The following is a 56,666-nucleotide window of genomic DNA, read 5'->3' as shown; positions in this document are numbered from 1 at the left end:
CTATTCGGGCCACCCGACCTGCGCGGCGGTGGCGCTGAAGAATATCGAGATCCTGGAGCGCGAGGCCCTGATCGAACGCACGCGCGAGGACACCGGCCCCTATCTGGCTAAGGCCCTGGCGACCCTCAATGACCATCCGCTGGTGGGCGAGACCCGCTCGCTAGGCCTGATCGGCGCCGTCGAGATCGTCCGCGAGAAGGGGACCAACCATCGTTTCCTCGACAAGGAGGGCGAGGCCGGCCCGATCGTGCGGGACCTCTGCATCAAGAACGGCCTGATGGTCCGCGCCATCCGCGACAGCATCGTCTGCTGCCCGCCGCTGATCATCACCCACGCCGAGATCGACAAACTTGTCGCGATCATCCGCCAGTCTCTGACCGAAGCCGAGCCCGTGCTGCGGGCGCTCAAGCCGGAGGCGGTGTCATGAAGCCGAAACACAACAAGGCCAAGCGCGAGACCACGCTCAATCGGGGGGTCTCGTCGCTGGAAGAGGCCCAGGCCTGGTTCGCACGGCAGAGCATCGAGGAGATCGAGTGCGTGGTGCCCGATCTGGCCGGCGTGGCGCGCGGCAAGATCATGCCGGTGCGCAAGTTCCTCGGCACGCCCTCGATGAACCTGCCGCTGGCGGTGTTCTACCAGACCATCACCGGCGACTTCCCCGAGTTCGAGGGGGCGGTCAGCGCGGTGCAGTCCGACACCGACATCTTCCTGACCCCGGACTTCGCGACCCTGGCCGCCGTGCCGTGGGCCCAGGACCCGACGGCCCAGGTGATCCACGACGCCTTCCATCCCGACGGCCGTCCGGTCGAGGAAGCCCCGCGCCAGGTGCTGCGGCGGGTGCTGGCCCTCTATGCCGAGCAGGGCTGGGTGCCGATCGTGGCGCCGGAGATCGAGTTCTATCTCGTCGACAAGAACACCGACCCGGACTACCCGCTCAAGCCGCCCATCGGCCGCTCAGGCCGGCCCGAGACCGGGCGGCAGGGCTATTCGATCAGCGCGGTCAACGAGTTCGATGCGCTGTTCGAGGACATGTACGAGTACTCCGAACGCCAGGGCCTGGAGATCGACACCCTGATCCACGAAAGCGGCGTGGCCCAGATGGAGATCAACCTCCGCCACGGCAATCCGCTGGAGCTGGCCGACCAGGTGTTCATGTTCAAGCGCACCATCCGTGAGGTGGCGCTGGAGCACGAGATCTACGCCACCTTCATGGCCAAGCCGATGGCCAGCGAGCCCGGCAGCGCCATGCACATCCACCAGTCGATCGTCGACAAGGACGGCCAGAACCTGTTCTCGCACCGCAAGTCGGGCGAGGAGACGGTGCTGTTCCATGGCTTCATCGCGGGGCAGCAGACCTATCTGCCGGCGATCATGGCCATCCTGGCGCCGTACGTGAATTCGTATCGCCGGATCGCCAAGGACTCGGGCGCGCCGGTCAACACCCAATGGGGCTATGACAACCGCACCTGTGGTCTGCGGGTGCCGCCGTCAGGGCCGGAGAACCGCCGGCTGGAGAACCGTATTCCCTCGTCGGACGCCAATCCGTACCTGGCCATCGCGGCCTCGCTGGCGGCGGGCTATCTGGGCATGACCCAGGGGCTGAAGCCGAGCGATCCGGTCGCGACCGACGCCAGCGTGGCGGGCGTGCAGCTGCCGCGCAGCCTGTCGGAGTCGCTCAAGCTGTTCGAGCAGTGCGAGCCGCTGGTCGAGATCCTGGGGCCGATCTTCTGCCAGGCCTATGACCGCGTGAAGCAGGCCGAATACGAGACCTTCATGCGCACGATCAGCCCGTGGGAGCGGGAGTTCCTGCTGCTGAATGTGTAGGCCCTCGAAGCCCTTCCCTCATCAGGGGGGAAGGGGATGAACTGGTATGAGGCCACGGTCCCCGACCGTCCCGACCTGCCGCCGCTCGACGGCGACACCCAGGCCGACGTCTGCATAGTGGGCGCCGGCTTCACCGGTCTGGGCGCGGCCCTGGCCTTGGCGGCCCGAGCCAAGGTCGTGGTGCTGGAAGCTGGCCGGGTCGGCTGCGCGGCGAGCGGACGCAACGGCGGCCAAGTCCATACCGGCCAGCGGCGCGATCAGGTCTGGCTCGAGAAGACCGTCGGCCGCGATGACGCCCGGGCCCTGTGGCGGCTGGCCGAAGACGCGCGCGCGCACTTCAAGGCCCTGACCGACGCTATTCCGTGCGACTGGCGGCCAGGGATGATCCACGCGCGCCACAAGCCAAACGGCGAGGCCGAGGACGCCGACTACATCGCCCTGATGGCCGACCGCTATGGCTACGACCATCTGGCGCTGATCGACGAGGCCGGCCTCGCCAGCGAGCTGGGGACCGACGTCTATCACGGCGGCCTGATCGATCGCGGCGGCGGCCATGTGCATCCGCTTAAGCTGGCCCTGGGCATGGCGCGGCGAGCGATCGCGGCGGGCGCGATGATCCACGAGAACACCCGCGCCGAAAGCTGGACGCGAGCGGGCGGCAAGATCGTCGTCGAGACCGCGACGGGCCGGGTCACCTGCGATCAGCTGATCCTCAGCGGCGACGGCCTGCTGAACGCCATGGCCGGCAAGGCGGGCGCGCGGGTCATGCCGATCAACAACTTCATCGCCGTCACCGCGCCGCTGGGCGGCCTGGCCGAGACGATCATCCGCTCCAACGCGGCGGTGTCGGACAGCCGGTTCGTCGTGAACTATTTCCGCAAGACGCCCGACGGCCGGCTGCTGTTCGGCGGCGGCGAGAACTACCGGCCGGGGTTTCCGAGCGACATCGCCGGCATGGTCCGCAAGACCCTCGCCAAGGTCTATCCGCGGCTGGCCGACGTCCCGATCACCCACGCCTGGGGCGGGACCCTGGGCATCACCATGAGCCGGATGCCCTTCGTCGGCGAGATCGCGCCGGGCGTCCGCGTGGCCTCCGGCTATTCCGGGCAGGGGGTGATGCTGGCGCCGTATGTCGGCAAGCTGCTGGCCGAGGCGGCCTTCGGCGAGACGGAGGGCGTCGACCTGCTCTCGCGCCTCCCCACCCCGCCGTTCCCGGGCGGGCGCCTGCTGCGCTGGCCGCTGACCGTGGCCGGGCTGAGCTGGTACGCGTTGCGGGATCGGCTGTAGCGCGCCTTCCTCCCCCTGAGGGGGAGGTGGTCGCGAAGCGGCCGGAGGGGGAAGTGCTTCCCCGCCGACCTCTTCCCCCTCCGTCGTCTCTTCGAGCCGACACCTCCCCCATCAGGGGGAGGATTTGGCGACGCTCCGATTGACACGCTCCCCGGCGCTCCGCTCTCCTCGCCGCATGGAGTCCACGACCGCCCAGCCCGCCATGAGTCTCGCCGCGGCGCTCGAACACGCCGAGCGTCTGCTGGAGGTCGATCCGCGCCTGGCGGCCGAACAGGCGCGGGCGATCCTGGAGGTCGTGCCGCGCCATGCCGACACCACCCGCGTGCTGGCCGCGGCCCTGCGGCTGTCGGGGGATCCCGAGGCCGCCGCCGCGACGGTCGGGCCGCTGGCCGAGGCCCTGCCGAACCTGCCCCTGGCCCAACTGGAACTGGCGCTGAGTCTGGAGCAACTGGGCCGCACCGCCGAGGCCGTCCGCGCCTTCGATCGCGCCAGCGCGCTTGAGCCGCGCCTTTCGGAGGCCTGGCGCGGGCTTTCCGAGAACCTGGCGCTGCTGGGCGACGAAGTCGGCGCCGAGAAGGCCCTGGCGCGGCAGCTGCGCGCCTCGACCCGCGATCCCATCCTGGTCGAGGCGGCGACGGCGCTATCCGACAATCGTCTGGGCGAGGCCGAGCGACTGCTGCGCGAGCGGCTGAAGGAAGACGCCGGCGACGTCGCCGCCATCCGCATGCTGGCCGAGACCGGCGCGCGCCTGGGCCGCTACGCCGACGCCGAGGGCCTGCTGACCCGCTGCCTTGAGCTGGCCCCCAACTTCGCCGCCGCGCGGCACAATCTGGCGACCATGCTCTATCGCCAGAACAAGAACCTGGAGGCCCTGACCGAGATCCAGCGTCTGACCGACAAGGATCCACGCCATCCCGGCTACGCCAACCTGCGGGCGGCGATCCTGGCGCGACTGGGCGAGTACGACCAGGCCATCGCCGTCTGCGAGCGGATGCTGGCCGAATACCCCAACCAGCCCAAGGGCTGGATGAGCTATGGCCACGCGCTGAAGACCGTGGGCCGCCAGGCCGACGCCATCGCCGCCTACCGCAAGGCCCTGGCCCAGGCGCCGACCCTGGGCGAGGCCTGGTGGAGTCTCGCGAACCTGAAGACGGTGAAGTTCGATACGGCCGATGTCGCGGCCATGACCGCCGCCCTCGACGCGCCGGGCCTGTCCGACGACGACCGCCTGCACCTGCGCTACGCCTTGGGCAAGGCGCATGAGGACGCGCAGGCCTGGGACGTGGCGTTCGAACACTACGCGGCCGGGGCGGCGATCCGCCGGAATCAGCTGGACTACGACGCGCAAGAGAACGCCGCCGAGACGGCGCGGGCCAAGGCGGTGTTCACGCCCAGCTTCCTGTCGGCGCGGGCGGGGCAGGGCTCCCAGGCCCCCGATCCGATCTTCATCGTCGGCCTGCCGCGGGCCGGCTCGACCCTGATCGAACAGATCCTCGCCAGCCACTCGATGGTCGAGGGCACCATGGAGTTGCCCGACCTGATCGTCATGGCGAGGCGACTGGGCGGCAAGACCGCCAACCGGGCCGAGTCCAGCTATCCCGAGGTGCTGGCCGAGCTGTCGCCGGATGAGCTCCGCGCGCTGGGCGAGGAGTTCATCGAGCGCACCCGTGTCCAGCGCAAGACCGACAAGCCGTTCTTCATCGACAAGATGCCCAACAACTTCGCGCACGCCGGCTTCATCCACCTGATCCTGCCGAACGCCAAGATCATCGACGCCCGCCGACATCCGCTGGGCTGCTGCTTTTCGGGCTTCAAGCAGCACTTCGCCCGGGGGCAGGCGTTCAGCTACGACCTGACCGACATCGGCCGCTACTATGCCGACTACGTGGAGCTGATGGCCCACTTCGACGCGGTGCTGCCGGGGCGCGTCCACCGGGTGATCTACGAGGCGATGATCGAGAATCCGGAGCGCGAGATCCGCGCTCTGCTGGACCATTGCGGCCTGCCGTTCGAGGAAGCCTGCCTGTCGCCGCACAAGAACGACCGCGCCGTCCGCACCGCCAGTTCAGAGCAGGTCCGCCGCCCGATCTTCAAGGATGCGGTCGAGCACTGGCAAAAATTCGAATCACACCTCGACCCGCTGAAGCAGGCATTGGGACCGGTCCTCGACGCCTATCCGGACGCGCCCGTTATTTGACCATCCGCCCGGCGTCCTCCCCCGCGCCTGCCATTTCTGCAACACTTCAAGGAATTGACATCAAACTGAAATTTCCAATCTTGCCGGACGCTTGAGGCAGGTCGAACCTCGTTCGATCAAAGCCGCCAAGGGGAGCGACTAAATGTCGTCGGGATCGGTTCGTTTGAAGAAGGTCGGCATGTGTTCCGCCGCCTTGTTCGCATCTACAATGTTCACCACCATCGCCTACGCTCAAGCGCAGGCGCCGCAATCATCGACCGCTCTGGAAGAAGTGGTCGTCACCGCGCAGAAGCGATCGGAAAACCTGCAGGATGTGCCCGTCAGCATTCAGGCGATGGGCGGCGAGAAGCTGGAGCAACTGCAGGTCGCGGCCTTCGTCGACTATGTGAAGTACCTGCCCAGCGTGTCGTTCACGACCTCGGGCCCAGGGTTCGGCCAGGTCTATATGCGCGGCGTGGCCAGCGGCGGGGACGGCAACCACTCCGGCTCGCTGCCCAGCGTCGGCGTCTATCTGGACGAACAGCCGGTCACCACCATCCAGGGCGCCCTGGACATCCACGTCTACGACATCGCCCGGGTCGAGGCCCTGGCCGGTCCGCAAGGCACGCTGTATGGCGCCAGTTCCCAGGCCGGCACGCTGCGGATCATCACCAACAAGCCGACCACCAGCGGCTTCTCGGCCGGCGTCGACGTCGAGGCCAACAAGGTCGATCACGGCGGCACGGGCCACACGGTCGAAGGCTTCGTCAATATTCCGCTGTCGGACAAGATGGCCGTGCGGGTGGTCGGCTGGGACGTCCGCGACGCCGGCTATATCGACAACGTGGCGGGCACGCGGACCTACACGCGCGGCGATGCCGATCCGACCAATGACGTGACGATCAACAACAAGTCCCGGGTCAGGGACAATTATAATTCCGTCTACACCCAGGGCGGCCGCGCGGCCCTGCGCATCGAGGTCGACGACAACTGGGTGATCACGCCCACGGTCATGGGCCAGGTGCAGAAGGTGGGCGGCCTGTTCGCCTTCGATCCCAAGGTCGGCGACCTCAAGGTCGCGCACTTCTACCCGGAAAGCAGCAAGGACAAGTGGGTCCAGGCGGCCATGACCATCGAGGGGCAGATCGCCAATCTCGACGTCACCTATGCCGGCTCGTACCTGAAGCGTAACGACGTCACCAACTCGGACTACACCGACTACTCGTACTTCTACGACCAGTTGGGCTCGGGCTTCGCCTGGACCGACAACGCCGGCAATCTCGTGAACCCCTCGCAGTACATCCAGGGCAAGGACCGGTACCGCAAGGAAAGCCACGAGATCCGCATCGCCTCGCCGCAGGACCAGAAGCTGCGGTTCGTGGTCGGCGGCTTCTACCAGAAGCAGAAGCACCACATCTTCCAGAACTACAAGATCGACGGTCTGGGCAGCACGCTGTCGGCGCCGGGACATACGGGCACCATCTGGCTGACGGCGCAGCAACGGATCGATCGGGACAAGGCCGTGTTCGGCCAGGCCGAGTATGACATCACCGAAAAGCTGATGCTGACCGCCGGTATCCGGTTCTTCAAGTCGAACAACACCTTGGCCGGCTTCTTCGGCTATGGGGCCGGCTATGGCTCGACCGGGGAGCGGGCCTGCTTCGCCTCGACGGTCAAGGTCGACGACGCGCCTTGCATCAACCTGGACAAGGGCACCAAGGAGAGCGGCAACTCGCCAAAGGTGACGCTGACCTACAAGATCGACGGCGAAAAGCTGGTTTACGCCACCTATTCCAAGGGCTTCCGGCCGGGCGGCATCAACCGCCGCTCGACCCTGCCGCCCTACCGCGCCGACTATCTGGAGAACTACGAAGCGGGCTGGAAGACCACCTGGCTGAACAACAGCTTCCGCTGGAACGGCGCGGTGTTCATGGAGGACTGGAAGAACTTCCAGTTCTCGATCCTGGGCGCCAACGGCCTGACCGAGATCAAGAACGCCAACCAGGCCCGCATCAAGGGCGTGGAAAGCGACATCACCTGGGTCCCGGTCCACGGCCTGACGATCAACGCCTCGGGCGCCTATACCGACGCCAAGCTGACGGCCAACTACTGCGGCTTCACCGACGCCTCGGGCAATCCGATCACCACCTGCGCCTCGCCGCAGGCTCCTGACGGCACGGTCCTGCCGGTGACGCCGAAGTACAAGGCCAACCTGACGGCGCGCTACGAGTTCAGCCTCGCCGACTGGGACGCCTTCGCCCAGGGCGCCGTCGTCGGCCAGTCCGGCAACTGGACCGACCTGCGCCTGAAGGAGCGCGCCATCATCGGCCGGCAGAAGGGCTACACGACCGCCGACTTCTCGGCCGGCGTCGACAAGGATGGCCTGTCGATCTCGGTCTATCTGAAGAACGCCTTCGACAAGCGGGCCAGCCTGAACCGCTACGCCGAGTGCGCCGAAAGCGTCTGCGGAACCCAGTACTACATCGTCCCGAACCAGCCCCGCACCATCGGGGTCAAGCTGGGCAAGACGTTCTAGGATCCGTTCAAGGTCTAGGGGGAAGGGGAGTCTCGATCATTCCCCTTCCCCCGTCATTCCCGCCACAAGGGCGGGAATGACGACAGAATAGCCGAGCGGGTTAGGGAGTGAGCTTAGAGTGAAGACCTCGGATCCAAGACCCCTGGGCCTGTGGATGTGCACGGCGTTGGTCGTGGGCAACATGATCGGCTCGGGCGTCTTCATGCTGCCGGCCTCGCTGGCGCCCTATGGCTGGAACGCCGTCATCGCCTGGTTGATCACCATCGGCGGGGCGCTGTGCCTGGCGCTGGTCTTCGCGCGGCTGGCCCGGGCCTTTCCCCGCGCCGGCGGCCCGTTCGCCTATACCGAGGAGGCGTTCGGCAGACCCGCCGGCTTCATGGTCGCCTGGTCGTACTGGATCTCGGTCTGGGTCTCCAACGCGGCCCTGGCCATCGCCGCCGTCAGCTATATGAGCGTCTTCGTTCCGGACCTGGCCAAGACCCCAGGTCTGGCGGCCCTGGTCACGGTCGCGATGGTGTGGATCGCCACGGCGATCAACTGCGCCGGGGCCCGCACGGCCGGCTGGACCCAGCTGGTGACCACGATCCTCAAGTTGGCGCCGCTGGTCGCCGTGGCCGGCCTGGCCGGCCTCATCCTGCTGCGCAAGGGACCCGCGGCGATCGCGCCCTTCGAGCCCTCGGCCCTGTCGGGCGGCAGCGTCACCGCCGCCGCGGCCCTGACCCTGTGGGCGTTGCTGGGCGTGGAGTCGGCCACCATTCCCGCCGAGCAGGTTGACCAGCCCGAGCGCAATATTCCGCGCTCGACCCTGTTCGGCACGGCCTTCACCGGCCTGATCTATCTGCTCGTCTCGTCGGGCGTGCTGCTGCTGACGCCGGTTTCGGTGTTGCAGGGCTCGAACGCCCCGCTGGTCGACTTCATGGCCTATCACGGCGGCGGCGACTTTCGCCTGGCCCTGGCCGCCTTCGCCGCGATCAGCGCCCTGGGCGCCCTGAACGGCTGGGTGCTGCTGCAGGGGGAATTGCCGGCGGCCATGGCCCGCGAGGGCGTCTTCCCCGCCTGGATGGGCAAGACCACGGCCAACGGCACGCCGGTTCGCGCCCACCTGATGTCCAGCGTGCTGGTGACGATCCTGGTGGTGATGAACTACGCCAAGTCCATGGCCGACACCTTCACCTTCATGGCCCTGCTGGCCACGGCGTCGAGCCTGTTCGCCTATCTCTTCTGCTCGCTGGCGGTGCTGAAGCTGGGACGCGAGAAGCGGATGCCCGTTTCGCCGGCCTTCGCCGCCATCGCCGCCTTGGCGGCGGTCTACTCGGCCTGGACCTTCTACGGCGCGGGCTGGTCGGTGACCTTCTGGGGGCTGGTGCTGCTGGCGGCCGGCGCGCCGGTCTATCTGCTGATGCGCCGCGCGCGCCTGGCTCGCGAGGCCGCCCGATGATCGCCCGCCTCAGGATCGCCTGCCTGACCGCCGCGGCCCTGCTGGCCGGGCTCGTGGCCACCGCCGCATCGGCCGGCGAGGCGTCCTATGTCCGCGCCGGGCGTCTGATCGACCCGCAGTCGGGCAAGGTGCTGACCGACCGGCTGATCCGCGTCGAGGACGGCAAGATCACCGCCGTCACGGCCTGGACGACCGCGCCGACGGATGGCCCCGTGACCGACTGGTCAAAGCTGACCGTTCTGCCCGGCCTGATCGACATGCACACCCACCTGGTCGACCAGGAGCAGACCGAGAACATCGCCGAGCCGCTGCTGACCACGGCCGCCTACCAGTCGTTCATCGCCGCCGATCACGCCCGCAAGACCCTGATGGCGGGCTTCACCAGCGTGCGCGACGTCGGGACCTGGCGGGCGTTCGGCGACGTGGCCCTGCGCGACGCGATCAACAACGGTCTCGTGCCCGGCCCGCGCATGTCGGTGGCCGGCGCCTATATCACCGCGCCCGGCGGCGGCGGGGAGGTGACCGGCATCGCCACCGACGTCGGCATCCCGGCCGAGATGCGGGTGGGCGTGGTGGAGGACGCCGCGGACACGCATCGGAAAGCGGCCAACATCCTGGCGCATCACGCCGACTTCCTGAAGCTGATCGCCACCGGGGCGGTGCTGACCGTCGGCACCGAGCCGGGCCAGCTGGAGCTGTCGGAAGACGAGATCCGCGCCGCCGTTGAGGAGGCCGCCAGGCGCGGGACCTACGCCACCGCCCACGCCCACGGGGCCGAGGGCATGAAGGTCGCCATGCGCGCGGGCGTCCGCTCGATCGAGCACGGCTCGCTGATGGACGACGAGGCCATCGCCATGATGAAGGCCAAAGGCGTGTTCCTGGTCGCCGACATCTATGACGGCGACTGGATCGACGAATACGGCAAGGCTCACGGCTGGCCCGCCGAAACCCTGCGCAAGAACTACGAGACCACCGAGGCCCAGCGCGAGGGCTTCCGCAAGGCGGTGAAGGTCGGGGTCAAGATCGCCTACGGCACCGACTCCGGCGTCTATCCGCACGGTCTCAACGCCCGCCAGCTGCCCTACATGGTCAAGTACGGCATGACGCCGATGCAGGCGATCCAGTCGGCCACGACCGTGGCGGCCGAGCTGATGGGCAAGACCGGCAAGGTCGGCTGCGACGCGGCCGGCTGCTACGCCGACCTGATCGCGGTGTCCGGCGATCCGCTGGCGGACATCGGGATCCTGACCCGGATTCCCAAGGTCATGAAGGGCGGGGCGGTCGTAAAGGACGCCCCCTAGCCCGCTGTGAAATTCGGCACAGCGGACCTTGGCCCGGACCATGCATTGTGCATCGCAGCGCAATTTGATTGTGCGAGAGCGAAACAACTGTCATGTCGACGTGGTTAGTACACGTTGAGTACGTCCAAGGAGGTCTCCATGACCGAGAACCACTACTACGTCCGCCCGGTCGCCGGTGTGTGGCATGTGACCTGGAACGACTCGGCCGAACTGATTGGCTGCTATTCCTCGCAACACGAAGCCGAGGCCCTGGCCCAGCTGCTGGCCCGCCACATGCGCGAACAGGGCCGTAAGGCCCAGGTTCACGTCGACGCGCCGGAAGTCCGCACGCCCTCGTGGGGCCGCAACCGCGCGGCGCACCAGGCGGCCGCGGCTTAAGCCAGCCAGCTCTCCAGCGCGCGCGTCACGATCACGCGCGCGTCTTGCGGGCTGAAGGTCGCCGGGTCCAGGCACAGCTCCAGCCACAGGCCATCGACGGTCGCCGTCAGGGCGATGGCGGCCAGGCGGGTGTCGGCGATGTCCGCCTCGCTCAACAGCCCTTCCAGTCGCGCCCGGAAGTCCGCGTAGGACGCCGCGTGGATCGCGGCGATGCGCGGCTTGGTCTTGACCAGACTCCAGAACCCGATCCAGGCGGCCAGCAGGCGCGGATCCAGCACCGGCGGCGCGAAGCTGGCGCCCAGATAGGCCAGCAGCCGCTGGCGAGATGTCGGGCCGGCGGCCTCCAGCGCCGCGTCCAGCGCCGCATCGATCCGCTGGCCGACAGCCTCGTAGGCCGCCGCGATCAACTCGTCGACCCCCTCGAAATAGTGGCGCAACAGGCCCGGCGAGACGCCCGCCTCGGCGCAGATCGCGCGGACGGAGGTTCCGTCGACGCCTTCGCGCGCCAGCACGGTCTCGGCGGCGGCCACGAGCGCCTGACGGCGGACGTCGGCGGTCTCGCGGGTGAAGGCGGCGCGGGTCACCTTCCCCATCCCCAAAGCTTGTCATCCCGGCCGCAGCGAAGCGGAGAGCCGGGACCCAGGGGCGACCGCACCGCGCCGGCCCCTGGGTCCCGGACAGCGCTACGCGCTTCCGGGATGACAGGCGTTTGAGCGGCCCTAGGGCTCACCACCCCTCCGGCGGCCTTGCCAGCCGGCTCTCCGGGATCAGCGCCCGCATCTTGCGGCCGAAGCTGCGCAGGCTGACCTCGCTGGTCGCCAGCGGCCCGGCCGTGAAGGTGCGCGAGGCCATGCCCTGCTGTACGCGGGCCACCAGCTCGGTGTCCTCGGCATTGACCTGGCGGTTGATGCGCCAGTTCAGATACCGCGCCGCCTTCATCTCGCGCCGCTCGTCGGGCAGGGCGTAGGCGATCTCGCGGATCATGGTCTGCGTGGCCGAGACCGGGATGAACTGCATGAAGTCCACCTGGTCCGGATAGATGTCGAAGGCGAAGTTCGGCCAGAGCTTGAAATAGGTCCACAGCCGCTTGCGGTCGGCGGGCAGGTGCGGAACGTCGGGCAGCAGGTCCTGGTAGAGCCGCTCGGACGGGCTCTCCGACGGCTCGTCGATCAGCTGGCCCCACATCTTGTCGACGAAGGTGTGGGCCTCCACGCCATAGCCCTTGCCGAACAGCCGGGTCAGGCCCGGGTGGGCGACCGGGATGTGCAGGCCGTCCGAATAGTTGTCGCTGATGTTCTTCCAGTTCACCGTGCGCGGCCGCAGGGTGACGCGGCCGAACGGCTGAAGGTCCTCGAAGCGGTAGTGGGCGACCTCATCCTCGTAGGGGGCCATCATGGTGGCCACGGAGGGGCCTTCGCCCTCGATCCGCACGAAGACGAAGCCGCGCCAGATCTCGGTCTCGATCTTGGCGAGCCCCTCCTTGGCCATGTCCAACGCCGGGTAGTCGTCGCGCATCGGCACGCCGATCAGCCGGCCTTCCAGGTCGTAGGTCCAGGCGTGGTAGGGGCAGACGATCCGCCCGCCGCAGCGGCCGACCGGGCCGTCCAGCAGCCGCGCGCCCCGGTGGCGGCATACATTGGCGAAGGCGCGCACCCCGCCGTCCTTGCCGCGCAAGAGCACCAGGCTCTCGCCGACGAAGTCGAAGGTGTGGAAGTCCCCGGCCTTGGGGATGTCGTTCAGGTGGCAGACGATCTGCCACGAGGGCCGGAAGATCTTATCCTGCTCCTCGCGGAAGAAGCGCTCGGAGCCGTAGATCCAGCCGGGCAGACCCCAGTCGGCCAAAGAGTCGTTGGATTGAGGGTCTTCGTTGGAAATGGCGGTCATTGGGCGCCTCCTTTTCCGATTTCCCCGGCGAACGCCGGGGCCCAGATCGTAAGGCTGTGAGGCGTCAGATAAGGCCTAGGCTCGGGATGTATCTGGGTCCCGGCGTTCGCCGGGAAGATCGGGTTTTTAGGCATCACCGCCCCACCACCGACAGCTTCAGGGCCGTGACGAAGTCCTTGTCCCTCAGGATCTCCCGCGCCGCGTTCCGCCCCGGATTGCCCGACACCCCGCCGCCCGGATGCGTACCGGCCCCGCACATGTAGAGCCCTCCGACCGGGGCGCGGTGGCTGGCGTGGCCCAGGAAGGGGCGCGTGGCCCACAGCTGATCCAGCGACATGTGGCCGTGCATGATGTCGCCGCCGATCAGGCCGAACTTCCGCTCCAGGTCCAGCGGCGACAGGATCGTGCGGCCCAGCACCGAGGCCTTGAAGCCCGGCGCCCACTTTTCGACGGTGTCGATGATCAGGTCGGCGGCGGCCTCGCGCTCGTCGTCCCAGCTGCGGCCGTTCGGCAGGGGCGGGGCGAACTGCTGGCAGAACAGGCTGGCCACGTGCTGGCCGGGAGGCGCGAGGGACGTGTCGATGGTCGAGGGGATCAGCATCTCGACGATCGGGGCCTTGCTGATCCCGTCCGCCTTGGCGTCGCGATAGGCCGCGTCCATGTAGTCGAGGCTGGGGGCGATCACGATGCCCGACTGGTGGTGCTCGGCGGCGTCCTTGCCGGGCAGGCAGGTGAAGCTGGGCAGCTCCGACAGCGCCACGTTCATCCGGAAGGTGCCCGAGCCGTTCTTGTAGCCATCGACGGTCTTGCGGAAGTCGGCGGTCAGGGCCGACGGCGGGACCAGCTTCTTGTAGAGCAGGGCCGGATTGACGTTGGCGCTGACGATCGGGGCCATGATCTGGCGGCCGTCGACCAGTTGCACGCCCACGGCCTTGGCGCCGTCGATGTGAACGCCCTCGACCGGCGCGTTCAGCAGGATCTCGACGCCCGCCGCCTCGCAGGCCTTGGCCATCGCCTGGGTGATGGAGCCCATGCCGCCGACCGCGTGGCCCCAGGCGCCCTTCTTGCCATTCACCTCGCCGAAGGTGTGGTGCAGCAGCACATAGGCCGATCCCGGCGAGTCCGGGCTGGCGAAGTTGCCGACCACGGCGTCGAAGCCGAAGGCGGCCTTGACCGCGTCGCTCTCGAACCAGCCGTCCAGCACGTCGCGGGCGCTCTTGGTGAACAGGTCCAAGATGTCGCGCTTCCTCTGCCGGGAAAGCATGGCCAGGCGGCCGCCCTGGCGCAGGGCTCGCAGCGCGCCGGGCAGGCCGTCGCCCAGGTTCGGCGGCGTCTCCTGGGCGAAGTCGCGCAGCACGTCGCCGATCTCGTCCAGCATGGCGTAGTAGGCCGGCAGCACCTCGGCGTCGCGATAGCTGAACTTGCGGAACGCTTCCTGGGTGCGCTCCAGTCCGCCGCCCAGCTTCAGATAGCGCTCGTCGCTGATCGGCAGGAAGTTCGAGATCGGCCGTTCCAGGAAGGTCAGGCCGTAGTCGTGCAGGCCCATGTCGGCGATGACCCGCGGGTTCAGCAGGCTGACCGTGTAGCTGGCCACGGAGTTGCGGAAGCCGGGGTGGAACTCCTCGGTCACCGCCGCCCCGCCGACCACGCCGCGCGCCTCGCAGACCGTGACCTTCAGCCCGGCCTTGGCCAGGTAGAAGGCGCAGACCAGGCCGTTGTGACCGCCGCCGATGATCACGGCGTCGCGGGTGGTGGTCTCGGCCATCGTGTCTCTCCCCCAGAGTAGGTGGAGAGGTTGCTATACGATCGTACAATACGCAAGCGGCGGGCTGCGCGGACGTCTCTGTCCCCCCCCTCCGGGGGAGGTACCTATATGCGTGCTGGACCCAGAACCGGAACGGACGGCAAACAAAAGCCACCCCTTACTACCAAACTACCGCGCGGTGGCTTCCATGCCTAGCTGTGGCATGATATGCCCCTGCACATGGATAAACCCTCTCCTGAGCTGCGCGCCGTGCTGATGGCATCAATCTCCCCCCTCCTTGAGGAGCGGGAAGGTTTGCTGGCGCGCATAGGCCAAGCCATTGAGCGGATTGGTTATATTGACCAAAAAGTCCTCGCGGCGGCTACCATGCTTGATGAGTCGCCCCCTGTACTCACCCCCATCCTTGACCTCGTCAGCCACGCCAAAACTGAGGGAGGAGTCGGACAGAATCAGCCGTCCGATCCCGCGCCTGAGTCATGGCGGGACTTCATTCTTGCGGTGCTCAAGGGTACCGACCGGGGTTACACGAATGCCGCTCTCATGGAGCGCGCCGTCAAGATGGGGTTCGGGAAGTTTGCCGATCGGTATCGGAATAGCCCGAACGGATATTTCGCCGCCGCTCGTCTCCTTGAAGCCGAAAAGAAGATCGTTCGGAGCGGGCGTGCGACCTATCTAGCGGACGTGTTCCGGCGGATTGAGGCGGGCGAGCTTGTCGAGGCAGAGCAAGCGCAAGATGCATCTCAACCGGGAGGTGCCGCCGCCGTTATAATCGCTGCCATCACCGATGGTGGGCCGATGACTCCAAAAGAGCTTATCGGGCGCTTCAAGAATTCGCCGGAGACCGCCGCGCTCGCGAACGAGCGGATCAACACGGTCTATGCGGTTCTGAGCAAGCTGGTCAAACGGGATATGCTCATTCGCGGTGGCGAGGGGAAGTATAGGCTTCCCTCCCAAAAGGCTCCAGAGGTCGCCTCTGCGCCGTCAGAGCAGCGCGGCGATCTCTTTCCGTCCCAAGATACGGGGGGCGCAAAAATGGTGAACTAAAACGCAAAAGGCCCGACCTAAGCCGGGCCTTCCGAAACCAAAACCGTCTCCGGTATGATCCAGTCTAAGCAGTTGGAATCCTACCGGAGACACCTCCAAAGTCAAGGCCATTGAAGGATTCCGGCCATGAACACCCGCGTCAAATTGCGCCGTAACCGGTGCAAGCACTTACGCTGCGAACCCCTTCGGCGAGAAGCGTTCCGCCGCAAGAAGCAACCGCCCCACCCACGCAACTAGGCGGTTTTTGGGCGTCTCACTTGGAGCCCCAGGTTTCGGCCTGGGGTTCTTAGGTCTCTGTCCTGGTGGCGCTTTTACTCCGGACGGATCGGTCTGGACGAACCGCCGCATAGCCTCGTCAAACGACATATCTGGCGTTAGCGGCGGTTCCGTCTTCTTGCTGGTCATGGACGATGGCGGCCTATAGCAAGGCCGGACCGACGCCCTAAGCCCCCTCCGCCTTCCCCCGCGCCGTCAGCCAGTACATCACCGGCGTCGCCACGCGGCTGAGCAGGGTGCTGGTGATCAGCCCGCCGATGATGGCGATGGCCAGGGGCGAGTAGAGGCCCGAGCGCTCCAGGGCCAGCGGCAGCAGCCCCCCGATCGCCGTCACCGAGGTCAGCAGCACCGGCAGGAAGCGCACCTCGCCGGCCTTCTCGATGGCGTCGTGCAGGTTCATGCCTTCGCGGCGCAGCTGTTCGGTGAAGTCGACCAGCAGGATCGAGTTCTTGATCTCGATGCCGATCAGGGCGATCACGCCGATCGTGGCGGTGAACGACAGCGAATAGCCGGTCAGGGCCAGGGCCAGCACCGCGCCGAACACCCCGAACGGGATGATGCCGGCCACGACCAGGGCGGTCTTGAACTTCTGGAATTCCAGAACGAGCACCGCCAGGATCCCAAACACCGCCACCAGCACCGCCGCGCCTAACCCTGCGAAGCTTTCCGACGCGGCCTCGGCCTCGCCGCCCAGCGACAGGCGGTAGCCGGGCGGCAGCGGCAGGTCCTTGTTCAGCCGCGCCAGGGCGTCCTGGGTGACGCCCGAGGCCAGGAAGCCGGTGCGAACCCAGGCGCTGACGGTCACGGTCCGCTCGCGGTCGAAGCGGTCGATGCGCGAGGGGCTGGACTTCAGGCGCGGGGTGGCGATGGCGTCCAGCGGGGCGGCCAGGCCGTCGGCGGTCGGGACATAGACCCCCTTCAGGGCCGAGAGCGGATTGCGGGCCGCGCCGTCGGCCTGGGCCATCGGCAGCCGCACCTTGACCGCGTAGTCGTCGCCGTCCGGATCGCGGAAGCGGGCGGTCTCCTCGCCGGACAGGGCCAGGCGGGCGATGCGCCGCGTAGCGCCGGCCTGGACGCCCAGGGCGGCGGCCTTGGCCTCGTCGACGCCGAGATCGAGGTCGGTGCGGTCCAGGCGGACGGGGTTGGTGACGTCGCGGGCGCCCGGCGTGGCCTTGAGGATCGCCTCGGCTCGGGCGGCCAGGGCCTTCAGCACGTCGAGGTTCTGCCCCGTGACGCGCACGGCGACCGGCGCGTCGATCGGCGGGCCGTTCTCGAAGGTCTGCACGCTGATCCGCGCGCCGGGATAGTCGGCGAAGGCCTTGCGCAGGCGGTCCAGCACCTGCTCGCTGCGGCCGGGTTCCCAACGTTTCAGGCTGACGAACACCTCGGCGAAGGTCGTGGCGCTCTCGCGCTGGCTCTTGTTGTAGAAGATCTGCGGGTTGCCGCGGCCGAGGTTGGCGGCTTCCCAGATGACGTCCGGCTCGGCCCGCACGCGCTGCTCGACATAGCGCAGCACCTGGTCGGTGCGGGCCAGGGACGTCCCGTCGGGCGTCTCGACGCGGATCAGGAACTGCGGCGTCTCGGCGGCCGGGAACAGCGACGAGCCGACCAGCTTCACCAGCGGGAAGGTGGTCAGGCAGATGGCCAGCAGGATGGCCATGGCCACCCACGGCCGGGCCAGGGCGCGATGCAGCACCGGCCGGTAGAAGCGGTGAATGCCGTTGTTGACCGCCCGCAGCAGGGCGTTGCCCTCGGGATCGGAGTGCTTGTCCAGCAGGCGGCTGGCCAGAAACGGGATGATGGTCATCGACACGAAGAGCGAGGCGGCGATGGTGCACAGCACCGTCACCGGCAGCGACTTGATATAGGCCCCCGAACCCGCCGGCAGGGCCATCAGCGGCAGGAAGGCCAGCATCAGGGTCGCCGTGCAGCCCAGCACCGCCAGGCTGATCTGGCGGGTGCCGTTGATCGCCGCGTCGACCCGGTCCTCGCCCTCGCGCACCCGGCGGGCGATGTTCTCGGTGATGACGATGCTGTCGTCGACCAGCAGGCCCAGGGCCAGCACAAAGCCGGCGATCGACAGCTGGTTCAGGGTGAAGCCCAGGGCCTGCAGCATGGTCAGGCCGATCAGCAGGGAAAGCGGGATCGACACCATAACCACCAGGCCGGCGCGCGGACCCAGCGGCAGCAGGGTGATCAGGACGAGGCACAGGGCGATGCCGAAATCGCGGAACAGGTTGTTCAGCCGATGCTTGACGTTCTCGGCCTGGACGAAGCCGCGCTCCATCTTCACCCCCGCGGGCAGGGTCTTTTCGTAGTCGTCCAGCACCCGCTGCACGCCCTTGGTGATCTTGGCGACGTCCTGGCCGTCCTTCTGGTTGACGGTCAGGAAGATGGCGCGCTTGCCGTTGAAGCGCGTCAGGTGCGTCGGCTCGGCCTGGGCCCAGGCCACCTGGGCGACGTCGCGCACGCGGGTCACCTGGCCGCCCAGCGAGCGGACCGGCGTGTCGCCGATGGTGGCGAGATCGTGGAAGGCCCCGCCGGACTTGACGTTGAAGCGCCGCTCCCCGGCCTGGACCGCGCCGATCGGCGCCTCGGCGCCGGCCGACTTCAGGGCGTCGACGACGGCGGTGGGCGGCAGCTTCAGGGCCGACAGGCGGGCCAGGTCCAGGGTCACCTGCACCTCGGACGGCGGCGCGCCCCAGTACTTGGCCTCGCGCACGCCCGGCACCCGGTCCAGCCGCTCGCGCAGGCGGTCGGCGGTCTTCTCCAGGCGGCGCATCGGCAGGATGTCGGAGGTCAGGGCGACCTGGACGATCGACACCTCGGTGGTGCGGATCCGCTCGATCTCCAGCCGCTGCACGCCGGCCGGCAGGTTTCCGCGGATGGCGTTCACCTCGCGCACCACCTGGTCGAACTTGCGCTCGGTGTCGACGTCCCAGGTGAAGTGGACGCGGATGATGGCCGAGCCATCCACGGCGGTCGACTCGACCTTGTCGATGTCGTCGAGGCCGTCGACGGCGTCTTCGATCGGGTCGACGATCAACTGCTCGATCTCGGACGGCTCGGCGCCGGGCAGCACCGCTCGAACGATGACGATCGGCGTCGGGAAGTGGGGGTCTTCCGAGCGCGGCACGTTGTTGAAGGCGTTGATCCCCAGCATGATCAGCAGGCCGAAGGCGACCAGGGTGAACTGCCAGCGACGGACGGCGAAGGTCGCGAGATCGAACTTCACGGCTTACTGACCCCTAGAGGCGTCGAGGCGCTTGGGGTCGATGACCCGCACGGCCTCGCCGTCGGCGACAAAGCCGGCCCCGGCCGTGATCACCTGGGCGCCGTCGGGCAGGCCCGAGACCAGGGCGTCGTCGCCGTCGAAGCCGCCGAAGCCGACGGCCATGCGCCGGGCCTTGCCGTGGTCGAACCGGTAGACGAAGGCGCGCTGGCCGTTGGCCTCCAGCACCGCCTCGGCGGGGATGCGGGCAAAGGCCGTGGTCGCGCCCGGAGCGGTGCGAACCGACAGCGTGGCGTGGGCGACCTGGCCGCTGCGCAGGGCGGCGGGCGGGGCGGAGAGCTCGATCTCGACACTGATCGCGCCGGTGCGGGTGTCGGCGGCCTCGCCGACGCGGGTGACGAGACCGGACAGGGTCTGCTCCGCGAGATCCTCGACCCGAACCTGCGCCACATCGCCGACCCGCACCCGCGCGGCTTCCCGCGCCGAGAGCGGCAGGCGCAGGACCAGCGGACTGGAGAGATCGGCGATCCGCGCCACCACCTGGCCGGCGGCGACGACCTCGCCCGCCTGGGCGCGACGCTCCAGCACCACGCCCGAGGCCGGCGAAACGAGGCTGGCCCAGCGGCGGTCGAAGCGGGCGGCGTCATAGGCGGCCTGGGCGGCTTTCAGCGCGCTCGTACGGTCGTCGATCCGCTGGCGGCTGACATAGCCCTTCTCGAACAGGGTCTTGTCGCGCTCGATGTCGCGGCGGGCGCGCTCCAGGTCGGCCACGGTCTGCTGCTGGCGGGCGTCGACCCCGGCCGGATCGATGGCGGCGACCAGCTGGCCGGCCGAGACGCGGTCGCCGGCCTCGACCTTCATGGCCGTCAGCACGCCGGGGATGCGGAACGACAGCGCCATCTCGCGGCGGCGCTCCAGCGTACCGGCTCCGGTCACGGCGCCGGCCGCTCCGGGCGCGGCGACGCGGGCGGCCTCGACCGGAGTCGGCGGGGTCGCCGTCTCGGTCTTGGCCTTGCCGCCACAGGCCGCCAGCGCCGTCGTCATCAGCAGCGCCGCCAGGGGAGGGAGCGGTGTCCGCCACATAAGCTGTTCCAAATCGATCAATGATAAGTTATCAGTGATTGATAGCGATGGCTTGTCAAGCTTGGATAGCAGTGGTCAACGACCTTCGATGAAGTCTCCCCAAACGCGTTCCCCACGCAAACCCAAGGGCCAGGGCGCCGAGCGCCGCGAGGAGATCCTCGACGCCGCCCAGAGCCTGTTCGCCCAGAAGGGCGTCCACGCCGTCTCGACCCGCCAGATCGCCGAGATCGCCGGCATCTCGCAGCCGGCCCTCTACGCCTATTTCACCACCAAGGACGACATCGCCGCCGAGCTGTGCGTGCGGGCCTTCGCGATCCTGGGCCAGCGGATGGCCGATGCGCGGGTCGGCTACACCCCGACCACCGAGAATTTCGATCGCTGCCTGCGGGTCTATATCGACTTCGGCCTCGACCATCCCGACGCCTACCGCGTGGCCTTCATGCTGGAGAAAAGCATCGACGGCTCGTTTCTGGAGAAGACCGGCGGAAAGCCGATGGCCGCCGGCAAGGAAGTTTTCCAGGTGTTCGTCGAGATGGTCGGCGAGCTGCACGCCGGCGGGCTGATGGCCGGCGACGACGTGATGGCCGCGACCCAGTCGCTGTGGGCCGGGCTGCACGGTCTGGTCTCGCTGCTGATCGCCCGGCCGGAATTTCCCTGGATCGAGCGCGAGACGTTGATCGCCACCCATGTGGCCATGCTGCGCAGAGGCGCGCTCAAGTAGGGGGCGTTGAAGTAGAGGGCTCGGACCTCTAAGTGAGCGCCTCGCTCTTTCGGGAAGGATCCCCATGGCCCAGCTCCTGCCGCTCCAATCGTTCAGCCTGCAGGAGACCGACGACGGCTATCGCCTGCTGGTCTCGGCCATCGGCGGCGAGTCGCTCTACGTCTCGATCACCCCCGACCAGATGGACGACATCATCGACAGCCTCGAGAACGCCATGGGCGGCGAGGGTGAAGGCGGGAGCGAAGTCGAGGACGACGGGGAGTTCTAGGAACACCCTTTTCCTGGTGGCAGGGTCAGCGCCCGCAACGCCGTCAGCGCCCGGCTCAAGGTCGCCCGCTTGGCCGCCGCGCCCAGCGAGACCCGCAGGCCCTCACCGACCGCTCCCGGCGCCCGGAAGGCCTCCGCCCCCACAAGCGCCAGGCCTCGGTCCCTGGCGGCCGGCGTCGCGGTCGCGCCGGGCAGCCAGACGTGCAGGCTCTCGGGCCCGCCCGTCGCCGCCGGCAGCAGCGTCGCCGCCAGGGCGCGACGGGCCGCGGCCTCCTCGCGGACGCCCTCCAGGATCCGGGTCGCGACGCCGTCGCGGATCCAGCCGGTGACCACGGCCGCCATCAGCGGCGCGGGCATCTGGGCGATGGCGTGCAGAGTCCGCGCCGCGCCCTCGGCCTGTCCCGGCGGGGCGACGATGTAGGCCAGGCGCAGGCCGGGCGAGAGCGCCTTGGCGGTGGTGGCGACATGGAACACGCCCTCAGGCCACAGGGCGGCTAGGGCGGGCAGGGGCGCGGCGGGCAGCAGGCCGTAGGCGTCGTCCTCGATGATGGTCACGCCGGCCGCGCGCGCGATCGCCACGACCGCCTCGCGCCTCGCCAGGCTCATGGTCGCCGCCGTCGGGTTCTGGAAGGTCGGGGTGCAGCACAGCAGGCGCGGGCGATGCCGGGCGATCAGCCGATCCAGAGCTTCGGGCTCCAGCCCTTCGGCGTCCATCGGGCAGGCTGCGACGCTCAGGCCGCGCCGGGCGGCGGTGGCCAGCAGGCCCGGATAGGCGAAGGCCTCGGCCAGGATCGTGTCCCCTGGCGTCGTCAGGTGGTCCAGCAGGGCCGACAGCGCCGTCTGGGCGCCGCTGGCGACGATCACCCGCTCGGCGGCCGTCTCGCCCAGGCTCGGGGCCAGCCAGGCCGCGCCGGCCGCGCGCTGGGCCAGGGAGCCGGCGCCAGGGTGATAAGCCATCAAGGTCGCCGGATCGGTCCGGGCCAGGATCGCGCCGGTCGCCTCGCGCAGCAGCGCCGCCAGGTTCAGTCCCGCGGGCGGCGGCGGCAGGTTCATCGACAGGTCGACCAGCCCGGCCTCGTCCTCGATCGTGCGAGAACGGATGAAGGTGCCCCGTCCCGTGGTCCCCTCGATCAGCCCCCGCTCGCGGGCCAGGGCGTAGGCGCGGGTCACCGTCGTGAAGTCGATCCCAACCAGCCGGGCCACCTCGCGCTGGGCTGGGATCTGGTCGCCGGCCTGCAGCTCGCCCTCGGCCACGGCCCGCTCCAGGGCCTCGGCGATCCGGCGATAGGCGGGACCGTCCACGGCCTCGATGCGGCGCAGCCAGGCGGCGGCCGGATTCGGTGATCCCTTAGTTGCGGGCATGGCTCAATATCCATACATTAATCGCACAATGTATGGATCAATCCTGCGATTGTAGGAAGGGGCCTCCGATGGCCGAGTATGAAGTTTACGACTCCCCGACGCCGATCGAGGCCGGCTTCAAGTGCTGCTGCCCGCGCTGCGGCGAGGGCAAGCTGTTCGGTGGTTTCCTGAAGCTGGCGCCGAAGTGCGACCGCTGCGGGCTGGACTACAGCTTCGCCGACCCGGCTGACGGCCCCGCCTTCTTCGTGATGAGCGGCATCGGCATTCTGGTGATCGCCGTCTTCGCCTGGATCGAGGTGACCTATCACCCGCCGATCTGGGTGCATCTGGTGACGGTGTTCCCCGCGCTGATCATCGGCTGTCTGGCGACCCTGCGCCCGGTGAAGAGCTGGCTGGTCGCCTCGCAATATATCAACAAGGCCGAGGAAGGCCGCTTCGAGAGCCTGGGCCGCCACGACTTCGACTCGCGGCGGCTGTAGGGCTTTCCCAAATCCCCAATCTCCGCTCTCCCCGGCGAAAGCCGGGGAGAGCGGGGGAGGGGCTGGGGCTAAACCCCCAGCGACCCCGCCACCTGGCGCGTGGCCGCGTTCAGGCGGTTCCAGACATTGATCGCCGAGATGCTGATCAACAGGCCGGCCAGCGCCTTCTCGTCATAGTGGCGGGCGGCTTCGTCCCAGACCTCGTCGGAGACCGGGTCGGCCTTGTCGGCGACGCGGGTCACGGCTTCGGCCAGGGCCAGGGCGGCGCGTTCGGCCTCGGTGAAGTAGGGCGTATCGCGCCAGCCGGCGACGGTGGCCACGCGTTCGGGGCTCTGGCCGGACTTCAGGGCGCCGCGGGCGTGCATCTCCAGGCAGACGCCGCAGCCGTTGATCTGGCTGACGCGCAGGTGCAGCAGTTCGTGCAGGCTTTCCGGCACGCCCTCGACATGGGCGGACTTGGACAGCGCCATCATCGCCTTCATGGCGTCGGGCAGCAGATGGGCGGGTTGGGTCATCCTGGCGTTCATTTGGCGGGCTTGCATCGGTCTTGCTCCTTGCGGTTTGGCGACGCCGCCGGTCACATCCGACGGCTTGCGTTCGTCGAAGAGGTGACGAAGCCCGACGGAGTGATGTGACCGATGCCCCAAGAAAATTATCTCGCCGACAGGTTCGAAGCCGACCGCGCTCGCCTCCGCGGCGTGGCCTATCGGATGCTAGGCTCGCTGCCCGAGGCCGAGGACGCCGTGCAGGAAGCCTGGCTGCGGCTGTCGCGGTCGGGCGCCGACGGTGTCGACAATCTCTCGGCCTGGCTGACCACCGTGACCTCGCGCGTCTGCCTGGACATGTTGCGCAGTCGGAAATCCCGTCGCGAGGACGCGCTGGACGGCGGGATCGAACCCTCGGTCAGCGGCGAGGACGCGGTCGAGCGCGAGACGATCCTGGCCGACTCCGTCGGCCTGGCCCTGCTGGTGGTGCTGAAGTCCCTGAGCCCCGCCGAGCGGATCGCCTTCGTGCTGCACGACCTGTTCGACATGCCGTTCGACCAGATCGCTCCGATCGTCGAGCGCACGCCCGACGCGGCCCGGCAACTGGCCAGCCGGGCGCGCCGCCGGGTGCGCGGCGGCGAGACGCTGGACGTGACCCAGGCCGCGCAGAAGAGCGTGGTCGACGCCTTCCTCACCGCCTCGCGCACCGGCGACCTGGCGGGACTGATGGCCGTGCTGGCGCCGGACGTGGTGGTTCGCTCCGACGTCCTGGGCGGCGGCGGTCAGGTCCGCGAGCTGCGCGGCGCCGAGAAGGTGGCCAATTTCTACAACGGCCTGGCCCAGACCGCCCGCACGGCCCTGGTCGATGGCGCGATCGGCGCGGTGGTGGCGCCGCTGGGCCGGCTGACCCGCGTGCTCGACTTCCGCGTCGAAAACGGCCGGATCGTCGAGATCTTCGTCGCCGGCGATCCGGATCGTCTGGACGCCGTCGAAGTGGCGATGGTCTAGCCTACTTCAACAGCAGCTGCCCGCGCCGCGACAGCTCGTCCTTGATCTTGCCGGCGGCCATGCCCAGCAAGCCCGGCAGGCTGACGTCGAGGCGGGCGTGGTCCTCCAGCACCTGGACGACGCCGTTGATGGTCTGGCCCATGGCGACGGCCGAGAAGTTCAGCACGTCGCCGGCCCAGCTCTGGGTGAAGCCCTTGGCGTCGCCGCCGGGGATCTGGCCGGCCAGCTGCGCCAGGCCCTGTTCCAGCCGCCGTTTGGCCTCGGCCGCGCCCAGCTGGTGGGGGATGTTGATGCTGATGGTCTTGGCCATGGGGTCCTCTGGGCGGCTTTCCTTGGGCGGCTTTCCGGCAAAACGCGGCGGGATACGAAACGGTTTGCGCGATCGGTTCAATACGTCCGATTCTGGCGCATGGCGCGCTCAAGTTCGTCCTTACCAGATGAGGCCCCTCATCGGACCGGGGAAAAGACATGACCGACTTCGCCATGATCCAGCCGTTCGCCCGTCGTGCCCGTTTCGTGCGTCCGGGCCGTCCTGGCGGCATCCTCGGCGCGATCCACTATGCCGGCGTGCTGCTGGTCTGGCTGGCCCTGTTCGTCGTCGACCGCCCGCTGGCCCTGAAGGTGATGGCCGAGCGTCGCGCCGACTCGCCGATCCCCCGTCGCTGGGGCTGGTAGGAGACCACAAAACGCGGCATCCCTTCGGGCATGTCGATCGCCGTCTCCGTCCGCCCGGTTTCCCACCCGCTGAAGGCCCCGTTCCGCATCTCGCGCGGGGTCAAGACCGCCGCCGACGTGGTCGAGGTTATCGCCTCGGCCGACGGTCATGTCGGGCGCGGCGAGAGCGTGCCCTATGGCCGCTACGGCGAGACGGTCGACAGCGTGCTGGCCCAATTGGCGCCGGCCCTGGCCTCGACGAATGTGGACGCCGCCTGCGCCGCCCTGCCGCCCGGCGCCGCCCGCAACGCCCTGGACCTGGCGTTGTGGGATCTGCGGGCCAAGCGCACCGGGCTCAGCGTCGCGGCCGCCACCGGCCTGCCGATCCCCTCCGCCCTGGTCACCGCCGTGACGGTCAGCCTCGACACGCCCGAGGCCATGGGAGCGGCCGCCCGCGCCGTGGCCGACGCGCCCCTGATCAAGATCAAGCTCTCGGCCGAGGACCCCGCCGCCCGCCTGCGCGCTGTCGCGGCCGCCGCGCCGAACTCGCGCTTCATCGTCGATCCCAACGAGGGCTGGACCTTCGACATTCTCGACGGATTGAAATCCCTGCTGGCCGACCTGCCGATCGCCCTGGTCGAGCAGCCGCTGCCGGCCGACGCCGACCATGAGCTGGAAGGCTGGGATCCGCCGTTCACGGTGTGCGCCGACGAGTCCGTCCATGTCGGCGGCGACCTGGCGGCGCTGAAGGGGCGCTACCAGGCGGTGAATCTCAAGCTGGACAAGACCGGCGGCCTGACCGAGGCGGTCGCCATGCTGAAGGCGGCCAAGGCGCTGGGCTTCCAGGTGATGACCGGCTGCATGGTCGCCTCGTCCCTGGGCGTCGCGCCGGCGCTGCATCTGGGCGGGGCCAGCGACTTCGCCGACCTCGACGGGCCCTGGTGGCTGGCGAACGATCACCCCGGTGGCCTGCGGGTCGAGCGCGGCCGGATCACGCCGCCGAAGCCCGGCTTCTGGGGCGACGCGACGGAGGCCGAGGGGCTCTGGCTGTAGCGAGATCCGTCCGTCCCGTGGTTTGGTGCGTATCTCCGTGACCCAGCCCGAGGTCTCGACATGCCGCTCCTCACCCTGCTCGCCGTCAACGCCGCCGTCTCGGCCGTCGCCTTCCTGGCGCTCTGGCTCGTGTCGTTGCGGATCAAGGACGTCAGCTTCATCGACGCCTGGTGGGGACCGGGCATGGCGCTGCTGGCCTGGAGCACGCTGTTCCAGACCCCGGCGACACCGCACGGCCTGCTGCTGACGGGGCTGTGCACCGTGTGGGCGGCGCGGCTGGGCGGTTACCTGTTCTGGCGCTGGAGCACCCACGGGGCCGACCGGCGCTATGTCGCCATGATCGACCACGCGAAGACGCATCGCGGCTGGAGCTTCGCCAAGACCGCCCTGCTGCTGGTGTTCTCGCTGCAATTCGCCTTGGGGTTCCTGGTGGCCTTGCCGGTGCAGTTGGGCCAGCAGGGCGGGCCGCTGGGACCTCTGGCCTTCGCGGGCGCGGCCCTGGCGGTCGTCGGGATTCTGTTCGAGACCATCGGCGACGCGCAGTTGACCCGCTTCAAGGCCGACCCGGCCAACGCCGGCAAGGTCATGGACCGGGGGCTATGGCGCTACACCCGCCACCCGAACTATTTCGGCGACGCCTGCGTGTGGTGGGGGCTCTATCTGATCGCCGCTGAAACCGGCTTGGGCGCCTGGAGCCTGCCGGGGCCGATCCTGATCACCGTGCTGCTGACCCGCTGGAGCGGCGTGCCGACCACCGAGGGCAAGATGCGCAAGTCCAAGCCGGGCTATGAGGACTACGTGGCGCGGACCAGCGGCTTCGTGCCGTGGTTTCCGAAGAAGATCGGCCAAGCTCAATAAACCGTGTTATCCCTGAAGCCTCGTAGAGGCTGTCCGGGACCCAGGGGCGGCGCGCGGCGCGTTTCGTCACCCCCTGGGTCCCAGCTCTGCGCTTCGCTTCGGCCGGGATGACAAGCTTTGGGTGCGAAGGAGCTTTCAGGCCCCCAGCTTCTCGATCAGCGCCATCGCGGCCGCCGGATTGCGCACCTTGGCCCCCGCGATGAAGTAGGCGAACACATCCCCGCGTTGGGCCCATGCCCGCGCCTGCCTCACCACCCCGTCCAGCTCCTCCGAGCTCATCCCGGTCGGCTCGTCCGGCTTGCTGGACATCAGCCGCGCATAGGTGAAATCCGCCGTCGGCTGGTCGATGCAGGGCCAGGTCGGCTCCTCGTCGTCGACGGCGTAGACGATGGCCGCGCCATACTTGGCGGCCAGGTCGTAGAATTCCTGGCAGGCGAAGGTCGGGCTGCGAACCTCCAGGGCGTGGCGGAGTGGAACGCCCTTCCGATCCTTTGGCAGCAATTTCAGGAAACCCTCGAAATCCGTCGCGTCGAACTTCTTGGTCGCCATGAACTGCCAGTTGATGGGACCCAGTTTCGGACCCAGTTCCTCAAGCCCCTGGGACAGGAATTTTTCGAGGGAATCGTTGTTTTCGGACAGCACCTTGCGGTTGGTGCAGAAGCGGCTGGCCTTGACCGCGAACACGAAGTCGTCCGGCGTCTCGTCGCGCCACTTCTGCCAGCTGTTGGGCTTGAAGGTCGAATAGTAGGTGCCGTTGATCTCGATGCTGGTCAGCTTCGACGAGGCGTATTTCAGCTCGTCCTTCTGCTTGAGATCGTCGGGATAGAAGGTCCCGCGCCAGGGCTCGAACGTCCAGCCGCCGATACCGGTTCGGATCTTGCCCATGCGAGAATGTTCCCTTGATGTTCTCTCGGAAATTAGGCGAGGTTTGGCGGTGCGTCGAGGCTGAAAATCCTCTCCCCGTGGGAGAGGTGTCGGCGCAGCCGACGGAGAGGGACGTGGCCGGCGTGGCAGGACTTCCCCCTCCGGTCGCTGCGCGACCACCTCCCCCGCTAGGGGGAGGATTTATGGCGCACGACCTCGGCGGGGTCGTGCGAACATCGGCTCGTTTCCTTGATCCAGGCGCCGCCGCCGTCCAAGCAGGCGTCGACGGTCAGCCATTCCTGAATATGCGGCGCGGCGGCGATAGCGCCGGCGAGAACTAGGGCCGCGACGTACCAGATCAAGCGCCGCCGCCTCACCTCAGCACTCCACCCGGTTGACCGACAGGCCCACGGCCAGACCGCCCATCGAGGTTTCCTTGTAGATCTCGTTCATGTCCTCGCCGGTGCGCTTCATCGTGGCGATCACCTTGTCGAGGCTGACCGAGTGCTGGCCATCGCCGAGCAGGGCCAGCCTGGCGGCGTCGATGGCCTTGATGGCGCCCATGGCGTTGCGCTCGATGCAGGGGATCTGCACCAGGCCGCCGATCGGGTCGCAGGTCAGGCCAAGGTTGTGCTCCATGCCGATTTCGGCGGCGTTCTCGACCTGGGCGTTGGTCCCGCCCAGCGCCGCCGCCAGGCCAGCGGCGGCCATCGAGCAGGCCACGCCCACCTCGCCCTGGCAGCCGACCTCGGCCCCGCTGATCGAGGCGTTGCGCTTGTAGAGCGCGCCGATCGCCGCGGCGGTCAGCAGGAACACGCGGATCTGCTCGGGCGTCCCCTTGTGGAAGCGGACGAAGAACCGCAGCACGGCCGGGATCAGGCCCGCCGCGCCATTGGTCGGGGCGGTGACCACGCGGCCGCCGGCGGCGTTCTCCTCGTTGACCGCCATGGCCCACAGGTTGACGAAGTCCATGGCCGCCAGCGGGTCGCTCATCTGGCGCTCCATCCGGCCCAGGATGGTCTGGTGGATCTGGTGGGCCCGGCGCTTGACGGCCAGGCCGCCGGGCAGGACGCCGTCCTGGCGCATGCCGCGATCGATGCACGCCTCCATGGCCCGGAAGATGCGGTCGAGGCCGGCGTTCATCGCCCCCTCGTCCATCCGGGCCAGCTCGTTGGCGGCCATGACCTGGGCGATGGTCAGGCCGGCCTGCGCGGCGCGGTCCAGCAGGTCGGCGCCGCTCTCGAACGGGAAGGGGACGGCGGGGCCTTCGTCCGGCGGGGCGTTGCTGCCCATTTCGCGCTCGTCGCGGACGAAGCCGCCGCCGATCGAGAAGTAGGTGCGTTCGGCCAGCACTTCGCCGGCCTTGTCGAAGGCGGTGAAGGTCAGGCCATTGGGGTGCTGCGGCAGGCGCTCGTGGCCCAGCCAGACGATGTCGCGGGCCTCGTCGAAGGCGATGGCGTGATCGCCAGCCCCCATCTGACCACCCAGATTCAAGGACTGGGTGGCTTGGCTCTCCAGCAGGGCGCGCTCGCCGGCGTCGGGATCGAGCGTCGCGGGCACGAAACCCATCAGGCCCAGGATCACGGCGCGGTCGGTGGCGTGGCCCCGACCGGTCAGGGCCAGCGAGGCGTAGAGGCGGACCTCCACCCGGTGGACGCTCGTGAGCTTACCGGCCTCGCGCAGGCGGCCGACGAACAGCACGGCGGCGCTCATCGGCCCCATGGTGTGGCTGCTCGACGGGCCGACGCCGAGTTTGAAGAGGTCGAAGACGGAGGCGGTCATGATCGTGGGTCCGCCCTCGTCCTTCGACAGGCTCAGGATGAGGGCTACTGGGGAGGCTTTTGGGGTACTAAGGGCGGCGCAATCGAGATCCTCATCCTGAGCTTGTCGAAGGACGAGGATCTCGTAGCGCTTATCCTACTTCCGCTGCGCGGCGGTCTTGTCGCGCAGGGCCTTGAATTCCGAACCCGCCTGCCATTGCGGCCAGACGCGGCTGTTGGCCAGGTCGTGGCCGATCTCGTAGACGAGACCCAGGTCCATGGCCTGACCCGACAGGTCCCAGTCGGCCGACCATTCGTCCGCCGGCTGGTGATAGCGCTTCTCGGTGTAGTCGGCCTCGGCCTTCTCGCCGGCCTCCTTGCCGCCCTTCACCAGGTCGTTGCCCGAGCCGATCGAAATGGCCGGCACGCCGCGCTTGGCGAACGGGAAGTGGTCCGAGCGGTAGAAGTGGCCGGCCTGCGGGACGGGATCCGGCGTGAAGTAGCGGCCGTGCAGCTTGGCCTTGGCGACCAGCATGTCCTGCAGGTCGACCTTGCCGTCGCCCGAGGTGCCGATGTCCTTGGCCGGACCGGCGGCCGACAGGGCGTCGATATTGATGTCGCCGACCGTGGCAGCCAGCGGGAAGAGAGGATTCGAAGCGTAGTATTCCGAGCCCAGCAGGCCCTTTTCCTCGGCGGTCACGGCCAGGAACAGGATCGAGCGCTGCGGCGCGGGCTGGCTCTTGAAGGCGCGGGCCAGCTCCAGCAGGGCGGCGATGCCGTCGGCGTTGTCGACGGCGCCGTTATAGATCTTGTCGCCCTTGGCGTCCGGAGCGCCGACGCCCAGGTGGTCCCAGTGGCCGCTGTAGATGACGGTCTCGTTCGGGAACTTCGCGCCGACGATGCGGCCGGCGACGTTCTTGGAGATGATCACCTCGTGCTTGACCTTGTAGTCGGCCGAGAAGGTGACGCCCTTCAGTTCCACCGGCTTGAAGTCGCGGGTCTGGGCCTGCTTCTTCAGGGCGTCGAAATCCAGGCCGGATTTCTTGAAGAGGTCGACGGCGGTATCGCGCTGGATCCAGGCCTCCATCGCCGGGTGCGACTTGCCCGGCTCCTTGCGGACGATGTCGAACATCGTGTTGGTGTTGGAGTTCTTGACCGTGTTCCAGCCGTACGAGGCCGGGGCCGTCTCGTGGACGATCAGGACGCCGGCCGCGCCCTGGCGGGCGGCTTCCTCGTACTTGTAGGTCCAGCGGCCATAATAGGTCATGGCCTTGCCGCCGAAGTCACCGGAACCGGTCTCGAAGTCCGGGTCGTTGATCAGCACGACCAGGATCTTGCCCTTCAGGTCCAGGCCCTTGAAGTCGTCCCAATTGCGCTCCGGCGCCTTGACGCCATAGCCGACGAAGACCAGCGGGGCGTCCTTGATCGAGACGCTGTCGACATTGGTCATGGCCGCGCGGATGGCGACCTGTTCGCCCTGGGTCAGGGCCTGCTTGGCGCCGCCGACCGTGACGCTGGCCGCGACCGGGCCGGTGATCTCGAACTTGCCCAGCGGCACGTTCTGGGTCCAGGCGCGCTTGCCGTCCTTTTGCAGGTCGCCGGCGGGGGAGAGGCCGATGGCCTTCATCTGGTCGACGATATAGCCGACGGCCTTCTTCTCGCCCTCGGTGGCGGGGCCGCGGCCCTCGAACGCGTCGGACGACAGCACCTTGATGTGAGCCGACAGCCTGGCGGGGTCGATCTTGGGCGCGTCCGCCGCGTGCGCCAGCATGGGCGCGGCGAGCAGGGCGGTGGCGAGCAGCAGGCGTTTCATCTCAAGCCCTCTTTGGGGGAAATTTCGTCGTTGGGCGCGGACCCTAGAGGGGCTTTTCCGGCGTGGCTAGGTATTTGGTTTGGGATAGCGGCACCTGTACATCTCAACACAGAATCCGCTCTCCCCGGCGAATGCCGGGGCCCAGTTCAGCCTGAGAGATCGGGGTGTTCGCGCTCTCCGCGCGGCCGATCACAAAACGACCGTGGGTTCGATCTGGGCCCCGGCATTCGCCGGGGAGAGCGGTGCAAAAAAGCTCACCCGCCGCCCGTCCACCGCCCAGCGGTCCAGCTTTTCACCGTCCCAGACGTGCAGGGCGTCATAGAGATTGATGGTCGGATCGCAGTGGCCAGGCTGCAGCCAGACCAGGTCGCCGACCTTGGGCGCATCAGTCGGGATGGCGCGGTCGGGATCGGCGTCGGCGTCGGCCACGGCCCGGTCGAAGCTCAGCGGATCGCGGCCGCCGGCCTTCAGCACGTCGATCAGGGCCGGGTGGGCGATCATGCCGTGCTCGTCGCCCATCGGCCGCCAGAGGGAGCCCGGCGCGGCGCCGGCGACCACCCGGGCCGGCGGGCCGTCCATCGACACGGCCTTGAAGCCGGCGTCGACGGTCACGTGGCTCTTGTGGTTGGCCGAGACCACGGTCGAGGCGATGAACAGCGCCGGCTCGAACGCCCAGGCTTCGCCGTCCGGCGCGCCGCAGGCGTCGTACTCGACGTCCATGACCGCGTAGGACCCGGCCTGCAGCTCGGTATAGACGCCCGAGGCCAGGTCGAAGGCGTGGGCGCCCGTGCCGCCGCCCGTCACCACGCCCGGCGGCAGGCCGGCGGCGGTCAGTTCGGCGACCAGGGTCTTCAACACGACGTGGGACGCTTCGGCGGTGCTCCGACGCAGCGCCAGGTCGTCCATATGCTGGATATGGCCGAGATAGGCCTGGATCCCGGCGAACCGCAGGCCTGGCGCGGCGTCGGCGGCGCGGGCCAGTTTCAGGGCGTCCTTGGGATAGGCGCCGGCGCGGTGGGTGCCCAGGTCGAGGTCGACGACCAGGTCCAGCGTGACGCCGGCCGCGACGGCGGCGTCGGACAGGCGATCGATCTGGCCCTCGTCATCGGCGACCACGCCGACGGTCGCGCCGGTCTTGGCTAGCGCGGCCAGGCGCGGCGGTCCCCAGGGCGGGACTGGGGCGGTGACGAGGATGTCGGTGATCCCGCCGGCCACATAGGCCTCGGCCTCGCCGACCGTCTGGCAGCACAGGCCCACGGCGCCGCCTTCGACGATCAGGCGGCCCAGAGTCGAGCACTTGTGGGTCTTGCCGTGGGCGCGCAGGCGCACGCCGGCGGCGTCGCACAGGGCCTGCATGCGGGCGAGGTTGCGGGTGAGCGCCGCGCGGTCGACGACCAGGAGGGGCGTCTGGGGGAGATGTTCGGCGCCTGGAAGTTCCATGTTGTCCTCAATCCTCCTCTTGTCATCCCGGCCGAAGCGAAGCGTAGAGCCGGGACCCAGGGGCGGCGCGCATAGCGCTCTGTCACTCCCTGGGTCCCGGACAGCCTCTGCGAGGCTTCCGGGATGACAAGGATTTTGTTGCTTAGATCTCACCCCGGAGCACGCTGGCGAACAAGCCCGGATCGACATTGCCGCCCGACAGCACGATCGCGGCCGTCCGGCCTCTCAGGTCGATCTTTCCGGTCAGCGCCGCCGTCAGCGCCACGCAGCCGCCGGGCTCGACCACCAGCTTCAGCACCGAGAAGGCGTAGCGCATCGCCTCGGCGACCTCGGCGTCGGTGACGGCGGCGATCCCGCTCAGCGTCTTGCTGTTGATCGCCCAGGTCAGCTCGCCGGGGGTCGGGGTCAGCAGGGCGTCGCAGATCGAGCGGGCGTCCTTGTCGATGGTTTCGCGCCGGCCGCTCTCCAGCGAGCGGCGGGTCTCGTCGAAGCCGGCGGGCTCGGCCCCCCAGACCTCCGTGGACGGAGAAAGCGCCTTCACCGCCGTCGAGGTCCCGGCGATCAGGCCGCCGCCGCCGACGGGCGACAGCACCCGGTCCAGCGTGACGCCCAGCGCCTTGGCCTGCTCGACGATCTCGATCCCCAGCGTGCCTTGTCCGGCGATGATGTGCGGATCGTCATAGGACGGCACGACCACGCAGCCGCGCTCGGCGGCGATCTGGTCGGCGATGGCCACGCGGTCCTCGGTGAAGCGGTCGTAGAAGCGGATCTCGGCCCCGAAGCCCCGGGTGCCCTCGACCTTCACGGCCGGCGAGTCCGACGGCATGACGATCAGGGCCGGGATCTCCAGCAGCTTGGCCGCCAGGGCCACGCCCTGGGCGTGGTTGCCGGACGAGAAGGCCACGACGCCCCGCGCCTTCTCCGCGTCGGTCAGCTGGCTGAGGCGGTTATAGGCTCCCCGGAACTTGAAGGCCCCGGCCCGCTGCAGGGTCTCGGGCTTCAGGAAGATCCGCCCGCCCAGGCGCGCGTTCAGCGCCGGGCTCTCGATCAGCGGTGTCTCGACGGCCAGACCCTTCAGGCGACCGGCGGCGGCTTGGATGTCGGCGAGGCAGATGTTCATGCCCCCCAGGTTTAGGGGTTGCGGCGGCGCTTTTGAAGCGCCGCCGCCGCATCGGGGCAAAACCGTTCAAGGAGCGCCCCTGAAACAGTTTGCGACCTTCGTCGTTCAATCCATATAGGGATGGGCTGACTGTTCAGGACGACTCGATGAAGACCGCCATGTTCGCCGCCGCGGCTGCTGTCGTGCTGGGGTGCGCCGCCCCCGCCATGGCCGAAGAGGCATTCGTCGGGGTCTACAAGCACGACGTGACCTTCATCGGCGACGCGGTCGGCCTGGGCGCCGCCGGGCGCGAGGACGGGGCCGACATCCACCTCGGCTACCGCACCGACAAGCTGGAAAACCTGCGTTGGCTGGGCAAGCCGCAGGTCCACGCCATGGTGTCGATCAACACCAAGAACACCTCGAACTTCGTGGCCACCGGCTTCGACTGGAAGATCGAGCTGGGCCAGCCGGGCGGCTTCTATTTCCGCCCCGGGATCGGCCTGGCCTATACCGACGGCAAGGCCGGCCTGCCGCCCGCCAACGCGCCGGGCCTGACCCAGGCCGAGCGCGATCGCCGGACCTATCTCTATTATCACCGCATCGATTTCGGCTCGAAGGTGCTGTTCGAGCCGGAGCTGGCCCTGGGCTACCAGGTCAGCGACAAGGTGTCGGTCGAGCTTTCCTATACCCACCTGTCGAACGGCCAGATCTTCCACCAGGGCAAGAACCAGGGGCTTGACGACGCGGGGGTCAGGCTGGTTTACGCCTTCTGACTTCGCGCCGAGCCGATTTGACGGTTCGCGTGTCGCCCCTTGAAAACAAGGGTGGCCAAAACTGATTGAACGTCCGGGGTCGAGTCCTGTCGAAGGACCCCGCGACGTCACCCGGCAGGCGACAAGGCATATCTCCACCATGGCAAACGTGACCGTTGTCGGCGCCCAGTGGGGCGACGAAGGCAAGGGCAAGATCGTCGACTGGCTCAGCAACCGGGCCGATGTCGTCGTGCGGTTCCAGGGCGGCCACAACGCCGGCCACACGCTGGTGGTCGACGGCAAGGTCTACAAGCTGGCCCTGCTGCCCTCGGGCGTCGTCCAGGGCAAGCTGTCGGTGATCGGCAACGGCGTCGTGGTCGATCCCTGGCATCTGCTCTCCGAGATCGACAAGATCGCCGACCAGGGCGTCAACATCACCCCCGAACTGCTGATCCTGGCCGACAACGCCTGCCTGATCCTGCCGCTGCACCGCGACCTGGACCAGGCCCGCGAGGCGGCCTCGACCCAGAAGATCGGCACCACCGGCCGCGGCATCGGTCCGGCCTATGAGGACAAGGTCGGCCGCCGCGCCATCCGCGTCGCCGACCTGGCCGATCCCGAAGCCCTGAAGCCGAAGATCGAGCGTCTGCTGAGCCACCACGGCGCCCTGCGGCGCGGCCTGAACCTGCCGGAGGCCAACGCTCAGGAGCTGTTCGACGCCTTGATGGAACTGGCCCCGCGCATCCTGCCCTACGCCCAGCCGGCGTGGCGGGTGCTGGACCAGGCCTACAAGGCCGGCCGCCGCATCCTGTTCGAAGGCGCGCAAGGCTCGCTGCTGGACGTCGACCACGGCACCTATCCGTTCGTCACCTCGTCCAACACCGCCGCCGGCCAGGCCTCGGCCGGTTCGGGCATGGGCCCGTCGGCGACCGGCTTCGTGCTGGGCATCGTCAAGGCCTACACCACCCGCGTGGGTGAAGGCCCGTTCCCGGCCGAGCTGTTCGACGAGGTCGGCAAGCACCTGTCGACCGTCGGCCGCGAGGTCGGCGTCAACACCGGCCGCGCCCGTCGCTGCGGCTGGTTCGACTCGGTGCTGGTGCGCCAGTCGGTGGCCATCAACGGCATCCACGGCGTCGCCTTGACCAAGCTGGACGTGCTGGATGGGCTGGAGACCCTGAAGATCTGCGTCGGCTACAAGATCGGCGACAAGGTCCTCGACTACCTGCCGGCCGGCCTGCGCGACCAGGCCGCCGCCACGCCGGTCTACGAGGAGATCGCCGGCTGGACCGAAAGCACCGCCGGCGCCCGCTCGTTCAAGGACCTCAACGCCAACGCCATCAAGTATGTGCGTCGCGTCGAGGAACTGATCGGCGCCCCGGTCGCCCTGCTGTCCACCAGCCCCGAGCGCGACGACACCATCCTGATGCGAGACCCCTTCCAGGGATAGAGCGCAAAAAAGGCGCGGCGGACTGTCGCACGGTAAACGCTTGGTGAACCTTGTTCGCCTAGCCTCCCGCGACCTAGAGCAGGGCGGCCTGAAGCTCTAGTTTTGCGGGAGGAGCGTTTGGCTCTTCGAGATATCCTGGACGACGGACGAGAAGGCGCCTCGCTCTTGATGAGCCGGCGCAGCCGGGTCGCGCGCCTGACCGTCACCACCCTGGTGGGCGGGCTGCTGGCCTTTCACTTCGGCGCCGGGCCGGCCCTGGCCTGGGGCGCGGTGAATGTCGTCCTCGAAGGCTGGCTCGTCTATCTGCAACTGGTCTTCGAACCGCGCCAGACCGGTCGCACGCGGCTGGCTCTGCGGGTGGGGCCGCCGGCCTGCTTCGCGGCCGCCTGGTCGATCATGGCCGGCTGGAGCGCGGTGCACGGTCCGATAGCGATGAAGTTCGCCGCCGTGATCATCCTGTTCGGCATGGTGGTCGAGGGGCTGAAATACGCCACGGTCAGCTGGGCGGCCATGCTCGCCATCCTGCCCGGGCCGTTCGGCGCCCTGACCCTGATCGCCCTGCTGGCCAAGCGCTTCACCGTTTGGGACAAGGCCGTGGTCCTCGTGACGATCGCCGGCCTCATCGGCTACGCCATCGACGCGGTGCGCGTGATGCGCAAGTCCGCCCAGGCTCTCGAGCGCGCCGAGATCGAGGCCCTGGAGGCCAGTCGCGCCAAGTCGGACTTCCTGGCGATGATGAGCCATGAGCTGCGCACGCCGATGAATGGGATGCTGGGTCTGGCCCATGCCCTGCGCGGCACCAACCTCGACGCGCGCCAGATGGACTATCTGGACACGATCGAGCAGTCGGGCCACGGCCTGATGACCATTCTCAACGACATCCTCGACCTGTCGAAGGTCGAGGCCGGCAAGCTCGTCCTGGATGTCGCGCCGTTCGACATCCGCAAGTCGGTCTCGCAGATCCGCCTGGTCTGGCGCGAGACCGCGCTGTTGAAGGGCGTCGAGCTGGCGGTCGAGATCGATCCGGCGACCCCGGCCTGGCTGGCGGGTGACGATGCGCGCGTGCGCCAGATCCTGCGCAACCTGATTTCCAACGCCCTGAAGTTCACTGACGCCGGCCGGGTTGTCATCCGCGTCGCGCCGAACGGACCTGGAGAGGGCGACGGGATCGCCCTGTCCGTGTCCGACACCGGCGTGGGCATGGACGCCGCCCAGGTCGCCCAGCTCTTCACCCCGTTCGTCCAGGGCGACCGCACGACCGCCCGCCGGTTCGGCGGCACCGGCCTGGGCCTGGCCATCTGCCGGCGCCTGGCCGAGCAGATGGGGGGCGAGATCGGCGTGGAAAGCACGCTGGGCGAGGGCTCGATCTTCACCGCCCGCCTGCCGCTGCCCGCCGCCGCGGCGCCGGAGGACGCATCGGACGACGCCGCCGCCGCCGACCTGACCGGCGCGCGGGTGCTGGTCGTCGACGACAACGCCATCAACCAGACCGTGGCCCGCGCCATCCTGGAAGCCGCCGGAGTCCTGGTGGCGACCGCCGCCGATGGCCACACGGCCCTGGCCCGCCTGCGAGTCGAGGACTTCGACGTCGTGCTGATGGACGTGCACATGCCGGTGATGGATGGCGTCGAGACCGTGCGCCGCATCCGCGCGGGCGAGGGCGGCCGGGTCGACCTGCCGGTTGTGGCCCTGACCGCCGACGCCATGGTCGGCGACGCCGAGCGCCTGCTGGCCCAGGGCTTCGACGACGCCCATCCCAAGCCGATCCAGCCGGCCGGACTGCTGATGACGGTGGCCAGGATGCGCGGCGCGGCGTCGGCGCCCGAAGCGCTAAAGGCCGCGAGCTAGAGCCTATTCCCCGATATAGCGGGCCAGTCCTCCGGGGCGCCCGTGGGGAAGGATTCGAGCGACCCCGCGTCCCCACTTCCGGTTGCGTGCGATTGAGCGAACATCGTTTGGTTAGCGTTTGTTAGCCACCCCGGCCTTATGACGGCGTGTCTACACAAGGGGTTTTCGTGTCCGCACTCGCGCGTCGCCGCAAGCTGAAGCCGATCCACAAGTCCGATCGGATGATGCGCAGCCTGCGCGCCCTGGAGCGCACGGCCTCGACCAGCCGTGTCCTCAACCTGCTGGCCGTCGAAGCCGAGAGCGCCCACCGGCCCGAATACGCTCAGGCGCCGCTGTTCCGGAACCGGACCCTGAACACCGCCATCGTGCTGAAGCACCGCCTGCGCAACGACGACATCTACCTGTTCGACGAAGCCCGGCCGACGGCGACCAAGATCATCATCCCGTTCGACCGCAAGGACCTGGGGCTGGGCGGCCAGTCGGTGTTCGTGGGTCAGCGCGGCTGGGCCGATCTGGTGGTCGAGGCCTGCAACGCCTCGGGCGACATGAGCCGCGATCTCGCCACCCTGCGGATGATCGACGTGCTGCCGTCACTGGATCCGTTCCTGCTGCGCGAGCACCTGCGCCGCCACGGCGTGCTGGTGGCCAACTGCTATTTCGCCCTGTCGACGGCCGACTACGAGAACATGCAGGGCTTCGTGACCCTGGAAATCTCACGGCTGATCGAACTGGCCTATCGCGGGGCGGGCGGCGTCGGCCGCGCCCATGCCGCCCGCCTGGTCGAGGCCCTGCTGTCGACCGATGTCGACGAGCGCCTGGAGCCGCTACGCGACACCCTGGTCATGGAGGGCGAGAGCTTCAAGGAGGGCGTCTTCAGCTGGAAGGGCTTCCTCTACTACAAGTGGATGCTGACCAAGCTGTGGCCGCAGCTGACCACGGTGGGCCAGGAGATCGGCCGCTTGATCGTCACCGGCAACAAGGACGCCGAGACCGCCAAGTTCGTCGACGACTCCCGCCGCCGCCTGCAGGGCGGGGTGCTGGTCGAACGCTCGGCGATCCTGCGCACGCTGAAGGTCTATGACGACGCGTTCGAGGACCTGATCGAGAACGGCCGGCCCACGGCCTTCCGCGACTTCCTGCTGCGCGCGCCCGAGATGTTCCTGTCGCTGGGCGAGCGGGTGGGGGTGATCTCGCACATCTCCAGCTACTGGCGTTATCGCTTCCCCCAGAACGAGCCGCTGACGGTCGACGTCGAGGAGGCCATCGATATCCTGATGGACTTCGAGGCCGGCCTGTCGGTGCCCCTGGGCGCCTAGCGAGCGCACGGAGCGAGCACGGCAAACTGACGCGATTAATCGCCGCGCGATTATAAGCGGATTTTTACATTCTGGGTCTATTCGTCGGGGTCTAGTTTCGAGGAGTCTGTGGTCCGTGTTCGACGGTAACGTCCGCACAATCCAGCGTGTCGCCGCCAAGGTGCAGCGAGTCATGGTCGTCGATCCGAATCCGGCGACGGCGCGCTTGCTGGCCGAGCACCTGCGCCCCCTGGGGGGCGTGCAGATCTTCGCCGCGCCATCGGCGGAGAAGGGCTACGCCATGGCCCGCGCCACCGATCCCCAGCTGATCTTCGTCGAGCACAACCAGGCTGGCGTCGACGGCCTGGCCTTCACCCGCAAGATTCGCCGCAGCGACCTGATGTGCCGCGAGGCCCCGGTCATCATGTGCACGGCCGAAGCCACCGCCGAAGCGATCTTCGGCGCCCGCGACGCCGGCGTGCACGAGTTCATGCGCAAGCCCTTCAATCTGGGCGATCTGGAGCGCCGCCTCGAAGCGGTGACCCTCAAGCCGCGCGACTGGATCGAGGCCGTGGCCTATGTCGGTCCCGACCGCCGCCGCTTCAACTCGGCCGACTACAAGGGCCCGCGCAAGCGCAAGGCCGACGGGGCCGGCACGCCCGGCGCGCGCCTGTCCCAGGCCCTGCGTATCGTCAAATCCGCCGCCACCGCGCTGGACAGCGATCCGGCCCAGGCCCGCCGCGCCCTGATCGCCCAGGCGGTCGAGTTGCGCAAGGTCGGCGAGTTCATCAAGGACCGCCGCCTGGTCGAGGCCGCCGCGGCGCTGGAAACCTGCATGGGCGCGGACCTGGCCGGTCCCGCGGCCCGCTCGGAGCTGGTCAAGCGCATTGACGCCCTGCTGGGCTTCATGGTCGGCGAGGACACGGGCCGGGCGGCATAAGGTTCTCCCCCGTGTCATGGGAGAGCATAAGTAAAGAAAGGCGGCGTCCGACGGGCGCCGCCTTTCTTTGTTTTCGAGATTGTGGCGGAACCCAGTCAAACTATGTCGTCATAAAGGCGTCATTGTTTCGTCGTGGAGACGAGACGCCCCGCCGCTAAGGCCTCCCCACTGAAGCTCGAAAGTCGCGCGAAGTCGCGACGGCACTGGGGGTACACATGTCCATCCGCATCCGAGCGGCGCTGCTGCGCCGCGCAAGCATCCTTTCGCTCGTGCTGGCGACCGTCGCCGGCGTGGCGCATGCCGACCCCATCGCCAGCGCCGACGCCGTCGCCAAGGCCGATGAGACCGACACCACCGTCAGCGACATCGTCATCACCGGTCGCCGCCCGCTGGCCGAGAGCCAGGCCGTGGCGCTGCAGATCCAGAAGAACTCCGACTCGCTGGTCAGCGTGCTGTCGGCCGACGCGGTCGGCGCCCTGCCCGACCAGAACATCGCCTTCGCCGTCGGCCGCCTGCCGGGCGTGGGCGTCGAGCGCGACCAGGGCCAGGCCCGCTACATCAACCTGCGCGGCGCGCCGTCCTACTGGACGACCCTGTCGTTCGACGGCCTCAGCGTCGTCAGCCCGGAAGGCCGCGCCACGCGCTTCGACAACATCCCCTCGGCGATCGCCAGCCAGATCACGGTCCAGAAGGCCATCGTGCCGTCGATGCCGGGCGACACGGTCGCGGGCAATGTCGACATCCGCACCCGCCGCGCCTTCGACTACAAGGGCCAACACATCACCGGCAAGCTGGGCTGGGGCCGCGTCAAGCTGGGCGGCGGCGACGAGATCGACAGCAACCTCGTCTATTCGAACGTCTTCGGCGACAAGTTCGGCATCGTGGCCCAAGGCTCGTACTATTCGCGCGAGATGGCGACCGACAACTGGGAAACCGACCCGTATCTCAGCAACACCGTCGCGCCCGACAAGAAGTTCGCCCGCGAGCACGAGAACAAGCACTATCGCCTGACCCGCGAGAACCTGTCGGCCTCGATCCGGCTGGACTACAAGTTCGACGAGAACAACTCGATCTTCGCCAGCACGATCAACACCTATTATCACGACGACGAACTGCGCGATAACTTCCTCTTCCGCCTGGACCAGGGCACGGACGCGGCCGGCGCCGGCTATACCAGCGCCGCCTATATCAACGCCAACAACCCGACCTTCGGCACGAGCTATGGCGCGCGCATCGACAGCCGCATCGACTACCGCAACAGCAAGGAAGCCATGTCCACCAACACGGTGGGCGGCGAGCACAAGTGGAACAAGTTCAGCGCCTCTTGGCGGCTGAACTACACCTACACCCAGGACGGCCGTGACACCCCGGTGACCATGGCGTTCCGGAGCCCCTCCAGCTTCCTGCTGCGTCCGACCGTCGAGTACGATTTCCGTAACGGCGACGTGAACACGGTCAAGCTCTTCCAGACCGGCGGCCTGACCGGCGCCCGCACTCGCGGCGCCCAGGTGACCAACATCGAGGACTTCCAGTTCCCGCTGACCAGCGCCGGCAACCTCAAGGGCGGCGACTTCACCAACGCCCTGACCGCCAAGGCCGACTTCGACTACGAGGCCGAACTGGGCGGCCATGAGACCAAGTTCGAGTTCGGCGGCCTGTGGACCGACCGCACCAAGAAGTCGCGTGAAAGCGCCTTCAGCCAGGCTTTCTCGGGCTCCACCGCGCCGGCCTGGGCGCAGTTCGCGACCAATATCGGCTATCTGGGCAGCCAGAACCTCAACTACACCTTCCGCTACACCGACAAGGACTACACGACCAACTTCGTAAAGGGCCTCGTCGCCGCCGGCACGGCGACCAAGACCGACACCACGGAGAACTACTGGCGCGTGGGCGAGACGATCACCGCCGGCTACGCCATGGGCACGACCCGCTTCGACTGGGGCAACCTCGTCTACGGCGTCCGCGTCGAGCACATCGAGAACGAGGGCCAGGCCTATGTCAGCTTCCCGGCCGCGGGCGCGACCCCGGCCGGCGTGCGCCTGGTCAAGACCAAGAGCGACGACACGCTCTACTATCCCAGCGCCCACCTGAACTGGAACCTGCAGGAAGACCTGAAGCTGCGGGTCGGCGTCACCACCTCGGCCTCGCGCGCCGATTTCGATGACCTGCGCCCGAACTTCACCTTCAGCGACAGCAACCAGACGGTCTCGGGCGGCAATCCCAACGCCAAGCCCGAACGCCAGGTCGGCCTGGACACCTATCTGGAATGGTACGCCGGCCAGGAGACCTTCCTGTCGGCGGGCGTGTTCTACAAGGACCTGAAGGACGTCCTGGTCCAGACCTCGCGCACGTTCGGCGACAGCTCGCTCAACAGCAATGGCGTCGACCGCTCGGGCTACGCCTACAGCAGCATCGACAACGCCGGCGAAGGCCACCTGCAGGGCATCGAGCTGTTCTTCAGCGGCACCGCCAAGACCTTCGTCGAGCAGCATAGCCTGCCCGATTGGCTGGGCGGCTTCGGCACGCGCCTGTCGGGCACCTGGACCTCGTCGAAGGTCACCCTGCCGTCGGTCGGCGGCGCGCCGGCCCGCACCATCTCGGTGCTGGGCACCTCGGACGCCGTCTATAACGTCCAGGCCATCTACGAAAAGTACGGCATGACCCTGCGTCTGGCCTACCAGTACCGCACGCCGTGGGGCCAGTCGGTGGGCGCCTATCGCGTCGTCAACGGCGGGACCTATCCGAACGGCAACGGCGATATCTTCTGGGACAGCGACGAGGAGATGGACTTCTCGGCCCGCTATCGGGTCAACAAGAACCTCGAAGTGTTCTTCGACGCCAGCAACCTGACCAACCAGGGCGCGCGCCGCTACGGCGACCAGTCGCGCTACCCGATCGAGTACGAGAAGTTCGGCCGCCGCTATGTCGGCGGGGTGCGCTTCAACTTCTGACGTCTAACGCTTGCCCGCGGGGCGTTGCAGCCAGTGGCGCAGCGCCCCGTTCACCGGCCCTGGCGCCTCCATCGGCGTCATGTGGCCGGTGTTGGGGATGACCAGCAGGTGCGAACAGCCGATCGCCGCCGCCATCGCGCGATGACCGGCGGCGGGCGTGATCTGGTCGTTCTCGCCGACAATGACCACCAGCGGCACGCGCAGGGCCTTCAGCGCCGCCTCGCCGTCCTCGCGCTCCAGGCTGTTCTGGCGCAGGAAGACCTCACGGCCCAGGCGCTGGGTCATGTCGACGATGCGGCCGGTCAGGTCGGCGTCGTCCAGGCGCGAGGCGTCGACATAGCTCTTCATGATCGCCTGGCCGATCCCCAGGAACGTCCCGCCCTTGGCGGCCGCCTTGTTCAGGGCCCGGCGCTGGGCGGCGCGCTCGGCCGTGTCGACGCGCATCGAGGTGTCCAGCAGGGCCAGCCGCTCGATGCGCTGAGGCGCGATCCGCGCGATCTCCTGGGCCACGTAGCCGCCCATCGAGAACCCGGCCAGGGCGAAGGTCGGCTCGGCCTTCTCCAGCACGCTTCGCGCCATGTCGCGGATCGTGGCGTAGGGCGTCAGGTCGGGGACCCACGGCCGGGCGACGTCGGAGAGGCCGCTGATCTGGTCCCGCCACAGCGCGGCGTCGTTGAGCAGGCCAGGCAGGAGGATCAACTGGGGGAGGGGAGCGGTCGTGTCGGTCATTGCCGTGCTCATAGCACCATAAAAAGCTCGGTCATTCCCGCCCGGAGATGAGGGAGCACCCCGATACAAGCAAAGCCGGCCGCAGACGTCCGATAGCGGACCTGCCCATCGTCTGTTCGGGGGGGTGGCTACCGTTCTCAGCCAACTCCAGTCGCGCGAGGCTGACCGAGGCGTATCTGAGCACGTAAGGCGTTTGCTCAGGCTCGCCCTCTGGGATTGCCGAGCCAAAAAAGGCGACGTAGCAGTCGTAGAACTTGACCTGTGGATGTAGCCAGCAACTGACGACCACACCAAATTCAGGGCCGCCATCAATTAGACCGTCGTAGCGAACAAGAGTACCGGGCTCTATCGGCGCGTCAGTGAAGCTGTCGCTACGTTCTCGCATGGCCTTCCATCGCACGTCGCTGCTGAAGTCATCAACGTCTGACTTGGGTCGAAATTCGCCGCCGGCGCCTTGCCGAAAAGCGGACCTTCAGCACCGTGGCGCAACGAAAAAGGGGCGCTCAGCGAGCGCCCCTTTCCGTCTCACTGACGTGAGCTCTGGCCTTACGCATCCACCATGTTCTTGGCGATCGCCGCCTCGCGCATGGTCTTCTGCAGCTTCTCGAACGCCCGGACCTCGATCTGGCGGACGCGTTCGCGGCTGACGCCGTACTGGGCCGCCAGTTCTTCCAGGGTGGTCGGGTCGTCCTTCAGGCGGCGTTCCGTGAGGATGTGACGCTCGCGGTCGGTCAGCTCGACCATCGCTTCTTCCAGAAGCGACATCCGCAGCGACTTCTCCTCGTTCTCGGCGACTACGGTCTCTTGCGACACCTGGTCGTCGTCGGCCAGCCAGTCCTGCCACTCGCTTTCGCCGTCGGCGCGCAGCGGCGCGTTCAGCGAGGCGTCGGGGCCCGACAGGCGGCGGTTCATCGAGATGACCTCGCTGTCCAGCACGCCCAGCTTGGTGGCGATGGCGCTGACCTGGTCGGGACGCAGGTCGCCGTCCTGGAAGGCTTCGATCTGGCTCTTGGCCTTGCGCAGGTTGAAGAACAGCTTCTTCTGCGCGGCGGTCGTGCCCATCTTCACCAGCGACCACGAGCGCAGGATGTATTCCTGGATCGAGGCGCGGATCCACCACATGGCGTAGGTGGCCAGGCGGAAGCCCTTGTCGGGCTCGAACTTCTTGACGGCCTGCATCAGGCCGACATTGCCTTCCGAGATCACCTCGCCGATCGGCAGGCCGTAGCCGCGATAGCCCATGGCGATCTTGGCCACGAGACGCAGGTGCGACGTGACCATCTTGTGGGCGGCTTCGGAGTCCTGATGCTCTTTCCAGCGCTGGGCGAGCATGAACTCCTCGTCCTTGGGCAGCATCGGGAACTTGCGGATCTCGGTGAGGTATCGCGACAGGCCGCCGTCCGGCGACATCACCGATAGAGAATTCACGGCCATACTTTTCATATCCCCTTGCGTGCGGATCCGCTCGCCAATCGCGCGCGATCATCCCCCACACAAGGGACTAGATAGTTCGCGAAACGGCGGTTGGAAGAGTGGTAACGCATTTGTAATGTCCGAGTTGCCCGCTGGGATATTGTACGAATGCGGCGTCACTTTGATCGGGGGCGGGATTGGGCCAATCTCCGTCCATCGAGAGGGGAGTCGCGCCGCATGTTCCGTTTCATCTTCCGCATCCTGATCGCCGCCGCCGGCCTGTGGCTGGCCGCGCGCATCGTGCCCGGCGTCACGGCCGACGGCTGGACCACCCTGCTGATCGCCGGCCTGCTGCTGGGGGTCGTCAACGCCATCGTCCGGCCGGTGGTCACCGTCCTGACCTTCCCGCTGACCCTTCTGACCCTGGGTCTGTTCCTGCTGGTGGTGAACGCGGCGATGATCGGGCTGGTGGCCTGGTTCCTGGACGGTCTGGCGGTGAACGGCCTGTGGGCCGGGGTGCAGGCGGCCGTGGTGACGGGGATCGTCAGCTGGGTTGGCCAGGTGCTGCTGGGGGACGCCAGGAAGGAAATGGGCTGATCACGCCGTCCGCGGCGCCCGCGGGCGCCGCGTTCGACGATCGGAGGAGCCGGTGGTCAAGCTCGCCCCGCCAGAGGATTTCCCGGCCCGGGATTTTCATGGATACCGGGCGCCGGGTTCAGGTCGCCAGTCAGAGTTGACGGGAACGGTAAACGCGCCCGCAAGCACTGTGACGTCGCCATGAAGTTTTCGCGAAATAACCCCGTTCAAGCGGGACCATTAGCACGCTGTTAGCCGAGGAAATGATCCCTCCCTCCGCGAGTGGAGGCGTTGCCATGTTCACCCTGCGGGATACCGTTTCTTCCCTGACCCCCGCGCGTCAGGACGATCTCGGCAAAGCCCTGTACGAGCGGTTCCGTGAGGAACCCGACACCCTGATCGTGCCCGTCGTCGACGCCGACGACCGCCCGATCGGCCTGGTCGAACGCAACGCCTTCTTCCTGCGCATGGCCGCCGAATACGGCCGCGCCCTCTACGCCAACCGTCCGATCTCGACGCTGATGGACAGCGAGCCGCTGGTCGTCGACGCCGACACGGCCCTGGCCGACTTCACCAGCGACAGCCTGTCGTACCGGGCGTCCGACCTGCTGCGCGGCTTCATCGTCACCGAGGGGGGCCGGTATCTCGGCGTTGGCACGGTGCTGGGTCTGCTGCAGGCCGCCAACGAGACCAACCGCCGGGGCGTGGCCGATCTGGCCGCCGCCAAGGCCGATGTCGAGCGCGCTGAAACCTTCATGACCGCCATTGTCGAGGCCATGCCCTCGATGGTGTTCGTCAAGCGCGCCGACGATCACAGCTATGTGCTGCTGAACCGCGCCGGCGAGAAAATGCTGGGCCGGCCCCGCGCCGAGGTGATCGGCAAGACCGACGCCGACTTCCACGACGCCGAGCTGGCGGCGCTCTATGTCGAGCGCGACCGCGAGGTGCTGGAGTCGGGCGAGGTTCGCGTGATCGAGGAAGACCACGTGCCGCGCAAGGACGGCGGCATGGCCATCCTCCGCACCAAGAAGATCGCCCTGCGCAACGCCGAGGGGCAGGCCGAATACCTGCTGGGCGTCTCGGAAGACATCGCCGAACGCAAGCGCGCCGAGGCCCAGATCGCGCGCCTGGCGCACTACGATCCGCTGACCGAGCTGCCCAACCGCGTGCTGTTTCAGCGGCACCTGTCCGAGGCTCTGGCCCGCCGCGCCCGAAAGGGCGACCAGCTGGCCGTGCACTTCATCGACCTGGATCGCTTCAAGACCGTCAACGACACCCTCGGCCACCCGCTGGGCGACGAGCTGCTGCGCGTCGCCGCCGAGCGGCTGCGCGGCTGCGTGCGCGAAGGCGACACCGTGGCCCGCCTGGGCGGCGACGAGTTCGCGGTGGTCCAGGCCGGCCTGTCCGACATGACCGGCGCCACGCGCCTGGCCGAGCGCATCGTCGAGGCGATGTCGGCGCCGTTCGACCTGCAGGGCCACCAGGTGGTGATCGGCGCCAGCGTCGGCGTCGCCGCCGCGCCGTCGGACGGCGAGGACGCCGACGAACTGCTGAAGAAGGCCGACATGGCGCTCTATCGCGCCAAGGCCGACGGTCGCGGCGCCTTCCACTTCTTCGAACGCGCCATGGACGAGCAGCTGCAGGCCCGCCGCGCGCTTGAGCTGGACCTGCGCCGGGCCCTGACGGCCGGCGAGTTCGAGCTCTACTACCAGCCGCTGTACAATCTGGGCGACGAGCGGGTGACGGGCTGCGAGGCTCTGCTGCGCTGGCGCCACCCCGACCGGGGCATGGTCTCGCCGGCCGACTTCATCCCGCTGGCCGAGGAGATCGGCCTGATCGTCCCGCTGGGCGATTGGGTGCTGCGCACGGCCTGCGCGGAAGCGGCCCGATGGCCCGATCACGTGCGCCTGGCGGTGAACCTGTCGCCGGCCCAGTTCCGCGACCGGGGCCTGGTGCGCACCGTCGTCTCGGCCCTGGCCGCCTCGGGCCTGCCGGCTGAGCGCCTGGAGCTGGAGATCACCGAGTCGGTGCTGCTGCAGGACAGCGCCGCCAACATGTCGATGCTGCACGACCTGAAGGCCCTGGGCGTGCGGATCTCGATGGACGACTTCGGCACGGGCTACAGCTCGCTCAGCTATCTGCGCAGCTTCCCGTTCGACAAGATCAAGATCGACCAGACCTTCGTCCGCGACATCCTGGAAGACAGCGACGCCATGGCCATCATCAAGGCCGTGCTGGACCTCGGCTCGTCGATGGGCATCGTCACCACGGCCGAGGGCGTCGAGACCCTGGAGCAGCTCAACGCCCTGCGCGGCCAGGGCTGCGCCGAGATCCAGGGCTACTTCATCAGCCGCCCGGCCCCGGCCAGCGAGATCGCCAAGCTGCTGGGGATCACCGAGACGAGCGCCAGCGCGGCGGCTGAAGCGGCCGCGTCCCCCGTTGTCACCTTCTCCCAGAGGGAGAAGGAGGGACCCGCGCCGCAGGCGTGGGGGGATGAGGGGTTACAGCGGCTCGGGACTTAGCCCGTCTTTCGCGGTCGACCGCCCAGCTTGCCATTCGCCCTTGCGGCCGCGGCCTTGCTGTCGGTCCGCGCGAGACCACCCTGCTGACCCATTCGGGCCGCCATCCAGGCCTTCGAGCCAAAGACGCCCTCGATCAGGGCGGGGATGTAGAGATCGGCGTCGATCGCCGGGAAGTGCAGCCCCGTGCCCGCGCCGACGATCTCGACCGTCTTCAGTTGGACGGTCGTCGCATCTTGCAGCGCCTGGGCGAGGTGTGGGGGAAAACTGAAGAAGGCGCCGTTCGCCAGGGCGATCTCCACGAGGCCTCGCGCGGAGTCATAACGCGCCGCCACGGCCTGGGGGCTTTGGGCCCGCGAAGCCTCGCCACGTCGCGTCGCCGCTTCGATCTCTTCATCGGTAATCGCCATGCACGCGTCTCCATTCCGTGCAGAGCAGATCGAGGTTGGCCTCGACCTGTTCGATGATTGGCGCCAGTTCCCGCGCCAGGAAGCCGTAGCTCTCCCGAATGGCGACGGGGCCATGCGAGAGCGGATCGTCATTGCAGTTCAGGAACAGAATTGCCGCCTGATCGGCTCCAACGACATGCACATGGCTCGGTCGATGGTCTTCTGAATAGATGACGACCCGGATCCTGCCGTAGCGCAGCAACGTGACCATGCGAGACTACCAAAAACCCAAGCGATTGGGAATTTTTGCGATAATCTCAACCTATGGATGTTTATGTGCGCGGGCAAGCGTCAGGCGTTAGGCCACCCGCCCCAGCGCCGCGCCCAGGTCGTCGACCATTTCCGGCGTCGTCGCCCACGAGCACATGAAGCGCACCGTCCCGTCCAGGAAGCGATAGACGAACCAGCCTTCGCCGCGCAGGCGCTCCAGGGTGGGGTCGTCCATCTCGACGAAGACGCCGTTGGCCTCGACCGGGTGTTTGATCGGAAACGGCATCAGGTCGGCCAGCTTGCGGGCCATGGCGTTGGCGTGGGCGGCGCGAGCGGCCCAGGGACCGGTGGAGCCGTCCTCGCCCAGCAGGCCCAGCCACGGGGCGGCCAGGAAGCGGCCCTTGGAGACCAGCTGGCCGGCGTGCTTCAGGCGCGCGTCCAGGCGCCGGGCGTGATCGGGGTTGAGGAACACCACGGCCTCGGTCGGGGTCGAGCCGGCCTTGGTGCCGCCCATCACCAGGATATCGACGCCCATCCTGGCCACGCTCTTCAGGTCGAAGCCGGCGGCCACGGCGTTGGCCAGGCGGGCGCCGTCCAGGTGGACGCCATAGCCCTTGGCCTTCGCCGGGGCGATCAGCGCCCGCAGATGCGCCTCCGAATAGACCGTGCCGTATTCGGTGGCGGTGGTCAGCGATAAGGCGTTGGCGGGCTGGTTGTACGAGACCTCCGGACGGGCGAGGGCGGCTTCCAGGGCGGAGAGCTCGATCTTGCCCGAGGCGCCGGGCAGGCCGATCAGTCCGCCGCCCTGGCTGAAGAAGCCCGGGGCGCCGGTCTCGTCGGTGCGGATGTGGGCGTGCTCGTGAGCCAGCACCGCTTCGTGCGGGGCGGCCAGCAGGGTCAGGGCGAAGGCGTTGGCCGCCGTGCCCGAAGCCGTGAACCTGACCTCGGCGTCGGCGTCCAGCAGGGCCCGGATGCGGTCGCCGGCGGCCTTGCTGACATGGTCGGTCCCGTAGCCCGAGGCCGTCCCGGCATTGGCGGCGACCAGGGCCTCCATCACCTCGGGCATGGCGCCGGCGACGTTGTCTGAGGCGAAATCGTAGCGGTGGCTTGTCATGTCCTCTGGATAGAGGCGCGCGCGGGCTCCGGGCAAGCGGAACCCGCGCGGCGGGCGATCGGCCTACTGGGCCGCCGCCAAGGCCTGGTTCAGGTCGGCCAGGATGTCGTCGATGTGCTCCAGGCCGATCGACAGGCGCACATAGCCGTCGGACACCCCGGTCGCCGCCTGCTCCTCGGCGCTGAGCTGCGAGTGGGTGGTCGAGGCCGGGTGGATCGCCAGGCTGCGCGCGTCGCCGATATTGGCCACGTGGTAGAACAGTTTCAGCGCGTCGATGAACTTGCGGCCGGCCTCGCGGCCCCCCGCCAGCTCGAAGCCGACCAGGCCGCCGTGGCCGCCCGACAGATAGCGGTCGGCGCGTTCGCGCTGGAGGCCGGTCTGAACGCTGGGGTGGATCACGCGCGTCACGCCCGGCGTCTGGGAAAGCGCCTGGGCCACGGCGGCGGCGTTCTCGCTATGGCGGGTGATGCGCAGCGGCAGGGTCTCCAGCCCTTGCAGGATCTGGAAGGCGTTGAACGGAGAAAGCGCCGCGCCGAGGTCGCGTAGCAGCACCGTGCGGGCGCGCAGGACATAGGCGATCGGGCCTAGCGGCTTGGCGGCCTCGGCCCACACCGCGCCGTGATAGCTGGGGTCGGGCGTGTTCAGGGTCGGGCTGCGCTCGGGATGGGCCGTCCAGTCGAAATTGCCGCCGTCGATGATGACGCCGCCGATCGAGGTGCCATGGCCGCCGATATATTTGGTGGTCGAATAGACGACGATCGCCGCGCCGTGCTCCAGCGGTCGGGCCAGCAGCGGGGCGGCGGTGTTGTCGACGATCAGGGGGACGCCCAGCTCGCGGCCGATCTGCGCCACCTCGGCGATCGGGAAGACGGCCAGTTTCGGATTGGGCAGGGTCTCGGCGTAGTAGGCGCGGGTGCGTTCGTCGGTGGCGCGGGCGAAGGCCTGCGGGTCCTGCGGATCGACGAAGCGGACCTCGATCCCCTGGTCGCGCAGGGTGTTGGCGAACAGGTTCCAGGTGCCGCCATAGAGGTCGGTCGAGCTGACGATGTTGTCGCCGGCCCGAGCCAGGTTCTGGATCGCCAGGGCCGAGGCCGCCTGGCCCGAAGCGACGGCCAGGGCCGCAGCGCCGCCTTCAAGAGCCGCCAGACGCTGCTCCAGGATGTCGGTCGTCGGGTTGCCCAGCCGCGTATAGATATTGCCGAGCTTGCGCAGGGCGAACAGGTCGGCCGCGTGCTCGGCGCTTTCGAACTGGTACGAGGTCGTCTGGTAGATCGGCGGGGCCACGGCCCCCGTGGCGGGATCGGCGCGCCAGCCGGCATGCAGAGCCAGGGTTTCGGGGTGGAGCTTGCGGTCGGACATCGGCGTTTCCTCGTACTTGTAATCCAGGCGACGACGGGCGCGACCTTAGCCGCGCGGGAGCGGGCGAAGTGGTCGGATATTCTCGCCGACGGGTCAGAAAATCTTCAGGTCGCGCGCGCGCCTACAAGCTCCGCGCCCAGGCCCGCACGTCGTCGACGAACAGCCCCGGCTCCTCCATCGCCGCGAAGTGGCCGCCGCGCGGCTGGTCGGTCCAGCGGACGATGTTGTAGGCGCGGTCGGCCCACGAGCGCGGCGGGGGCTTGTAGATGCTCTCGCCGGGGAAGTTGGCGAAGGCGGTGGGCGTCTCGCAGCGCTGGCCCTGCGCCAGGACGGGGCCGCCTTCCTCCAGCATCGCCCGGTAGTACCAGGCGCCGGTCGTGAACCCGCCGGTCATCACGTAGAGCATCAGGTTGGTCAGCAGCTGGTCGCGCGTGAACACCCGCTCGAACGGCTTGGTCGACAGGTCGGCCCAGTCGTGGAAGCGCTCCAGGATCCAGGCGGCCTGGCCGACGGGGTTGTTGGCCCCCAGCCAGGCGACGGACTGCGGCTTGCTCGCTTGCAAGCGGAAATAGGCGCCGTAGGCGTCCATCTGGGCGCCGAAGTCGGTGATCCAGGCGATCTCCTCTGGCGTCGTCGGCGGTCCGGCCGGGCGCAGGCCGATCATGTTGAGGTGGATGGCCTTCACATGCGCGGGGTGGTCCAGGCCCAGCCACGAGGTGACGAGGCCGCCCCAGTCGCCGCCCTGGGCGAGATAGGTCGAATAGCCGAGGACCTGCGTCATCAGCGTGTCGAAGATCCGCGCGGTGGCGCGCTGGCCTAGCGGCCGCTTGGGCTTTCCGGAGAAGCCGAAGCCCGGCAGCGACGGAATGACGAGATCGAACGCATCGGCCGGGTCGCCGCCGTGGCGCGAGGGGAAGGCCAGGGGCGCGATGGCGTCCCAGAACTCGAAGTGACTGCCCGGCCAGCCGTGGCTGATCAGCAGCGGCCGCTTGCCCTTCGCCTCGCCGACCACGTGGACGAAGTGGATGTCGAGATCCTCGATCGTCGCGGTGAACTGCGGGAAACGGTTGAGGTTGGCCTGGGCCGCCGCGACGTCGAAGCCGTCGGTCCAGTAGGCGCAGATGGCCTTCAGGAAATCCGCGTCGCAGCCATAGCCCCAGCCGCCGCCTTCCGGCGCGGGCGGGAACTCATAGGCGCGGACCTGGGCGAGGACCTTGTCGATGGCCTCGCGGGTCCAGTTCACCTCGAACGGCGTCATGGCGGCCTCCCTGTTTCGAGGCAGGGTCGGGCGGGTGACGTGGGGGAGGTCAAGTATCCCAACCCCCGTTTCCCCGGCGAAGGCCGGGGCCCAGATTCATCCGGAGCAGTTTGGGATGATGCGCCGACGATCTTTGCCCGGCCCACCGAGACTGGTGAGTTCGATCTGGACCCCGGCCTTCGTCGGGGAGACGAGTATGGGTATCAGGCCGCCGCCAGGAACTTCATCCGCACCTTCGGCCACAGCATGTTCACCGCCAGGCCCGTCAGCACCAGCGCCGCGGCGATCAGCTTCCAGGCCGGCAGGCCCTCGCCCAGCACCAGGGCGGAGGCGCTCATGCCGAACACCGGCACCAGCAGGGCCATCGGGGTCACGGTGGCGGCCGGGTGGCGCGCGAGCAGCCAGCCCCAGGCGGCATAGCCGAACATGGTGTTGCCCACGGCCTGCCACGCCACGGCGAGCCAGGTCCCGAGGCTGGCGCTGGTCACGCCCTGGACGATGGCCGGCCAGCCTTCCAGCCATAGCGACATGGCGAACAGCGGCGGGATCGAGAACAGGCTGGCCCAGACGACATAGCCCAGCATGTTCACCGGCCCGGCCTGGCGCGCGACGATGTTGCCGCCCGACCAGCTGAGCGCGGCCAGTAGGCCCAGCATCACGCCCAGCGGCGTGGCCGCCCCGCCGCCGTGGGCGGCGATCACCACGATGCCGGCGACGGCCAGCAGCAGGGCCGCGACCTGGAAGCCCTGGATCCGCTCCTTGCTGATCCACATGGCCATGCCGATGGTGAAGAACACCTGGGTCTGCAGGATCAGCGAGGCCAGGCCCGGCGAGATGTGGCCCTTCATGGCCACGAACAGCAGGCCGAACTGCCCCGCCCCGATCAGCAGGCCATAGGCGGCCAGGTTGGCCCAGGACACCGCCGGCCGCTTGACGATGAACACCATCGGAACCAGCACCATGCAGAAGCGCAAGGTCGCGAACAGCAGCGGCGGCAGGTGGTTCAGGCCGATGCGAATGACCACGAAATTGGTGCCCCACACCGCCACCACGGCCAGGGCCAGCAGGAAGTGGCGCAAGGGCAGGGGCGTGGCGGTCATGGCGGTTCCAATCGCGAGCTGGACTGGTCCCGACCTGAACCCTCGCGCCACGCGTCGCAACGGAAACATTGTCCCCGTGACAATCGCACCGCTCCTGAGCGCGCCGCCGTGTCGCCCCGTGGCGGCGGGTGATCTGAGGTCAAACGTGTGTTTGACTTGCCGCGCGGCCTCCCGCTAACTCCGGTCAAATGAAGCTGGGAGGCTACGCATGGCCTGGGATTTCGTCGTCGCCAAGAGCGACCTTCGCCGCACGGAATTCCGTGACGCCGCGCCCGCGCCGCTGAACGATGGCGAGGTGCGGCTGGCGATCGAGAGCTTCGCCCTGACGGCCAACAACATCACCTACGCCGTGTTCGGCGAGATGATGAAGTACTGGGACTTCTTCCCCGGCCCGGACGGCTTTGGCCGCGTACCGGTCTGGGGCCACGCCCGGGTCGAGGCCTCGAACCATCCGGACATCGCGGTCGGCCAGCGCTTCTATGGCTACTGGCCGATGTCGACGCATCTGACGGTGCTGGCCAAGCCGGGCAAGACCGGCTTCACCGACGTGGCGCCGCACCGCCAGCATCTGGCGGTGGTCTACAACCAGTATCAGGCGGTGGGCGAGGACGATGGTCTGGAGGCGCATAAGGCGCTGTTGCAGCCGCTGTTCACCACCGCGTTCCTGATCGACGACCAGTTCGACGAACACGGCTTCTACGGCGCGGCCAGCGTGATCCTGTCCAGCGCCTCGTCCAAGACGGCGATCGGCCTGGCGGCGCTGCTGAAGCGGCGCGGCGGGGTCAAGGTCGTGGGCCTGACCTCCCCACGCAACAAGGCCTGCGTCGAAGGGCTGGGGTTCTACGATCAGGTCGTGCTGTACGACGACCTGGCGACGGCGCCGATCGAGGGGCCGGCCGCCTTCGTCGACTTCGCGGGCGATGCGGCGGTGCTGGCCAGCGTGCACAACCGGTTCGCCGATGCGCTGAAGGCCTCGATCCTGGTCGGCGGCACCCACTGGGAGGCGCCCAAGACAGGCGGCGGGGCGCTGCCCGGCCCGACGCCGGCCTTCTTCTTCGCCCCCGACCGCATCGCCAAGCGGCGGCAGGACTGGGCGCCGGGGGAATTCGAGCGCCGCTACGGCGCGGCCTGGTCCGGCTTCGTGGCCGATGCGCCGCGGTGGTTGAAGGTGGAGACCGGACAGGGGCGCGAGGCCGTCCAGGCGGCGTACCTGGCGCAGGTCGGCGGCGGGACGCCGGCGGATGTGGGCGTGGTCCTGCGGCCTTGACGGCGGGCGAGGCGAGTTCTCGCTCTCCTCCCCATTAGGGGGAGGTGGATCGATGCGAATACGCATCGAGACGGAGGGGGTCCGCGAAGCGGTGGCGCGCCCGCCGAGGCTGACCCCCTCCACCGCCGTTCGGCGGTCCCCCTCCCCCAAGAGGGGGAGGAGAGGGTGATCCCTAAGCCGCGACCCGTCCCTCATCCTCCAGGCTCAACCCCAGCCGCGCCCGCAAAGCCAGCGCCCCCTCGGCCGTCACCCTGACCGCCCGTCCCTTGGCCTCCAGCGCCAGCCAGCCGCGCGCCGTCATCGTCTCCAGCAGCTTCACCCCCAGCGGTCCGGCCAGGTGATGCCGCCGCTCGGTCCAGTCCAGGCATTGGCGGGCGACGCCGCGCGGCGAGCGCAGGGCGTCGACCTCGACGCCCAGGTCCTCGAACCAGCGCCGACCCTCGGTCGTGACGTCGTAGAGTTTCCCGTCCGCCGGTCGGATCAGGTCGCGCTCGACCAGCGCTTCGCAGACCTTCACGCCCAGACGCCCCGCCAGATGGCCGTAGCAGCACCGCGCGTCCCGCAGCGCCCGGGCCTTGGGCGAGCGTGGGATCTCCAGGGAGCGCACCGGCGCGGCCAGCACCGACAGCGCCTCGATCGCGTGGGCCACCTCGGCGCTGGCCAGCCTGTAGTATCGATGCCGGCCCTCGCGCTCGACCGCCAGCAGGCCGCCGTCGACCAGCTTGGCGAGGTGATTGCTGGCCGCCTGGGCGGTGACCCCGGCGGCCCAGGCCAGGGCGCTGGCGGGCTGGGCGCGGCCGTCCTGCAGGGCCTGCAGCATGGCCGCGCGGGTCGGGTCGCCGATCAGGGCGGCGGGGGAGGCGATGTTGGCGTCCATGATCGGCATTCTAGACCGATCGCCGCCGGAATGGTTCATCGGCGCGTGTAGCAATCGCGCGCCGGACCGGGGCATGACGGAGGCCATGAGCACCAAGCCCTCCCGCCTCGGCTGGATTACCGCCGCCGCCAGCTTCGGTTTCCTGGTCACGCAGCTGGACGTGACCATCGTCAATGTCGCGCTGGACGCCATCGGCAAGGCCTTCGACGCCCCGACCGCGCAGCTGCAATGGGTGGTCGACGCCTATGTGCTGGCCCTGGCGGCCATGCTGCTGTCGGCCGGCGCGATCGGCGATCGGGTCGGACCCAAGCGGACGTTCATGGCGGGGCTGGCGCTGTTCGGCCTGGCCTCGGCCGCCTGCGGCGTCGCGGGAAGTCCGCTGGCGCTGATCCTGGCCCGGGTGGCGCAAGGCGCGGCCGGGGCGCTGCTGATCCCGCCATCGCTGGCGCTGATCGCCCACGCGGCGCACGGA

49 protein-coding genes and 2 pseudogenes (2 of these 51 cut by a window edge) are annotated in these 56,666 nt (G+C 68.4%); 27 read left to right on the top strand and 24 right to left on the bottom strand.

The genetic code is table 11. The features are described from left to right. The 8 genes from AC07R7_RS04275 to AC07R7_RS04240 form a co-directional block, all read left to right on the top strand. Positions 1–427, top strand: the 3' end of a protein-coding gene (locus AC07R7_RS04275) for an aspartate aminotransferase family protein (protein WP_494634247.1). Its footprint begins 977 nt before the window's first position; the window shows 427 of its 1,404 coding nt (coding positions 978–1,404); its start codon lies beyond the left edge, outside the window; it ends in the stop codon at positions 425–427. Then, positions 424–1,824, top strand: a complete 1,401-nt coding sequence (locus AC07R7_RS04270) for a glutamine synthetase family protein (RefSeq protein ID WP_494634246.1) — start codon at positions 424–426, stop codon at positions 1,822–1,824. The genes AC07R7_RS04275 and AC07R7_RS04270 overlap by 4 nt, the downstream gene beginning before the upstream one ends. Before the next feature lie 36 nt (positions 1,825–1,860). Further along, positions 1,861–3,111 carry an NAD(P)/FAD-dependent oxidoreductase gene (locus tag AC07R7_RS04265; protein WP_494634245.1) on the top strand — a complete coding sequence of 417 codons (1,251 nt, stop codon included), beginning with the start codon at positions 1,861–1,863 and terminating at the stop codon, positions 3,109–3,111. Positions 3,112–3,286: 175 nt separating this feature from the next. After that, positions 3,287–5,308, top strand: coding sequence for a tetratricopeptide repeat-containing sulfotransferase family protein (locus AC07R7_RS04260; RefSeq protein WP_494634244.1), 2,022 nt, complete (start codon positions 3,287–3,289; stop codon positions 5,306–5,308). A gap of 142 nt (positions 5,309–5,450) precedes the next feature. Next, a complete protein-coding gene (locus tag AC07R7_RS04255; RefSeq protein WP_494634243.1) occupies positions 5,451–7,823 on the top strand; it encodes a TonB-dependent receptor in 2,373 nt (790 codons plus the stop codon). A gap of 154 nt (positions 7,824–7,977) precedes the next feature. Beyond that, the gene (locus tag AC07R7_RS04250) at positions 7,978–9,261 is read left to right on the top strand and encodes an APC family permease (RefSeq protein WP_494634281.1); all 1,284 of its coding nucleotides are present in this window, start codon (positions 7,978–7,980) and stop codon (positions 9,259–9,261) included. Then, positions 9,258–10,562: a metal-dependent hydrolase family protein gene (locus AC07R7_RS04245; RefSeq protein WP_494634242.1), complete on the top strand. Its 1,305-nt coding sequence runs from the start codon at positions 9,258–9,260 to the stop codon at positions 10,560–10,562. The genes AC07R7_RS04250 and AC07R7_RS04245 overlap by 4 nt, the downstream gene beginning before the upstream one ends. Positions 10,563–10,700: 138 nt before the next feature. After that, positions 10,701–10,940, top strand: coding sequence for a hypothetical protein (locus AC07R7_RS04240; protein WP_492886636.1), 240 nt, complete (start codon positions 10,701–10,703; stop codon positions 10,938–10,940). Here AC07R7_RS04240 and AC07R7_RS04235 read toward each other — a convergent pair. After that, the gene (locus tag AC07R7_RS04235; RefSeq protein ID WP_494634241.1) at positions 10,937–11,533 is read right to left on the bottom strand and encodes a TetR/AcrR family transcriptional regulator; all 597 of its coding nucleotides are present in this window, start codon (positions 11,531–11,533) and stop codon (positions 10,937–10,939) included. The two genes, AC07R7_RS04240 and AC07R7_RS04235, sit on opposite strands and share 4 nt — an antisense overlap. Between AC07R7_RS04235 and AC07R7_RS04230 the strand changes: the two are divergent. Continuing rightward, positions 11,505–11,618: pseudogene (locus tag AC07R7_RS04230) on the top strand (hypothetical protein); the annotation flags it as partial. The gene AC07R7_RS04235 and the pseudogene AC07R7_RS04230 overlap by 29 nt on opposite strands. Positions 11,619–11,666: 48 nt before the next feature. On the opposite strand, the gene AC07R7_RS04225 reads toward AC07R7_RS04230, so the two are convergent. Continuing rightward, entirely contained in the window at positions 11,667–12,824 is a 1,158-nt protein-coding gene (locus tag AC07R7_RS04225; RefSeq protein ID WP_494634240.1) for an aromatic ring-hydroxylating oxygenase subunit alpha, read from the bottom strand. Between the two features lie 133 nt (positions 12,825–12,957). Next, the gene (locus AC07R7_RS04220; RefSeq protein ID WP_494634239.1) at positions 12,958–14,589 is read right to left on the bottom strand and encodes a phytoene desaturase family protein; all 1,632 of its coding nucleotides are present in this window, start codon (positions 14,587–14,589) and stop codon (positions 12,958–12,960) included. 219 nt (positions 14,590–14,808) lie between these two features. Here AC07R7_RS04220 and AC07R7_RS04215 point away from each other — a divergent pair, with 219 nt between their 5' ends. Next, positions 14,809–15,633, top strand: a complete 825-nt coding sequence (locus AC07R7_RS04215) for a hypothetical protein (protein WP_494634238.1) — start codon at positions 14,809–14,811, stop codon at positions 15,631–15,633. 442 nt (positions 15,634–16,075) lie between these two features. On the opposite strand, the gene AC07R7_RS04210 is transcribed toward AC07R7_RS04215, so the two are convergent. Both AC07R7_RS04210 and AC07R7_RS04205 read right to left on the bottom strand, forming a co-directional pair. Continuing rightward, positions 16,076–19,144 carry an efflux RND transporter permease subunit gene (locus AC07R7_RS04210; RefSeq protein ID WP_494634237.1) on the bottom strand — a complete coding sequence of 1,023 codons (3,069 nt, stop codon included), beginning with the start codon at positions 19,142–19,144 and terminating at the stop codon, positions 16,076–16,078. Between the two features lie 3 nt (positions 19,145–19,147). Continuing rightward, positions 19,148–20,236, bottom strand: a complete 1,089-nt coding sequence (locus AC07R7_RS04205; RefSeq protein WP_494634280.1) for an efflux RND transporter periplasmic adaptor subunit — start codon at positions 20,234–20,236, stop codon at positions 19,148–19,150. A 76-nt stretch (positions 20,237–20,312) separates the two neighbouring features. On the opposite strand from AC07R7_RS04205, the gene AC07R7_RS04200 reads away from it, so the two are divergent. Further along, on the top strand, positions 20,313–20,945 hold the full coding sequence (locus tag AC07R7_RS04200; protein ID WP_492886621.1) for a TetR/AcrR family transcriptional regulator: 633 nt from the start codon (positions 20,313–20,315) through the stop codon (positions 20,943–20,945). Positions 20,946–21,009: 64 nt separating this feature from the next. Beyond that, positions 21,010–21,213: a hypothetical protein gene (locus AC07R7_RS04195; protein WP_492835847.1), complete on the top strand. Its 204-nt coding sequence runs from the start codon at positions 21,010–21,012 to the stop codon at positions 21,211–21,213. Here the strand turns inward: AC07R7_RS04195 and AC07R7_RS04190 are convergent. Then, on the bottom strand, positions 21,210–22,574 hold the full coding sequence (locus tag AC07R7_RS04190) for an aminotransferase-like domain-containing protein (protein ID WP_494634236.1): 1,365 nt from the start codon (positions 22,572–22,574) through the stop codon (positions 21,210–21,212). The two genes, AC07R7_RS04195 and AC07R7_RS04190, sit on opposite strands and share 4 nt — an antisense overlap. A gap of 68 nt (positions 22,575–22,642) precedes the next feature. On the opposite strand from AC07R7_RS04190, the gene AC07R7_RS04185 reads away from it, so the two are divergent. Beyond that, on the top strand, positions 22,643–23,053 hold the full coding sequence (locus AC07R7_RS04185) for a DUF983 domain-containing protein (RefSeq protein WP_494634235.1): 411 nt from the start codon (positions 22,643–22,645) through the stop codon (positions 23,051–23,053). Positions 23,054–23,121: 68 nt separating this feature from the next. Here AC07R7_RS04185 and AC07R7_RS04180 read toward each other — a convergent pair whose 3' ends face one another. Continuing rightward, positions 23,122–23,595: a carboxymuconolactone decarboxylase family protein gene (locus AC07R7_RS04180; protein ID WP_494634234.1), complete on the bottom strand. Its 474-nt coding sequence runs from the start codon at positions 23,593–23,595 to the stop codon at positions 23,122–23,124. Between the two features lie 96 nt (positions 23,596–23,691). Here AC07R7_RS04180 and AC07R7_RS04175 point away from each other — a divergent pair, with 96 nt between their 5' ends. Continuing rightward, the gene (locus AC07R7_RS04175) at positions 23,692–24,546 is read left to right on the top strand and encodes a sigma-70 family RNA polymerase sigma factor (protein WP_494634233.1); all 855 of its coding nucleotides are present in this window, start codon (positions 23,692–23,694) and stop codon (positions 24,544–24,546) included. 1 nt (position 24,547) lies between these two features. On the opposite strand, the gene AC07R7_RS04170 is transcribed toward AC07R7_RS04175, so the two are convergent. Continuing rightward, on the bottom strand, positions 24,548–24,856 hold the full coding sequence (locus tag AC07R7_RS04170) for a polyhydroxyalkanoic acid system family protein (protein ID WP_494634232.1): 309 nt from the start codon (positions 24,854–24,856) through the stop codon (positions 24,548–24,550). A 158-nt stretch (positions 24,857–25,014) separates the two neighbouring features. On the opposite strand from AC07R7_RS04170, the gene didA reads away from it, so the two are divergent. From didA to AC07R7_RS04155, 3 genes are read left to right on the top strand one after another with little or no spacing between them, the layout of a single operon-like run. Further along, positions 25,015–25,221: a DNA damage-induced SOS-independent cell division inhibitor A gene (didA, locus tag AC07R7_RS04165; RefSeq protein ID WP_494634231.1), complete on the top strand. Its 207-nt coding sequence runs from the start codon at positions 25,015–25,017 to the stop codon at positions 25,219–25,221. A 30-nt stretch (positions 25,222–25,251) separates the two neighbouring features. Further along, positions 25,252–26,253: a dipeptide epimerase gene (locus AC07R7_RS04160; protein WP_494634230.1), complete on the top strand. Its 1,002-nt coding sequence runs from the start codon at positions 25,252–25,254 to the stop codon at positions 26,251–26,253. Between the two features lie 60 nt (positions 26,254–26,313). Beyond that, on the top strand, positions 26,314–27,111 hold the full coding sequence (locus tag AC07R7_RS04155; protein ID WP_494634229.1) for a DUF1295 domain-containing protein: 798 nt from the start codon (positions 26,314–26,316) through the stop codon (positions 27,109–27,111). Between the two features lie 135 nt (positions 27,112–27,246). Here the strand turns inward: AC07R7_RS04155 and AC07R7_RS04150 are convergent, their stop codons facing one another. The 6 genes and pseudogenes from AC07R7_RS04150 to AC07R7_RS04125 all read right to left on the bottom strand — a co-directional run bounded on the left by AC07R7_RS04150 (position 27,247) and on the right by AC07R7_RS04125 (position 34,108). Continuing rightward, on the bottom strand, positions 27,247–27,996 hold the full coding sequence (locus AC07R7_RS04150; protein ID WP_494634228.1) for a DUF72 domain-containing protein: 750 nt from the start codon (positions 27,994–27,996) through the stop codon (positions 27,247–27,249). Between the two features lie 167 nt (positions 27,997–28,163). Next, a complete protein-coding gene (locus tag AC07R7_RS04145) occupies positions 28,164–28,337 on the bottom strand; it encodes a hypothetical protein (protein WP_494634227.1) in 174 nt (57 codons plus the stop codon). A 16-nt stretch (positions 28,338–28,353) separates the two neighbouring features. After that, a complete protein-coding gene (locus AC07R7_RS04140; protein ID WP_494634226.1) occupies positions 28,354–29,757 on the bottom strand; it encodes an L-serine ammonia-lyase in 1,404 nt (467 codons plus the stop codon). Positions 29,758–29,892: 135 nt separating this feature from the next. Then, positions 29,893–31,548: a M28 family metallopeptidase gene (locus AC07R7_RS04135; RefSeq protein ID WP_494634225.1), complete on the bottom strand. Its 1,656-nt coding sequence runs from the start codon at positions 31,546–31,548 to the stop codon at positions 29,893–29,895. 252 nt (positions 31,549–31,800) lie between these two features. Further along, a pseudogene (locus AC07R7_RS04130) lies at positions 31,801–32,988 on the bottom strand (alanine racemase); the annotation flags it as partial. A gap of 142 nt (positions 32,989–33,130) precedes the next feature. Continuing rightward, a complete protein-coding gene (locus tag AC07R7_RS04125; protein ID WP_494634224.1) occupies positions 33,131–34,108 on the bottom strand; it encodes a threonine ammonia-lyase in 978 nt (325 codons plus the stop codon). A 146-nt stretch (positions 34,109–34,254) separates the two neighbouring features. On the opposite strand from AC07R7_RS04125, the gene AC07R7_RS04120 reads away from it, so the two are divergent. From AC07R7_RS04120 to AC07R7_RS04095, 6 genes are all read left to right on the top strand, one after another. Continuing rightward, positions 34,255–34,863: an acyloxyacyl hydrolase gene (locus AC07R7_RS04120; RefSeq protein WP_494634223.1), complete on the top strand. Its 609-nt coding sequence runs from the start codon at positions 34,255–34,257 to the stop codon at positions 34,861–34,863. Positions 34,864–35,002: 139 nt separating this feature from the next. After that, positions 35,003–36,289: an adenylosuccinate synthase gene (locus AC07R7_RS04115; RefSeq protein WP_494634222.1), complete on the top strand. Its 1,287-nt coding sequence runs from the start codon at positions 35,003–35,005 to the stop codon at positions 36,287–36,289. A 168-nt stretch (positions 36,290–36,457) separates the two neighbouring features. Then, complete coding sequence (locus AC07R7_RS04110) at positions 36,458–38,137, top strand: ATP-binding protein (RefSeq protein WP_494634221.1); 1,680 nt, start codon at positions 36,458–36,460, stop codon at positions 38,135–38,137. Positions 38,138–38,304: 167 nt separating this feature from the next. Next, complete coding sequence (locus AC07R7_RS04105) at positions 38,305–39,453, top strand: hypothetical protein (RefSeq protein ID WP_492886595.1); 1,149 nt, start codon at positions 38,305–38,307, stop codon at positions 39,451–39,453. A 172-nt stretch (positions 39,454–39,625) separates the two neighbouring features. Continuing rightward, complete coding sequence (locus AC07R7_RS04100) at positions 39,626–40,372, top strand: response regulator (RefSeq protein ID WP_492887213.1); 747 nt, start codon at positions 39,626–39,628, stop codon at positions 40,370–40,372. A gap of 215 nt (positions 40,373–40,587) precedes the next feature. Beyond that, positions 40,588–43,323, top strand: coding sequence for a TonB-dependent receptor (locus AC07R7_RS04095; RefSeq protein WP_492886593.1), 2,736 nt, complete (start codon positions 40,588–40,590; stop codon positions 43,321–43,323). A 3-nt stretch (positions 43,324–43,326) separates the two neighbouring features. Here AC07R7_RS04095 and AC07R7_RS04090 read toward each other — a convergent pair whose 3' ends face one another. The 3 genes from AC07R7_RS04090 to AC07R7_RS04080 all read right to left on the bottom strand — a co-directional run bounded on the left by AC07R7_RS04090 (position 43,327) and on the right by AC07R7_RS04080 (position 45,596). Further along, on the bottom strand, positions 43,327–44,052 hold the full coding sequence (locus AC07R7_RS04090; protein WP_494634220.1) for an alpha/beta fold hydrolase: 726 nt from the start codon (positions 44,050–44,052) through the stop codon (positions 43,327–43,329). 546 nt (positions 44,053–44,598) lie between these two features. Beyond that, positions 44,599–45,495, bottom strand: a complete 897-nt coding sequence (gene rpoH / locus AC07R7_RS04085; protein WP_492882649.1) for an RNA polymerase sigma factor RpoH — start codon at positions 45,493–45,495, stop codon at positions 44,599–44,601. Then, positions 45,492–45,596 carry a hypothetical protein gene (locus tag AC07R7_RS04080; RefSeq protein WP_494634219.1) on the bottom strand — a complete coding sequence of 35 codons (105 nt, stop codon included), beginning with the start codon at positions 45,594–45,596 and terminating at the stop codon, positions 45,492–45,494. Before AC07R7_RS04080 ends, rpoH begins: the two co-directional genes overlap by 4 nt. Before the next feature lie 106 nt (positions 45,597–45,702). Between AC07R7_RS04080 and AC07R7_RS04075 the strand changes: the two genes are divergently transcribed. Both AC07R7_RS04075 and AC07R7_RS04070 read left to right on the top strand, forming a co-directional pair. Then, positions 45,703–46,062 (top strand): phage holin family protein, encoded by a 360-nt coding sequence (locus AC07R7_RS04075; protein ID WP_494634218.1) that lies wholly within the window; start codon positions 45,703–45,705, stop codon positions 46,060–46,062. Positions 46,063–46,337: 275 nt separating this feature from the next. Continuing rightward, a complete protein-coding gene (locus tag AC07R7_RS04070) occupies positions 46,338–48,563 on the top strand; it encodes a putative bifunctional diguanylate cyclase/phosphodiesterase (RefSeq protein WP_494634217.1) in 2,226 nt (741 codons plus the stop codon). Here the strand turns inward: AC07R7_RS04070 and AC07R7_RS04065 are convergent. From AC07R7_RS04065 to AC07R7_RS04040, 6 genes are all read right to left on the bottom strand, one after another. Further along, a complete protein-coding gene (locus AC07R7_RS04065; RefSeq protein WP_492882655.1) occupies positions 48,560–48,970 on the bottom strand; it encodes a DUF2442 domain-containing protein in 411 nt (136 codons plus the stop codon). The two genes, AC07R7_RS04070 and AC07R7_RS04065, sit on opposite strands and share 4 nt — an antisense overlap. Continuing rightward, positions 48,954–49,220 carry a DUF4160 domain-containing protein gene (locus AC07R7_RS04060; RefSeq protein ID WP_492882657.1) on the bottom strand — a complete coding sequence of 89 codons (267 nt, stop codon included), beginning with the start codon at positions 49,218–49,220 and terminating at the stop codon, positions 48,954–48,956. The genes AC07R7_RS04065 and AC07R7_RS04060 overlap by 17 nt, the downstream gene beginning before the upstream one ends. 87 nt (positions 49,221–49,307) lie before the next feature. Next, positions 49,308–50,333, bottom strand: a complete 1,026-nt coding sequence (locus AC07R7_RS04055) for a threonine aldolase family protein (protein WP_494634216.1) — start codon at positions 50,331–50,333, stop codon at positions 49,308–49,310. 63 nt (positions 50,334–50,396) lie between these two features. Continuing rightward, complete coding sequence (locus AC07R7_RS04050) at positions 50,397–51,692, bottom strand: O-acetylhomoserine aminocarboxypropyltransferase/cysteine synthase family protein (protein ID WP_494634215.1); 1,296 nt, start codon at positions 51,690–51,692, stop codon at positions 50,397–50,399. A 121-nt stretch (positions 51,693–51,813) separates the two neighbouring features. Further along, positions 51,814–52,950, bottom strand: a complete 1,137-nt coding sequence (locus AC07R7_RS04045; RefSeq protein ID WP_494634214.1) for an epoxide hydrolase family protein — start codon at positions 52,948–52,950, stop codon at positions 51,814–51,816. 203 nt (positions 52,951–53,153) lie between these two features. Continuing rightward, positions 53,154–54,050 (bottom strand): EamA family transporter, encoded by an 897-nt coding sequence (locus AC07R7_RS04040; RefSeq protein ID WP_494634213.1) that lies wholly within the window; start codon positions 54,048–54,050, stop codon positions 53,154–53,156. 208 nt (positions 54,051–54,258) lie between these two features. On the opposite strand from AC07R7_RS04040, the gene AC07R7_RS04035 reads away from it, so the two are divergent. Then, positions 54,259–55,317: a DUF2855 family protein gene (locus AC07R7_RS04035; protein ID WP_494634212.1), complete on the top strand. Its 1,059-nt coding sequence runs from the start codon at positions 54,259–54,261 to the stop codon at positions 55,315–55,317. Positions 55,318–55,489: 172 nt separating this feature from the next. Here AC07R7_RS04035 and AC07R7_RS04030 read toward each other — a convergent pair whose 3' ends face one another. After that, the gene (locus AC07R7_RS04030) at positions 55,490–56,194 is read right to left on the bottom strand and encodes an ArsR/SmtB family transcription factor (RefSeq protein ID WP_494634211.1); all 705 of its coding nucleotides are present in this window, start codon (positions 56,192–56,194) and stop codon (positions 55,490–55,492) included. Positions 56,195–56,279: 85 nt separating this feature from the next. Here AC07R7_RS04030 and AC07R7_RS04025 point away from each other — a divergent pair, with 85 nt between their 5' ends. Then, a protein-coding gene (locus tag AC07R7_RS04025; RefSeq protein WP_494634210.1) for an MFS transporter crosses the window boundary here: on the top strand, positions 56,280–56,666 show its beginning. It continues 960 nt past the right edge of the window; the window shows 387 of its 1,347 coding nt (coding positions 1–387); its start codon is at positions 56,280–56,282; its stop codon lies beyond the right edge, outside the window.

It is taken from the genome of Caulobacter sp. GW821-FHT05F04, assembly GCF_059419665.1.
The sequence above is the reverse complement of the archived record's forward strand: the minus strand, read 5'-3'. Positions and strand labels throughout refer to the sequence as shown.

Coding starts and splice junctions, on each gene's coding strand:
- rpoH (WP_492882649.1), bottom strand. CDS start 45,495: ATGAAAAGTATGGCCGTGAATTCTCTATCGGTGATGTCGCCGGACGGC.
- AC07R7_RS04260 (WP_494634244.1), top strand. CDS start 3,287: ATGGAGTCCACGACCGCCCAGCCCGCCATGAGTCTCGCCGCGGCGCTC.
- AC07R7_RS04120 (WP_494634223.1), top strand. CDS start 34,255: ATGAAGACCGCCATGTTCGCCGCCGCGGCTGCTGTCGTGCTGGGGTGC.
- AC07R7_RS04160 (WP_494634230.1), top strand. CDS start 25,252: ATGTCGATCGCCGTCTCCGTCCGCCCGGTTTCCCACCCGCTGAAGGCC.
- AC07R7_RS04215 (WP_494634238.1), top strand. CDS start 14,809: ATGGATAAACCCTCTCCTGAGCTGCGCGCCGTGCTGATGGCATCAATC.
- AC07R7_RS04110 (WP_494634221.1), top strand. CDS start 36,458: ATGAGCCGGCGCAGCCGGGTCGCGCGCCTGACCGTCACCACCCTGGTG.
- AC07R7_RS04135 (WP_494634225.1), bottom strand. CDS start 31,548: ATGAAACGCCTGCTGCTCGCCACCGCCCTGCTCGCCGCGCCCATGCTG.
- AC07R7_RS04045 (WP_494634214.1), bottom strand. CDS start 52,950: ATGACGCCGTTCGAGGTGAACTGGACCCGCGAGGCCATCGACAAGGTC.
- AC07R7_RS04140 (WP_494634226.1), bottom strand. CDS start 29,757: ATGACCGCCTCCGTCTTCGACCTCTTCAAACTCGGCGTCGGCCCGTCG.
- AC07R7_RS04115 (WP_494634222.1), top strand. CDS start 35,003: ATGGCAAACGTGACCGTTGTCGGCGCCCAGTGGGGCGACGAAGGCAAG.
- AC07R7_RS04030 (WP_494634211.1), bottom strand. CDS start 56,194: ATGGACGCCAACATCGCCTCCCCCGCCGCCCTGATCGGCGACCCGACC.
- AC07R7_RS04170 (WP_494634232.1), bottom strand. CDS start 24,856: ATGGCCAAGACCATCAGCATCAACATCCCCCACCAGCTGGGCGCGGCC.
- AC07R7_RS04235 (WP_494634241.1), bottom strand. CDS start 11,533: ATGGGGAAGGTGACCCGCGCCGCCTTCACCCGCGAGACCGCCGACGTC.
- AC07R7_RS04080 (WP_494634219.1), bottom strand. CDS start 45,596: ATGCGTTACCACTCTTCCAACCGCCGTTTCGCGAACTATCTAGTCCCT.
- AC07R7_RS04150 (WP_494634228.1), bottom strand. CDS start 27,996: ATGGGCAAGATCCGAACCGGTATCGGCGGCTGGACGTTCGAGCCCTGG.
- AC07R7_RS04125 (WP_494634224.1), bottom strand. CDS start 34,108: ATGAACATCTGCCTCGCCGACATCCAAGCCGCCGCCGGTCGCCTGAAG.
- AC07R7_RS04250 (WP_494634281.1), top strand. CDS start 7,978: ATGTGCACGGCGTTGGTCGTGGGCAACATGATCGGCTCGGGCGTCTTC.
- AC07R7_RS04040 (WP_494634213.1), bottom strand. CDS start 54,050: ATGACCGCCACGCCCCTGCCCTTGCGCCACTTCCTGCTGGCCCTGGCC.
- AC07R7_RS04090 (WP_494634220.1), bottom strand. CDS start 44,052: ATGACCGACACGACCGCTCCCCTCCCCCAGTTGATCCTCCTGCCTGGC.
- AC07R7_RS04225 (WP_494634240.1), bottom strand. CDS start 12,824: ATGACCGCCATTTCCAACGAAGACCCTCAATCCAACGACTCTTTGGCC.
- AC07R7_RS04180 (WP_494634234.1), bottom strand. CDS start 23,595: ATGCAAGCCCGCCAAATGAACGCCAGGATGACCCAACCCGCCCATCTG.
- AC07R7_RS04190 (WP_494634236.1), bottom strand. CDS start 22,574: ATGCCCGCAACTAAGGGATCACCGAATCCGGCCGCCGCCTGGCTGCGC.
- AC07R7_RS04200 (WP_492886621.1), top strand. CDS start 20,313: ATGAAGTCTCCCCAAACGCGTTCCCCACGCAAACCCAAGGGCCAGGGC.
- AC07R7_RS04265 (WP_494634245.1), top strand. CDS start 1,861: ATGAACTGGTATGAGGCCACGGTCCCCGACCGTCCCGACCTGCCGCCG.
- AC07R7_RS04195 (WP_492835847.1), top strand. CDS start 21,010: ATGGCCCAGCTCCTGCCGCTCCAATCGTTCAGCCTGCAGGAGACCGAC.
- didA (WP_494634231.1), top strand. CDS start 25,015: ATGACCGACTTCGCCATGATCCAGCCGTTCGCCCGTCGTGCCCGTTTC.
- AC07R7_RS04075 (WP_494634218.1), top strand. CDS start 45,703: ATGTTCCGTTTCATCTTCCGCATCCTGATCGCCGCCGCCGGCCTGTGG.
- AC07R7_RS04175 (WP_494634233.1), top strand. CDS start 23,692: ATGCCCCAAGAAAATTATCTCGCCGACAGGTTCGAAGCCGACCGCGCT.
- AC07R7_RS04050 (WP_494634215.1), bottom strand. CDS start 51,692: ATGTCCGACCGCAAGCTCCACCCCGAAACCCTGGCTCTGCATGCCGGC.
- AC07R7_RS04070 (WP_494634217.1), top strand. CDS start 46,338: ATGTTCACCCTGCGGGATACCGTTTCTTCCCTGACCCCCGCGCGTCAG.
- AC07R7_RS04155 (WP_494634229.1), top strand. CDS start 26,314: ATGCCGCTCCTCACCCTGCTCGCCGTCAACGCCGCCGTCTCGGCCGTC.
- AC07R7_RS04095 (WP_492886593.1), top strand. CDS start 40,588: ATGTCCATCCGCATCCGAGCGGCGCTGCTGCGCCGCGCAAGCATCCTT.
- AC07R7_RS04060 (WP_492882657.1), bottom strand. CDS start 49,220: ATGGTCACGTTGCTGCGCTACGGCAGGATCCGGGTCGTCATCTATTCA.
- AC07R7_RS04245 (WP_494634242.1), top strand. CDS start 9,258: ATGATCGCCCGCCTCAGGATCGCCTGCCTGACCGCCGCGGCCCTGCTG.
- AC07R7_RS04035 (WP_494634212.1), top strand. CDS start 54,259: ATGGCCTGGGATTTCGTCGTCGCCAAGAGCGACCTTCGCCGCACGGAA.
- AC07R7_RS04220 (WP_494634239.1), bottom strand. CDS start 14,589: ATGGCCGAGACCACCACCCGCGACGCCGTGATCATCGGCGGCGGTCAC.
- AC07R7_RS04270 (WP_494634246.1), top strand. CDS start 424: ATGAAGCCGAAACACAACAAGGCCAAGCGCGAGACCACGCTCAATCGG.
- AC07R7_RS04055 (WP_494634216.1), bottom strand. CDS start 50,333: ATGACAAGCCACCGCTACGATTTCGCCTCAGACAACGTCGCCGGCGCC.
- AC07R7_RS04185 (WP_494634235.1), top strand. CDS start 22,643: ATGGCCGAGTATGAAGTTTACGACTCCCCGACGCCGATCGAGGCCGGC.
- AC07R7_RS04255 (WP_494634243.1), top strand. CDS start 5,451: ATGTCGTCGGGATCGGTTCGTTTGAAGAAGGTCGGCATGTGTTCCGCC.
- AC07R7_RS04240 (WP_492886636.1), top strand. CDS start 10,701: ATGACCGAGAACCACTACTACGTCCGCCCGGTCGCCGGTGTGTGGCAT.
- AC07R7_RS04100 (WP_492887213.1), top strand. CDS start 39,626: ATGGTCGTCGATCCGAATCCGGCGACGGCGCGCTTGCTGGCCGAGCAC.
- AC07R7_RS04065 (WP_492882655.1), bottom strand. CDS start 48,970: ATGGCGATTACCGATGAAGAGATCGAAGCGGCGACGCGACGTGGCGAG.